This window comes from Marinobacter shengliensis, assembly GCF_003007715.1.
Lineage (GTDB): Bacteria > Pseudomonadota > Gammaproteobacteria > Pseudomonadales > Oleiphilaceae > Marinobacter > Marinobacter shengliensis.
In genome coordinates this window covers 459,229-516,899 of the sequence record NZ_PXNO01000021.1, presented here as the reverse complement: position 1 = coordinate 516,899, position 57,671 = coordinate 459,229, and the positions used below count along the sequence as shown (strand labels likewise).

General features: G+C 58.1%; 51 protein-coding genes and 1 tRNA gene (1 of these 52 running past the window's edge). 35 read left to right on the top strand and 17 right to left on the bottom strand.

The annotated features are described in order from the left end of the window. Positions 1 to 301: 301 nt before the first annotated feature. Positions 302 to 1,504, bottom strand: a complete 1,203-nt coding sequence (gene tyrS, locus C7H10_RS08490) for a tyrosine--tRNA ligase (protein ID WP_061333560.1) — start codon at positions 1,502 to 1,504, stop codon at positions 302 to 304. Between the two features lie 313 nt (positions 1,505 to 1,817). On the opposite strand from tyrS, the gene C7H10_RS08485 reads away from it, so the two are divergent. Further along, on the top strand, positions 1,818 to 3,209 hold the full coding sequence (locus C7H10_RS08485; RefSeq protein ID WP_106694499.1) for an OapA family protein: 1,392 nt from the start codon (positions 1,818 to 1,820) through the stop codon (positions 3,207 to 3,209). Positions 3,210 to 3,211: 2 nt separating this feature from the next. After that, entirely contained in the window at positions 3,212 to 4,312 is a 1,101-nt protein-coding gene (locus tag C7H10_RS08480; RefSeq protein WP_106694498.1) for an anhydro-N-acetylmuramic acid kinase, read from the top strand. A gap of 4 nt (positions 4,313 to 4,316) precedes the next feature. On the opposite strand, the gene erpA is transcribed toward C7H10_RS08480, so the two are convergent. The 4 genes from erpA to argC form a co-directional block, all read right to left on the bottom strand. Then, positions 4,317 to 4,670, bottom strand: coding sequence for an iron-sulfur cluster insertion protein ErpA (gene erpA, locus C7H10_RS08475; protein WP_061333558.1), 354 nt, complete (start codon positions 4,668 to 4,670; stop codon positions 4,317 to 4,319). A gap of 61 nt (positions 4,671 to 4,731) precedes the next feature. Then, the gene (locus tag C7H10_RS08470) at positions 4,732 to 5,175 is read right to left on the bottom strand and encodes a bactofilin family protein (RefSeq protein WP_061333557.1); all 444 of its coding nucleotides are present in this window, start codon (positions 5,173 to 5,175) and stop codon (positions 4,732 to 4,734) included. A 3-nt stretch (positions 5,176 to 5,178) separates the two neighbouring features. Further along, entirely contained in the window at positions 5,179 to 5,919 is a 741-nt protein-coding gene (locus tag C7H10_RS08465; protein WP_106694497.1) for a DUF6776 family protein, read from the bottom strand. Positions 5,920 to 5,931: 12 nt separating this feature from the next. Then, the gene (argC, locus tag C7H10_RS08460) at positions 5,932 to 6,969 is read right to left on the bottom strand and encodes an N-acetyl-gamma-glutamyl-phosphate reductase (protein WP_106694535.1); all 1,038 of its coding nucleotides are present in this window, start codon (positions 6,967 to 6,969) and stop codon (positions 5,932 to 5,934) included. A 144-nt stretch (positions 6,970 to 7,113) separates the two neighbouring features. Here argC and C7H10_RS08455 point away from each other — a divergent pair, with 144 nt between their 5' ends. From C7H10_RS08455 to hemL, 5 genes are read left to right on the top strand one after another with little or no spacing between them, the layout of a single operon-like run. Continuing rightward, complete coding sequence (locus C7H10_RS08455; protein WP_061333555.1) at positions 7,114 to 8,889, top strand: chloride channel protein; 1,776 nt, start codon at positions 7,114 to 7,116, stop codon at positions 8,887 to 8,889. Between the two features lie 3 nt (positions 8,890 to 8,892). Next, complete coding sequence (gene hemJ, locus C7H10_RS08450; RefSeq protein WP_061333554.1) at positions 8,893 to 9,315, top strand: protoporphyrinogen oxidase HemJ; 423 nt, start codon at positions 8,893 to 8,895, stop codon at positions 9,313 to 9,315. Then, complete coding sequence (thiD, locus tag C7H10_RS08445) at positions 9,312 to 10,118, top strand: bifunctional hydroxymethylpyrimidine kinase/phosphomethylpyrimidine kinase (protein WP_244178223.1); 807 nt, start codon at positions 9,312 to 9,314, stop codon at positions 10,116 to 10,118. The genes hemJ and thiD overlap by 4 nt, the downstream gene beginning before the upstream one ends. 5 nt (positions 10,119 to 10,123) lie before the next feature. Then, complete coding sequence (gene thiE / locus C7H10_RS08440) at positions 10,124 to 10,774, top strand: thiamine phosphate synthase (RefSeq protein ID WP_374815733.1); 651 nt, start codon at positions 10,124 to 10,126, stop codon at positions 10,772 to 10,774. A 12-nt stretch (positions 10,775 to 10,786) separates the two neighbouring features. Further along, the gene (gene hemL, locus C7H10_RS08435; protein ID WP_106694494.1) at positions 10,787 to 12,067 is read left to right on the top strand and encodes a glutamate-1-semialdehyde 2,1-aminomutase; all 1,281 of its coding nucleotides are present in this window, start codon (positions 10,787 to 10,789) and stop codon (positions 12,065 to 12,067) included. Positions 12,068 to 12,116: 49 nt separating this feature from the next. Here the strand turns inward: hemL and C7H10_RS08430 are convergent, their stop codons facing one another. The 4 genes from C7H10_RS08430 to C7H10_RS08415 form a co-directional block, all read right to left on the bottom strand. Beyond that, positions 12,117 to 13,439, bottom strand: a complete 1,323-nt coding sequence (locus tag C7H10_RS08430; protein WP_106694493.1) for a tetratricopeptide repeat protein — start codon at positions 13,437 to 13,439, stop codon at positions 12,117 to 12,119. A gap of 84 nt (positions 13,440 to 13,523) precedes the next feature. Continuing rightward, a complete protein-coding gene (locus C7H10_RS08425) occupies positions 13,524 to 13,922 on the bottom strand; it encodes a hypothetical protein (RefSeq protein ID WP_106694492.1) in 399 nt (132 codons plus the stop codon). Further along, on the bottom strand, positions 13,919 to 14,623 hold the full coding sequence (locus C7H10_RS08420) for an anti-sigma factor family protein (RefSeq protein ID WP_244178222.1): 705 nt from the start codon (positions 14,621 to 14,623) through the stop codon (positions 13,919 to 13,921). The genes C7H10_RS08425 and C7H10_RS08420 overlap by 4 nt, the downstream gene beginning before the upstream one ends. Positions 14,624 to 14,633: 10 nt before the next feature. Continuing rightward, the gene (locus tag C7H10_RS08415; RefSeq protein ID WP_106694490.1) at positions 14,634 to 15,221 is read right to left on the bottom strand and encodes an RNA polymerase sigma factor; all 588 of its coding nucleotides are present in this window, start codon (positions 15,219 to 15,221) and stop codon (positions 14,634 to 14,636) included. Between the two features lie 194 nt (positions 15,222 to 15,415). Between C7H10_RS08415 and C7H10_RS08410 the strand changes: the two genes are divergently transcribed. Next, complete coding sequence (locus C7H10_RS08410; protein WP_106694489.1) at positions 15,416 to 16,357, top strand: DUF4382 domain-containing protein; 942 nt, start codon at positions 15,416 to 15,418, stop codon at positions 16,355 to 16,357. Between the two features lie 57 nt (positions 16,358 to 16,414). Here the strand turns inward: C7H10_RS08410 and C7H10_RS08405 are convergent, their stop codons facing one another. Together C7H10_RS08405 and mrcB are read right to left on the bottom strand one after the other, a co-directional pair. Next, positions 16,415 to 16,996 carry a tetratricopeptide repeat protein gene (locus C7H10_RS08405; RefSeq protein WP_106694488.1) on the bottom strand — a complete coding sequence of 194 codons (582 nt, stop codon included), beginning with the start codon at positions 16,994 to 16,996 and terminating at the stop codon, positions 16,415 to 16,417. Beyond that, complete coding sequence (gene mrcB, locus C7H10_RS08400; RefSeq protein WP_106694487.1) at positions 16,993 to 19,311, bottom strand: penicillin-binding protein 1B; 2,319 nt, start codon at positions 19,309 to 19,311, stop codon at positions 16,993 to 16,995. Before mrcB ends, C7H10_RS08405 begins: the two co-directional genes overlap by 4 nt. A gap of 133 nt (positions 19,312 to 19,444) precedes the next feature. On the opposite strand from mrcB, the gene C7H10_RS08395 reads away from it, so the two are divergent. From C7H10_RS08395 to C7H10_RS08385, 3 genes are read left to right on the top strand one after another with little or no spacing between them, the layout of a single operon-like run. Next, positions 19,445 to 21,031: a bifunctional aminoglycoside phosphotransferase/ATP-binding protein gene (locus C7H10_RS08395; protein WP_208622810.1), complete on the top strand. Its 1,587-nt coding sequence runs from the start codon at positions 19,445 to 19,447 to the stop codon at positions 21,029 to 21,031. A gap of 43 nt (positions 21,032 to 21,074) precedes the next feature. Beyond that, positions 21,075 to 21,443: a pentapeptide repeat-containing protein gene (locus C7H10_RS08390; protein ID WP_106694485.1), complete on the top strand. Its 369-nt coding sequence runs from the start codon at positions 21,075 to 21,077 to the stop codon at positions 21,441 to 21,443. Next, positions 21,440 to 21,811 (top strand): Rieske (2Fe-2S) protein, encoded by a 372-nt coding sequence (locus tag C7H10_RS08385; protein WP_106694484.1) that lies wholly within the window; start codon positions 21,440 to 21,442, stop codon positions 21,809 to 21,811. Before C7H10_RS08390 ends, C7H10_RS08385 begins: the two co-directional genes overlap by 4 nt. Here the strand turns inward: C7H10_RS08385 and sfsA are convergent. Next, complete coding sequence (sfsA, locus tag C7H10_RS08380) at positions 21,795 to 22,526, bottom strand: DNA/RNA nuclease SfsA (protein WP_106694483.1); 732 nt, start codon at positions 22,524 to 22,526, stop codon at positions 21,795 to 21,797. The two genes, C7H10_RS08385 and sfsA, sit on opposite strands and share 17 nt — an antisense overlap. A 178-nt stretch (positions 22,527 to 22,704) precedes the next feature. On the opposite strand from sfsA, the gene dksA reads away from it, so the two are divergent. The 10 genes from dksA to pgi all read left to right on the top strand — a co-directional run bounded on the left by dksA (position 22,705) and on the right by pgi (position 34,704). After that, entirely contained in the window at positions 22,705 to 23,145 is a 441-nt protein-coding gene (gene dksA / locus C7H10_RS08375) for an RNA polymerase-binding protein DksA (protein ID WP_058090703.1), read from the top strand. Positions 23,146 to 23,192: 47 nt separating this feature from the next. Next, positions 23,193 to 24,110 (top strand): tRNA glutamyl-Q(34) synthetase GluQRS, encoded by a 918-nt coding sequence (gluQRS, locus tag C7H10_RS08370; protein WP_106694482.1) that lies wholly within the window; start codon positions 23,193 to 23,195, stop codon positions 24,108 to 24,110. A 4-nt stretch (positions 24,111 to 24,114) separates the two neighbouring features. Then, on the top strand, positions 24,115 to 24,291 hold the full coding sequence (locus C7H10_RS19190; protein ID WP_058090701.1) for a hypothetical protein: 177 nt from the start codon (positions 24,115 to 24,117) through the stop codon (positions 24,289 to 24,291). Then, positions 24,281 to 27,244 carry an ATP-binding protein gene (locus tag C7H10_RS08365; protein ID WP_058090700.1) on the top strand — a complete coding sequence of 988 codons (2,964 nt, stop codon included), beginning with the start codon at positions 24,281 to 24,283 and terminating at the stop codon, positions 27,242 to 27,244. The genes C7H10_RS19190 and C7H10_RS08365 overlap by 11 nt, the downstream gene beginning before the upstream one ends. 7 nt (positions 27,245 to 27,251) lie before the next feature. Continuing rightward, positions 27,252 to 28,649 (top strand): sigma-54-dependent transcriptional regulator, encoded by a 1,398-nt coding sequence (locus C7H10_RS08360; RefSeq protein WP_061333541.1) that lies wholly within the window; start codon positions 27,252 to 27,254, stop codon positions 28,647 to 28,649. 712 nt (positions 28,650 to 29,361) lie between these two features. Beyond that, a complete protein-coding gene (gene pcnB, locus C7H10_RS08350; RefSeq protein WP_106694481.1) occupies positions 29,362 to 30,732 on the top strand; it encodes a polynucleotide adenylyltransferase PcnB in 1,371 nt (456 codons plus the stop codon). Next, a complete protein-coding gene (folK, locus tag C7H10_RS08345) occupies positions 30,729 to 31,229 on the top strand; it encodes a 2-amino-4-hydroxy-6-hydroxymethyldihydropteridine diphosphokinase (RefSeq protein WP_106694480.1) in 501 nt (166 codons plus the stop codon). The genes pcnB and folK (C7H10_RS08345) overlap by 4 nt, the downstream gene beginning before the upstream one ends. Before the next feature lie 119 nt (positions 31,230 to 31,348). Next, the gene (gene panB / locus C7H10_RS08340) at positions 31,349 to 32,143 is read left to right on the top strand and encodes a 3-methyl-2-oxobutanoate hydroxymethyltransferase (RefSeq protein WP_061333538.1); all 795 of its coding nucleotides are present in this window, start codon (positions 31,349 to 31,351) and stop codon (positions 32,141 to 32,143) included. Further along, positions 32,140 to 32,988 carry a pantoate--beta-alanine ligase gene (gene panC / locus C7H10_RS08335; protein ID WP_061333537.1) on the top strand — a complete coding sequence of 283 codons (849 nt, stop codon included), beginning with the start codon at positions 32,140 to 32,142 and terminating at the stop codon, positions 32,986 to 32,988. Before panB ends, panC begins: the two co-directional genes overlap by 4 nt. Before the next feature lie 54 nt (positions 32,989 to 33,042). Continuing rightward, entirely contained in the window at positions 33,043 to 34,704 is a 1,662-nt protein-coding gene (pgi, locus tag C7H10_RS08330) for a glucose-6-phosphate isomerase (protein WP_106694479.1), read from the top strand. Here pgi and folK (C7H10_RS08325) read toward each other — a convergent pair. Further along, positions 34,687 to 35,202: a 2-amino-4-hydroxy-6-hydroxymethyldihydropteridine diphosphokinase gene (gene folK, locus C7H10_RS08325; RefSeq protein ID WP_106694478.1), complete on the bottom strand. Its 516-nt coding sequence runs from the start codon at positions 35,200 to 35,202 to the stop codon at positions 34,687 to 34,689. The genes pgi and folK (C7H10_RS08325) overlap by 18 nt on opposite strands. After that, positions 35,199 to 35,570, bottom strand: coding sequence for a dihydroneopterin aldolase (folB, locus tag C7H10_RS08320; RefSeq protein ID WP_106694477.1), 372 nt, complete (start codon positions 35,568 to 35,570; stop codon positions 35,199 to 35,201). Before folB ends, folK (C7H10_RS08325) begins: the two co-directional genes overlap by 4 nt. 145 nt (positions 35,571 to 35,715) lie before the next feature. Between folB and plsY the strand changes: the two genes are divergently transcribed. Beyond that, positions 35,716 to 36,309, top strand: a complete 594-nt coding sequence (gene plsY, locus C7H10_RS08315) for a glycerol-3-phosphate 1-O-acyltransferase PlsY (protein ID WP_058090724.1) — start codon at positions 35,716 to 35,718, stop codon at positions 36,307 to 36,309. 12 nt (positions 36,310 to 36,321) lie between these two features. Here the strand turns inward: plsY and tsaD are convergent, their stop codons facing one another. Next, positions 36,322 to 37,377, bottom strand: a complete 1,056-nt coding sequence (gene tsaD, locus C7H10_RS08310) for a tRNA (adenosine(37)-N6)-threonylcarbamoyltransferase complex transferase subunit TsaD (protein WP_106694534.1) — start codon at positions 37,375 to 37,377, stop codon at positions 36,322 to 36,324. 234 nt (positions 37,378 to 37,611) lie between these two features. On the opposite strand from tsaD, the gene rpsU reads away from it, so the two are divergent. The 7 genes from rpsU to C7H10_RS08275 all read left to right on the top strand — a co-directional run bounded on the left by rpsU (position 37,612) and on the right by C7H10_RS08275 (position 44,852). Further along, positions 37,612 to 37,827: a 30S ribosomal protein S21 gene (gene rpsU / locus C7H10_RS08305; RefSeq protein WP_007153483.1), complete on the top strand. Its 216-nt coding sequence runs from the start codon at positions 37,612 to 37,614 to the stop codon at positions 37,825 to 37,827. 153 nt (positions 37,828 to 37,980) lie between these two features. After that, positions 37,981 to 39,717: a DNA primase gene (dnaG, locus tag C7H10_RS08300; protein WP_106694476.1), complete on the top strand. Its 1,737-nt coding sequence runs from the start codon at positions 37,981 to 37,983 to the stop codon at positions 39,715 to 39,717. A 150-nt stretch (positions 39,718 to 39,867) separates the two neighbouring features. Further along, positions 39,868 to 41,715, top strand: coding sequence for an RNA polymerase sigma factor RpoD (rpoD, locus tag C7H10_RS08295; RefSeq protein ID WP_058090688.1), 1,848 nt, complete (start codon positions 39,868 to 39,870; stop codon positions 41,713 to 41,715). A gap of 60 nt (positions 41,716 to 41,775) precedes the next feature. Next, positions 41,776 to 41,852: transfer RNA gene (locus tag C7H10_RS08290), tRNA-Ile, on the top strand. 289 nt (positions 41,853 to 42,141) lie between these two features. After that, a complete protein-coding gene (locus C7H10_RS08285) occupies positions 42,142 to 42,699 on the top strand; it encodes a DUF6036 family nucleotidyltransferase (protein ID WP_146136804.1) in 558 nt (185 codons plus the stop codon). A 58-nt stretch (positions 42,700 to 42,757) separates the two neighbouring features. After that, positions 42,758 to 43,093 (top strand): hypothetical protein, encoded by a 336-nt coding sequence (locus C7H10_RS08280; RefSeq protein WP_106694474.1) that lies wholly within the window; start codon positions 42,758 to 42,760, stop codon positions 43,091 to 43,093. Positions 43,094 to 43,397: 304 nt separating this feature from the next. Beyond that, positions 43,398 to 44,852: a hypothetical protein gene (locus C7H10_RS08275; RefSeq protein WP_106694473.1), complete on the top strand. Its 1,455-nt coding sequence runs from the start codon at positions 43,398 to 43,400 to the stop codon at positions 44,850 to 44,852. 20 nt (positions 44,853 to 44,872) lie between these two features. Here the strand turns inward: C7H10_RS08275 and C7H10_RS08270 are convergent, their stop codons facing one another. Both C7H10_RS08270 and C7H10_RS08265 read right to left on the bottom strand, forming a co-directional pair. Continuing rightward, positions 44,873 to 46,534 (bottom strand): hypothetical protein, encoded by a 1,662-nt coding sequence (locus C7H10_RS08270; protein WP_106694472.1) that lies wholly within the window; start codon positions 46,532 to 46,534, stop codon positions 44,873 to 44,875. After that, complete coding sequence (locus tag C7H10_RS08265; protein WP_106694471.1) at positions 46,535 to 47,302, bottom strand: class I SAM-dependent methyltransferase; 768 nt, start codon at positions 47,300 to 47,302, stop codon at positions 46,535 to 46,537. It lies immediately after the preceding gene. A 133-nt stretch (positions 47,303 to 47,435) separates the two neighbouring features. Between C7H10_RS08265 and C7H10_RS08260 the strand changes: the two genes are divergently transcribed. From C7H10_RS08260 to C7H10_RS08235, 6 genes are all read left to right on the top strand, one after another. Continuing rightward, positions 47,436 to 49,109: a bifunctional helix-turn-helix transcriptional regulator/alpha/beta hydrolase gene (locus tag C7H10_RS08260; protein ID WP_106694470.1), complete on the top strand. Its 1,674-nt coding sequence runs from the start codon at positions 47,436 to 47,438 to the stop codon at positions 49,107 to 49,109. A 239-nt stretch (positions 49,110 to 49,348) separates the two neighbouring features. Next, complete coding sequence (locus tag C7H10_RS19325) at positions 49,349 to 49,870, top strand: PEP-CTERM sorting domain-containing protein (protein ID WP_244178221.1); 522 nt, start codon at positions 49,349 to 49,351, stop codon at positions 49,868 to 49,870. 387 nt (positions 49,871 to 50,257) lie between these two features. Next, complete coding sequence (aupA, locus tag C7H10_RS08250) at positions 50,258 to 51,601, top strand: alkane uptake protein AupA (RefSeq protein ID WP_106694469.1); 1,344 nt, start codon at positions 50,258 to 50,260, stop codon at positions 51,599 to 51,601. Between the two features lie 11 nt (positions 51,602 to 51,612). Then, positions 51,613 to 54,732: an Ig-like domain-containing domain gene (locus C7H10_RS08245; RefSeq protein WP_106694468.1), complete on the top strand. Its 3,120-nt coding sequence runs from the start codon at positions 51,613 to 51,615 to the stop codon at positions 54,730 to 54,732. 332 nt (positions 54,733 to 55,064) lie between these two features. Next, a complete protein-coding gene (gene aupA, locus C7H10_RS08240) occupies positions 55,065 to 56,402 on the top strand; it encodes an alkane uptake protein AupA (protein ID WP_106694467.1) in 1,338 nt (445 codons plus the stop codon). 13 nt (positions 56,403 to 56,415) lie between these two features. Then, positions 56,416 to 57,671, top strand: partial view of an Ig-like domain-containing domain gene (locus tag C7H10_RS08235; RefSeq protein ID WP_106694466.1) — the beginning only. 2,002 nt of this gene lie beyond the right edge of the window; the window shows 1,256 of its 3,258 coding nt (coding positions 1-1,256); it begins with the start codon at positions 56,416 to 56,418; its stop codon lies off the right edge, out of view.

Here is a 57,671-nt window from a genome sequence, read left to right as displayed (position 1 = left end):
TCGTTCCGCTGCCCTGTCAACCGTTTATTTTTCGCCGTTTCCGCTTCCGAAAACCGCCGAAAAAACTGTCCGGCTTACTGCCTGTTTCGAGGTGCGCATTCTACACTGAACCGCCTTCCTGTCAACCGCTTTCTGAAGAATCTTTCGAACTTTTTCTTCAGCGCTTTCAAGCAGTTATCGCTTAGGTTTTGCCTCTTTTCAGTGGCCAGCCCCTCAAGCGAGATGCGCATTCTACAGACCTCTGCTGAGGAGTCAACGACCAATCTGAAATTTTTTCAAATTGGTCGCAACCAGCCTCACTTCACTCGACAATGACCACCCGGGCAATCTTCTTTTTACCCGCCTGGACAACGCAATCATCACCTTTGACAAACCTGCGATCACCTTCAAACTGTTTGCCATCTATATAGACAGCACCACGACCAAGAACATCTCTAGCAGCAGCGCCATTCTTTACCAGCCCAGCCAGGCGAAGGACGGCTGCCATCGGCATTTCATCCTGCCCCTCGAGAGAGACTTCTACCAGTGGCACGTTTTCCGGAATCTCCCCAAGCGCAACCCGGTTGCCGGCAGACTTGTGAGCGGTTTTCGCGGCCTCTTCGTCATGGAAGCGAGTAATCAGCTCTTCAGCCAGGAGTTTTTTATAGTCCTGCGGGTTGGCACCAGCTCCTACCTCAGCACGGAACTGCTCCACTTCCGCCATTGGCCGGAAGCTCAGCAATTCGAAGTAACGCCACAGCAACTCATCCGGCATCGACAACAGCTTGGTGTACATCTCTCCGGGTGAATCACTAACCCCAACATAGTTGCCCAACGACTTGGACATCTTCTGCACACCGTCCAACCCCTCAAGAATCGGAACGGTAATAATGGCCTGGGGCGCCTGACCATAATGCTTCTGGAGAATCCGCCCCATCAGCAAATTAAACTTCTGGTCAGTACCACCGAGCTCCACATCAGCTTCAAGCGCTACGGAGTCGTAGCCCTGAATCAGCGGATACAGGAACTCATGAATGGCAATTGGCTGCTCAGCTCTGTAACGCTTGGTGAAATCATCACGCTCGAGCATCCGTGCAACCGTATACTGGCCCGCGAGCTGAATCATGCTCGCGGCATTCATCTGGCTCATCCATTCGGAATTGAATACAACCCGGGTTTTCTCCGGGTCCAGAATCTTGAACACCTGCTCTTTATAGGTAATGGCGTTCTTGCGCACCTGCTCTTCTGTTAAAGGAGGACGGGTTGCGCTTTTTCCGGTTGGATCGCCGATCATTCCCGTGAAGTCACCAATAAGGAAGATGATTTCATGGCCAAGATCCTGGAACTGGCGAAGCTTGTTGATTAGCACGGTGTGGCCGAGGTGCAAATCAGGTGCGGTCGGATCGAAACCCGCCTTGATCCTCAGCGGCCGATCTTCTTTAAGCTTTGCAATCAAATCCTCTTCGGGAATCAGCTCGTCAATACCGCGCTTGATAACGGCCAACGCTTCCTCAATTGTTGCCATGAACCTTTCGTCCCCAGTTTGACTTGGTGTCAGGGTTTGCCGGCGGCAGTTACAGACCTCAACAAAACAAATCTGTGTTTAACCGACACCCTTGCTAAAGTGTGACTGCTCAGTTTTCAACCAAACCGAGCAATAAAAGGACCGGCATTATACCAGCGGCAGGCAGTTTTGTACGACCAGACACCCGCTCAACCGTAATGTTCGACACTGTCCTGATAATGTCAGATGCGGTAATCTGTTTGACTTTACTTGATCTAGCGCTTTAATTAGCTAGTACAACTTGCTGGAATACCGATGAAAACGGGTGAGCCACGTGCTTAAAACATTCCCCAAAACACATATTACTCTGGCAGCAGCAGCGACGATTGTTGTCTCTGCCGCTGTGCTGATGAGCCCCAGCGCTGACGTCGAAGCCAAGCGCATGTCCTACACCATTGACCTCGAAGAGGGCCTGGCGTCTGGCGCGGCATCGAAAGACACCAGGCCCGCCCAGACACAGGAAGCCACCGACACTCAGCCCTCAGAGGACAAAGCGCAAAGTGCCGGCGAACCAATCGCTCAGGCCGGGCGCACATCGAAACCCGATGTCCCGAAGGTCGACTGGCAGGAATTTCGTGTAAAGTCCGGCGACACACTGTCTTCGCTGTTTCGCAAAGCAGGTTTCAACGATGGCATCATGCTGTCGGTCATTCATGGTGAAGGCGAAGCAGGCAAGCTTCAGCGCCTTTACGCCGGGGAAGACATTCGCTTCGGTGTTGACAGTGAGGGGCAGCTAGTGGCCGTGGAGCTGCAACGCAGCCGCCTGGAAACTCTCAAGATCTCAAAGACCGACAACGGCTTCCTTGGCAACACAGAAGTTCGCAAACCGGAGCCGCGCCCGGCATTTGCCGCAGGCGTCATTGACGGTTCCCTCTATCTTGCTGCCAGGGACGCAGGACTGAATGACCGGCTCACCATGGAACTGGCCGGGATCTTCGGTTGGGACATCGACTTTGTCTACGATGTCCGCAAGGGTGACAGCTTTGAGGTAGTGTACGAAGAGCTGTACATCGACGGTAAAAAATTTGATACCGGCCGGATTCTTTCCGCACGTTTCATCAACCGCGGTACTGAGAATGTGGCTCTGCTGTATACAGACAAAAACGGCGAGAGTGACTATTACACGCCGGAAGGCAAAAGTATGCGTAAGGCGTTCCTGAGAGTTCCAATCAACGCCCGCGTGTCATCGCCCTTCAACCTGCAACGCCGACACCCGGTGCTGGACGTGGTCAGACCCCACGAGGGAACCGACTATGCCGCGCCCCCGGGCACACCGATCAAGGCAGCCGGCAGTGGGCGAGTGCAGTTTGCCGGCTGGAAAGGCGGCTATGGCCGCACCGTGGTTTTGCAGCATGGCGACAATATCACCACCCTGTATGCTCATATGAGCCGACTGGGTAAAGGCATCAAGAATGGCACACGGGTAAAACAGGGAGACACCATTGGCTATGTTGGCTCGTCCGGAATGGTGACCGGCCCTCATCTGCATTACGAGTTCCGGGTGAATGGCGTTGCCAAGAACTCCCGTACCGTGAAACTGCCCGACGCCAAGCCCGTACCAAGCGCTGAAATGGCAAGATTTCGCCAATTCACCGAGCAGCGGCTGGCGCAGTTCAATGGTTTCCGCGAAAGTGGTCGCCAACTGGCTCTGGCATCGGACAACTGATTATGACCTACTGGCTCGGCCTGATGTCAGGCACCAGCATGGACGCGGTTGACGCGGTGCTGGTGTCTTTCACTGGCCGGCATCTGGATATTCATTCCACGCTTTCGCTACCCTACCCTGAACCACTCAGACAAAGGCTCCTGCTGGCCACCCGAAACCAGTCAGACACTGACGAACTCGGTGAATTGGACACACTGGTGGGCCACCACTTTGGTCATACCGCAAAGGAACTGATCCGGCGCTCCGGCCTGAAACTCCGGGATATTCAGGGCATTGGCAGTCACGGGCAAACAGTACGCCACCAACCTGCCGGCCCTGCCCCCTTCTCACTTCAGATTGGCAATGCCGCCTGTATTGCGGAAAGCACCGGACTGACCACGGTCTCGGATTTTCGCAGCAGAGACCTGGCCGCAGGTGGTCAGGGCGCCCCACTGGTTCCGGCCTTCCATCAATGGCTGTTTACCTCGGACGAGCAGGACCGCTGTATTCTGAACCTCGGAGGCATCGCCAATATCACCTGGCTTCCCGCAGCCGGACGAAAACCCGTGGTCGGTTTTGATACCGGCCCGGCAAATGCCTTGCTTGATGCCTGGTGCCTGGACCAGACCGGGCGTCACTATGATGAATCCGGACACCTGGCAAGCGAGGGCACTGTGCATTCGGAGCTGTTGAGCAGCATGCTTTCCGACGCCTATTTCAGCAAGCCAGCTCCGAAAAGCACCGGCAAGGAGCGCTTCAACCTTGACTGGATCCGTACCCACCTGCAGCGGTTCCCCGATCTGGCTGCAGAAGACGTTCAACGGACCCTCTTACAACTGACGGTGATTACCGTTCTGAAGCAGTTGCCACAAGAGTCCGCCAACATGACGGTTTACGCCTGCGGCGGCGGAACGTTCAACCGGTTAATGATGAATGAACTCAGAGTTGGACTGGGGTCGGTAGCGCTGACCACAACGGCTGATCTGGGGTTGGACCCGCAATGGGTAGAGCCAGTGGCATTTGCCTGGCTGGCCAGACAAACCCTTGAAGGCCAGCCGGGAAACCTGCCTGAGGTAACCGGCGCCAGAGGCCCGCGGGTGTTGGGCGCGATTTACCCGGCTTGAGGCTTCAGATGGAAAACGAACTGCCGCAACCGCAGGTGGAGCTGGCGTTTGGATTCTGAACAACAAACTGTGAACCCTGAAGGCCTTCCTGATAATCAATTGTGGCGCCTACGAGGTATTGGTAGCTCATGGAATCAACCAACAGCTTTACTCCATCCCGCTCTATGACGGTATCGTCGTCTTCCTGATTCTCGTCGAACGAAAATCCGTACTGGAACCCCGAACAACCGCCACCTGTTACGAACACCCGCAGTTTGAGATCAGGATTCTCCTCTTCCTCGATCAACTCGCGAACCTTGGCAACAGCGCTGTCGCTGAAGAACAACGGTGTGGCTATTTGCTGTTGAACTACACTCAAGGTATGCCTCCGGGAGATAAAGCGGTCAGAGGATTATGGTATTCCCGACTAAAACAGTCAACTATTCGGATTTACCCTCACCCTCTGACTCCGCACTTAGCACAGACTCTTTATCGTGAGTCAGCAGGCCGCTGGTTTCATCCTGACGAACCAGATTACCGTTCACGGATGCCCCCATGGCCATCTCGATAAGACGATAGTATACGTTACCGTTAATGGCAGCGTTCTCTGCCAGTTCGAGGTGGCTGGTGGCGCGCACGTCACCGTTCACCTTGCCATTGATAATAATGTGTGGCGCAGTGATATCGCCGGTGATTTCACCCACTTCCGACAGCCGGACCACAGCGTCACTGCCCTCTTCCGCCAGCACCCGACCTTTGATTTTGCCATCCACGTGCAAGCCGCCCGAAAAGCGTACATCACCCTCAATGGTTGTTCTGGATGAAATCAAGGTATCGAAATGGCCAACGGAACGGCGCGGTTTCTGTTTTTTCTTGCCCAGCATGTATCAGCTCCCAGTTAACTGTGCCCAATCAAATGTTCGTTCTGCCTGTGAGGCATTCCGCCCCTGCGCCTGCGCCACCACCTGGATTTCGTGGGGCTCAAAGCCTTGGGGAAGGTTCAAGGTACCCTCTACATCCTGGAAGTACCGAAACCGGAACCTGACCCCCAGATCCTCGATGTCGTCGGACAGATCGCGCAAGGCAATCACTTCTTTCTCACCGTCCAACCGGCCTATGATATTCACGGCCACCTGCCCGGCAATAAAACTGTTGTTATTGCCAACCTGAGTTAGCACCATCTTGAACCGATAGGTGTTATCGCCACGGGCGGACGCCAGCGTAAAGCTGTCAACCTGCAGCCCTTTGCTCGTCTCTGAGGGCGCCATGATATTCCGATAGAACGTCAGGTCTGCCTCCAACTCCGATATTCGGGTTTCGAGCCCAACGATGGTGTTCCTGGCTTCCCGCAGCGCCTGTTCGTCAATCGCCCGCCCGCGCTCAAGATTCACCAGATTCTGCCGAGCGGTGCGGAACTGATCCCGCAGACTGCGCAATTCCTGCGCCAGCTGTTCGTTTGAAGCTTCAGCAGATGAAAACCGGAACCCGCCCTGCGCCATTCCAGCAGCGTAACCTGCAATGGCGGCAACCACGGTAAAAGCCAGCAGGATCATCGTCCGGCGCAGGCGGTAGCCCGGCCGGTGACGGATCACCACATACTCATCGTTCGGTTTGCGGGTATCACTCACCTTGTCTTGCCCTCAAGGAAGAAGTGCCGGAGCCTTCAGGCCCTGGGTTTCGTCAAGACCAAACATGATATTCATGTTCTGCACTGCCTGCCCGGCAGCGCCTTTGACCAGGTTGTCGATGACCGAGGAGACAATCACCACATTGCTCTGCTCCTGGCGATGCAATGCCATCCGGCACTGGTTGCCGCCGCGAACACTGCGGGTTTCCGGGTGACTGCCAAAAGGCATGACATCCACAAATGGCTCGGTCTTGTAGCGCTCTTCGTAGAGGGCCTGGAGCCGATCAAAATCCGCAGGCTCCGACAGCTCCGCGTACAAGGTGGCCTCGATACCCCGAATCATCGGTACCAGGTGCGGCACGAAGGTTACGCCCACCGGACCGGTAGCTGCCAGACTCAGGCCCTGGCGAATTTCCGGCAGGTGCCGATGCCCGGAGGCACCGTAGGCCTTGAAGCTTTCACCGATCTCACCATGTAGCATGCCGATGTTGCCCTGGCGACCGGCACCGCTGGCACCGGATTTGGCATCGGCAATCAGCCGGCTGGGGTCTACCAACCCCTGTTCGAGCAAGGGGAGGAAGCCAAGCTGCACCGCCGTGGGATAACAACCAGGGTTGGCGACCAACTGGGCCTGGCGAATCGCGTCACGTGCTACCTCAGGCAGGCCATAAACCGCTTTTTGTGCCCACTCCGGTGTTTCATGGGGCATACCGTACCACTGGGCCCAGACATCCAGGTCTTTCAGGCGGAAATCCGCAGACAGGTCTACCACACGAACGCCGGCGGCCATCAGTTCCGGAACCATGCGCATGGCAACCCCGTGAGGCGTGGCAAAGAACACCAGGTCGCACTGTGCCAGCACCGCCGAATCAGGCTCCGAGAAGGCCAGGTCAAAATGCCCTCGCAGATTGGGGTACATGTCGGCCACCGGCATACCAGCCTCGGAGCGCGAAGTGATGCATTTCACTTCTGCGTCCGGATGAACGGCAAGAATCCGCAACAGCTCAACACCGGTGTACCCGGTTCCCCCAACGATGCCTATTTTAATCACACTCATCTCCAACGTGGTCTGGTCAGAATTCCCGGGTAGTCTACCATGATAATCCAAGGACTTATTGCAGCCTGCAGACCCATGGTTACAATGTTGTCAGAATCCTTCTGAAGGACCCGCCCATCGACCCGGAACCCGGTGCTCATGCGTAACATCAGGCAACAGATCACTGAGAACCTGATCCCCGTTTTCCGGAGGAAACTGTCGGGTGTCGATGCACTGCCACAACTGGCTGTGCTTGGGCTGTTGTCCGGAATTGTCACCGGGGCGGTGATTCTGTTGTTCCGGCTCGCCATTGAATGGCCGCTGGAACATTTCCTGCCCGGTGCGGGCTCAGAGAACTTCGAGCAACTGGATATTCTGACCAGGGGGCTGCTGCCGCTGGCCGGCGCCGTTGGTCTGGGCATTCTGTTGCACAAACTGTCCATTCACGATCGCAAGGTGGGCATCGTCCACATTATGGAGCGCCTGAACTACCATCAGGGCTACATATCGTTCAAAAGCGCCATGGTTCAGTTTGTTGCCGGGGTTACCACCGTAGTATCCGGCCAGTCGGCTGGCCGGGAGGGCCCTGCGGTGCACCTGGGCGCGGCGTTTTCAAGCCTGTTCGGGCAATGGCTGAGGCTGCCCAACAACAGCATACGAACCCTGGTGGCCTGCGGCTGTGCAGCCGCTATCTCGGCGTCTTTCAACACGCCGATTGCCGGCGTGATCTTCGCCATGGAAGTGGTGATGATGGAGTACACCATTGCCGGCTTTACGCCAATTATTCTGGCGGCGGTCAGTGCCGCCATCATTACCCAGATTGTCTACGGCTCGGAGCCAGCCTTCAGCGTGCCCGCACTGACTATGAACTCTCTGCTGGAAATTCCATGGATCCTCGCGATTGCCGTGATCATCGGAATTGCCGCCGCGGCCTTTATCCATCTGGTGGACAACATGGGGCGCCATCACCACCGGCCGGTACTGCTCCGTATCACGGTGGCTGGCCTGCTGATGGTGCCGTTTGCGATCCTGGTTCCGGAAACCATGGGTATTGGTTACGACACGGTCAGCGAAACCATTCACGGCGAGCTGGGGTTCTGGCTGCTGCTTGGCGTGGGCGTGGCAAAACTGGTGATTACCGGGTTGTCTATCGGGCTTGGTATGCCAAGTGGCGTGATCGGCCCGACCATTTTCATGGGGGCGACCCTTGGCGGAGCGATGGGGCTGATCGGCGCCCAGATCTTCCCCGAGCTGGCATCGTCGGTGGGCTTTTACGCCATGCTGGGCATGGGGGCGATGATGGGGGCGGTGCTACAGGCACCGTTGGCCGCTCTGATGGCCTTGATGGAACTGACTCGAAACCCGAACATCATTCTGCCTGGCATGCTGATCATCACCACCGCCAGCCTGGTGACCAGCGAAGCTTTCGGAAAAAAATCCCTGTTCCTGACCATTCTGAAAAACCAGGGCCTGAGTTACCAGAATTCACCAGTGATCCAGGCGTTAAGACGAGTGTCTGTGGGCGCGATCATGGACCGGAGCATTTTGCGTACGGATCGGGAGCTGACCCCGGATGAAGCCCGCAAGGCACTGAAGTCGGAACCCAAATGGTTGCTGGTCGAGGGCAGCAACGGGCCAACCGCTCTGTTACCGGCAGTGGATCTTGCCCGCTACCTTGAAGACACCGAAAAACAGGTTGCCGAAGAAGGCATCGCACCCCCAGACACCGTCGACCTGATGGAAATCCCGGCCAACCGGCGGGATGTGGCGCCAGTGCAATATCAAGCCACCCTGGAAGAGGCCCTGAACGAATTCGACTCGACCCAGGCTGAGGCACTGTACGTACAACGCCATGTAGCCCCGATGATTCAGCGGGTTTATGGTGTCGTGCTTCAATCAGATATCGAAAGCTATTACCAATACCGACGGAGTTGATGGATGTTGTGGGTCAAGGCGTTTCATATCATTTCCCTGGTGTGCTGGTTTGCCGGCATTTTCTATCTGCCCAGACTGTTCGTGTACCATGCAGCCTGTGAGGACCAGCCGGGCCGCGAACGTTTCAAGATCATGGAGCGCAAGCTGTACCGGGGCATAACAACACCTTCAATGATCGCCACGGTGGTCTTTGGAATCTGGTTACTCAGTTACAATGTGTCCGGTTATTTCAGCATGGGCTGGATGCACGCCAAACTGGCTCTGGTCGCGCTGCTGGTCGTCTACCATTTCTATTGCGGCCACTTGGTGAAAGTCTTCCGGGATGACAAGAATACCCGCAGCCACGTGTTCTATCGCTGGTTTAACGAGGTTCCGGTATTCATTCTGTTAGCGGTGGTCATTCTGGCTGTTGTAAAACCCTTTTGAGGAGAGCAACCATTAATAGCTACACCCGCCCCCATGTTCTGGTGCTGTCAGGGCTGGACCCCTCCGGTGGTGCTGGCATTCAGGCCGATATCCAGGCGATTACTTCCCTTGGCGGGCACCCCCTGCCAGTGCTGACCTGCCTGACCGTGCAGGACACCAACAACGTGTATGGCGCCGAGCCTGTCAACGCTGAGCTGATCCGGCAACAACTGCAGTGCCTGGCAGCAGATGTGCCCATCCATGCCATCAAGACCGGCGCCCTGGGCAATGCCGATGTGGTCGATGTGTTGGTGGAGTTTCTCGACAGCCAGCCGGAGTTACCGCTGATTGTCGACCCGGTCATCAAGGCAGCTGGCGGCGGCGATCTTGCCGATGAAGCATTGGTTCAAGCCATGAAAACCCGGCTGTTTCCCAGAGCGGAAATGATCACACCCAACGGTGTTGAACTGGCCCAGTTGGGTGGCAGCGAAGACCCGGACCAGGCCGCGCGAAACCTCATTGACGCCGGCTGTCAATCGGTTCTGGCTACAGGTGGTCACGGCACAGGCATCCACATCATCAACACCCTGTACAACCATGCTCCGGAACCCATGCACTGGGAAGTGGAGCGGGTGGGCGCCAATGAGTTCCACGGCACCGGTTGTACCCTGGCGGCCGCCATCGCGGCCGGGCGCGCCAGCGGGCTATCGGCCAGGGCATCGATCTCCCAGGCGCAGAACTACGTTCATCGCGCCCTTCTGCACGCGCTGAACGTAGGCAAGGGTCAACGGGTTCCCGACCGGGGCATTCTGTGGGAACGCTGAACCGGATGCTAAAACCTGGCCTGTATGCCATTACCGATAACGCACTGACCCCGGCAGATCAGCTGATTGCCGCCGTGGAAGCGGCATTGCAGGGCGGAGCGACATTGGTACAGTACCGCGACAAGGTAGGCACCAGTGCCGAGCGATTGCGCGAGGCAACGGAGCTGAACGTTCTGTGCCGCCAGGCCGGCGTGCCCCTGCTGATTAACGATGACCCGGAACTGGCCCTGCGGGTGGGCGCGGCGGGTGTGCACCTGGGCCAGGAAGATTGCACCCTGGCCGACGCCCGGCATGTTCTGGGGCCAGAGGCCGTCATCGGCATTACCTGCCACCATCGGCTGGACCTTGCCCGCAACGCCAAGGCGGCAGGGGCCGACTACCTGGCGTTTGGCCGGTTCTACAACTCGGCCACCAAACCCGGTGCACCACCTGCAGAAACGACTGTATTGACGGAAGCCAGAGCGCTGGCGCTTCCGATTACCGCGATTGGCGGCATCACCACCGACAACGCCGAAGCCCTGATCCGTGCCGGCGCAGACCTGATTGCGGTAGTGGGAGGTCTGTTTGGTGGCACTCCGGAGGACATCCGGCACAGAGCGGAAACCTTTACCCGGCTGGTGGCCAGGCATCACCCTCTTTTCTCATCTTCAAACTGACAGGAGCTATCCGTGACTCACTCTGAAACGCTATTCGAACAGGCCCAGAAATACATTCCGGGCGGCGTAAATTCACCGGTGCGGGCCTTCCGCGGTGTTGGCGGTACTCCGGTTTTCTTCAAGCATGCCGAAGGCGCTTATCTGTACGACGAAGATGACCGCCGTTACATCGACTTTATCGGCTCCTGGGGCCCGATGATTCTTGGCCACTCAGACCCGCGCATTAAAGCGGCCCTGCACGCCCAGGTGGATCTGGGTGTGGGCTATGGCGCTCCTACGGCCATCGAAACCGAGATGGCGAAAAAGGTGTGTGAACTGGTGCCCTCCATTGAACTGGTGCGCATGGTCAACTCCGGCACCGAAGCCACCATGAGCGCCATTCGCCTGGCCCGTGGCTACACCGGCCGGGACAAGATTGTAAAGTTTGAGGGTTGCTACCACGGCCACGTGGATTCGCTGCTGGTGAAGGCCGGCTCCGGCGCTCTCACCCTGGGCGTACCCAACTCCCCGGGCATTCCCGCCAGCCTGGCCGAACACACCATTACCCTGAACTACAACGACATCGATCAGGTACGTGAGACCTTCAAGGACATCGGCGATCAGGTGGCAGCTATTATTGTCGAACCTGTTGCCGGCAACATGAACTGCATTCCGCCGGTACCTGGGTTCCTGGAAGGGCTGCGGGAAGTCTGCGATGAACACGGCACGGTGCTGATTTTTGACGAAGTAATGACCGGCTTCCGGGTGTCACTCGGCGGTGCCCAAGGCTTCTACGGCGTTAAGCCGGACCTGACCGCCCTGGGCAAAGTGATCGGTGGCGGCTTGCCGGTGGGTGCTTTTGGCGGCAAGCGGGAAATCATGGAGCACATTTCTCCACTGGGTCCGGTCTACCAGGCCGGCACCCTGAGCGGCAACCCCCTGGCCATGACCGCGGGCCTGACCACCCTGAACGCCATTTCTGAGCCCGGCTTCCACGACAAGCTGACGGACAAAACCAACAAGGTGCGTGATGGCCTGAAAGCCGCCGCCGACGAAGCCGGCATCCCGCTGACCGTCCAGTCCGCTGGCGCCATGTTCGGCTTTTTCTTCACCGATGAGCCCTCGGTGACCACCTTCGAACAGGTGATGGCGTGCGATGTGGAACGTTTCAAGAAGTTCTTCCAGGGAATGCTGAAGGAAGGCATCTACCTTGCGCCCTCGGCATTCGAAGCGGGCTTTACCACAGCGGCCCTCAGCGATGAGGACATTGAGTTCACCCTGGCCGCAGCCCGGAAAGTCATGGCGACCCTGTAACAGGGTCGTCTTGTCAGCTCTGGCCACCTCGGGCCAGGGCTGATGGTTTTCAGAATACCCCTTCCAGCGATACTGTATAGGTGTGACGACGGTAATCGTACCGGTCAATCCGGCTATTCTGATCCCGGAACAGCCACTGGTTACGCACCAGCCATTGCCGACTGATAGCGTACTCCGCCATCAGCCCGAACTCCCGCCGCACATCCCGGCGCCGCTGAGTGGCCAGTGTGCCTTGTTCGAGCCATTGGTGTGGATCTTCGTAACGACTGTGCCGCACGGCAACCTCCGCCCCTACCGAAAGAGCCGGCCCAACCGGATAAATCGCCTCAACGCCCAGTTCATGATGGACCGGGGATACGCTGGCGAAAAACTCGTCCTGTTGAAAGTCTTTCCGATGATTGCGCTGCCAACGATAGAATGCTTCAACAAGCAGCCAATCAACGTTTTGTTCGGCACGGACTTCAAACTGGTACCACTGGCCATCATAGGCGGCGTAATCCGGGCCACCATTCACCTGATCCGCTGACACCGACCATGAACAGCCGGACAGCCAGTCGGATAACGGGCAAACGCCGGAACGGCCGAACAGGCTCAGGCCTACACGGGTTTCCAGCTCATCATTGCCCAGCCAGGCCCGTGAGGCACCGGCACGCAGGCCAAGTTCCCACTGGTCAAAGCGGCGCACCCCGGCCGCCCGGGCCTGAACCACAGACGTATCGTCCGCCCGGCCGCGGGTATAATCCTGACCATAAATCACGCCATCCCAGACCACCCGCCAGTGCTCGCTGACCGGCTGGCTCAGAGTGCCCGCCGCCACCAGCTCGGCGAAAAAGCTGCCTCTGTCGCTCGGCGAGTCGTCGGGAACGCCGGCCACATTGCTGTCGTAGCCAAGCCCGGTAGCCAAGTAGCCTTGGGCAATCGATTTCATCGAGGACGAGTCAGAGGGGGCGTCTTCGGCCAGTTTGGCCAGCTGCCGCTGTGCCAGCTCACGGATGGTTTCTGGCGCTTCCTGACGGGCAGATTCCTGAAACCAGCCCTCAGCCTCGGCCGTTCGGCCATCCGCTAGGGCAACCAGACCGAGATTGTAGTGGGCAAGAGCCTGATTTGGCCCCTGCAAAAGCTGGAGAAACAGAGCTTCGGCGGCCGGATAATCACCGGTTTTGTAGTAGGTGACCGCCAGGTTGTAGGTCAGGGCCGGGCTGTCGTGACCCAGCTCCCTGGCCGCTTCAAACTGCTGTCGTGCGGCGGGATAATCGCCCTGCTGAAACTGTTCAATGCCAGTGGCCATGGCCTGCTGCGCGGATTGATCCGGCTCGGCAACAACGACAGCGGAGATGGCCAACAGGCCCACAAAACGAAGGGTCTTGAACAACCGAAAACCTCAGGCTCGACATCAACGGAACCGGCCGGGGCAGCCCCGTTCCGGGCGAGCCCTGAGGTTAACACAGATAAAAGATCAGGGACGTGACGATGGTGACGGTAGCTCAGGCCTCAGTTCGTCAAGTTCCCGTACAGTTTCCGGCAGACTGTCACGCCCGATATCCGGATTTCCACCCCGGACTTCCCGGGCACGCTCGGAGACCGACTGGCCAAAATTCCGCCCCCGCTCTCTGGCATCCTCTGCCGTTGCCCTGCCGGGCGCCAAGGTATTACCCCGTTCATGGCGGCGCAATCCGGGCAACTCCGGCAGGCGTATTTCCCGAGTCACGGCACCGGTGAGATCTTCGCTGTCGTCCACCATTCTCATGGTCACATCAAGGTCGTCAGCCAGCGCCAAAGGGGCGCTTACTACCAGCACGGCCGCCAGCATCAAGCGGGAAGAGCTGGCCCGCCACCAGGATTCACAAACGCTCATGTTGCAGGCTCCTCGTGATTTGTCCGACTGCCGGAGGCTGCCGGGCCATCATCGTTCGGGTACTGGGGCACCATCGCCCTGAAAACTTTCTGACGACCATTTGCATCGAGTTCGGCAACCAACTCGCCGGCGCCGGGAAACAGAATCGTCAAGGGTAACTCCAGCACATTGTCGCCCTGTACAAGACTCACCTGCCAGCTGACCCGATGCTGACCGGGCAAGCCTGACAACTCTACATGGGGCGGCAGATCCAGTGTCAAGGTAACATCATCCAGGGCTTCACCGGCATTAAAGGCCAGCCGTACCGTTCGTTCCACCGGCGCCATCTCTGACGGAGCCGCCGCTTCTTCGGTCAGATCCGTGGCTGCCACTTCCGGCTCCAGCCCGCGCTTATCGCTACCTTGGCCGAGCATCAGCCCCAGCACCAGCGCGGCCGCAACGGCACCGCCCCAGGCCACATGAACCTTGCGATTGGAGGCCGGTGCGGGAAGCTGGCCGAACACCCGGTTTTCAAAGCCCGGTGACGGTTCCGGCAGCCTGCAGCGTGAAGCCAATTCGGACATCAGCGAGCGCTCGAACGCCTCGTGCTGCTGGCACAGAGCACAACTCTCCAGGTGCACGCGCACCACCTGCGACTCATCGGCGGGCAGCTGGCCCCGAACATAGTCGGGCAATTGTGATTGGATTTGCCGACAGGACATAGTTATCACCTCAATGTTCCAGACGCCCGGAATCATCATCCGGTTCCATTGCCAACTGAAGATGCTTCCTCAAGGCAGCCCGACTGCGATGCAGCCGGGATTTGACGGTTCCGATGGGCACGCCCAACACTTCCGCCACATCTTCCTGGCGCCAGCCATCCACATCGTGAAGCAACAGCAGGGTGCGCTGGTCCGGCGACATCTGTTCCAGCGCCCGGTCGAGCATTGGGCCAAGCCGTTCTTTGTTTAGCTCCAGCTCGGGCGACTGATCGTCCGACATCTGGCTGTCGAGCCAATCAGACTGACTCTCCGCCTCCATCAATTCGCTCACCGGACGATCGGCCTGGCGCCCCTTCTTTCTGACGGAATCGATGAACTGACGGTACAACACCCGGTTTAACCACGGCCTGAGCTGATCCACGGATTCCAGCTCATCCAGGCGCGGGTAGAGCTTCACCACCACATCCTGCACCAGATCCTCGGCGTCCTGAAGGCTACCGGTTAATCGATAGGCAAAGCTGTGCAACGCCGTCAGGTGCGGCTGCACCAGGCGCTGAAATCGCTTTTGGGCGGATGGGCGAAACGGAAGAATGGCCAAAAAAGTACTGCCTGATGACGGTTTACGGAAGCGCGCAGTCTATAACAGCCCTGCCCTTATCGGCGAATTATGACCAACTCATGTGTAAATGTTAATCAAATCGAGGGGAACCCGCAGCGATTCCGGATCGTGAAGTCATTACTGGCGATTGCAACGCCGGATAAACAACGCAACGGATACGAACCGGAGGATTTATGAAGCGTTCAACCCAAGTTTTCGCGGTCTCCGCCCTTGCGGCCGCATTGGCCGCCTGTGGTGGGAGCGGTGACGGCAGCCTCTCTTCTGGGCAAACAGGGACGGTATCCATGGGGCTCACTGATGCTCCCACCATGGATCTAAGCAGCGTGAACGTGGCGTTCAATGCGATCCGGCTCAAACCGGTGGATGGACAGTGGCAGGAGTTCAGCCTGGACGAAGTCGGGATTATTGACCTGCTCACCCTGCAAGGCGGCGTGACCGAGCCTCTGATTACCGACGAGGAAGTACCTGCCGGTGAATATGAGGAAATCCGCCTGATTGTCGATACTGAGCAGTCTTGGGTGACCAAGGAATCCGGAGGTGATGCCCGCTATACCCTGGCGGTGCCCTCCGGCGAGCAAAGCGGCCTGAAACTCAAAGGCAGCTTTGTTGTTGCCGCCGACACCAGCCAGAGCTTCACCATCGATTTTGATGTTCGCAAATCCATTGTGAACCCTCCCGGAAAGGCGCTGGCGGATTACATGCTCAAGCCGGTACTTCGCCTGGTCAACAACCTGGAGGTGGGTGAGCTGACTGGCGAGGTGGATTACGCCACTATCCTGCAAGCTCGCAATGAAGACCCGGAGCAGCTCGACTGCAGCCCGAACTATGAAGGTGCAGTCTATGTCTACGAGGGTGAGATTGACGAGCCGGTAGATCTGAACGTCGAGCGAGACGGCCTCAATCCGCTGATGGTGGTGCCGGTCAACGAGCAGGAAGATGGTAACCTGTATGAGTGGACCGCCGCCTTCCTCACCGAGGGCACCTACACCATCAGCTACAGCTGCCAGCTGGATGATAACGAAACCGACGACGAGATCGAGTTTGAGGGTACCCAGACCCTCGACGTCATCGCCGGCGAAACCACTGTGGCTGACCCCATCCCGCTGCAGCCTTAATAGCGCTGCATTGACGCAAAGGCCAGGGACGGCCTTTGCTCTCCTGACATTCTCCTATCACAAAGCCCCGGCACGGGCCTCAGCCTGATCAGCCCCGGCCACATTACCCCTGGCCCGGCGAATGTCCGCCAGCAACAACCACCCCGAACGCTGCATTCTCGAATCGTTTCCCGCCAGCGACAGACCTTTCAAAGTGAACTGTTCTGCCGCCCCCAGATTATCACCAGACACATAGGCTTCCGCCAGCTTGAAATAAACCTCTGAGGAACGCGGCGCTATGCGTTGTGCCCGCTCCAGGCGGGCGATAGCGCCGGCAGAGTCCCCCTGCGCCAGGCGCTGGTCGGCGTCACGAATCAGGCTGACCGCTGCGGCCGGCAGTTCGTCACCGGACTCCCGATAACTGGGCGAGCGGGTAGCGGGCGCTTCCGGCTCGCTTACCTCGGGTTGATCGCTCTTGCGCCATACCCGGGGTTCAGACTCCTCTTGTGGTTCCGCCGACCTTGGCGGTTCCGGTGCACTGGAGCGATCGTCGCCACCCATAGGCACATAGATAGAGCCACCGCCGGGGCCGCTGGCGCAGCCTCCAAGACCCAGCGCCATGGCCAGGCAACCGGCGCGGGTAATCGTTGTTTTATTCATCGGAACAATCCTTCAAACCAACTGCGTATTTGCCGGCCGAACTGCCCTTCGCAATCCAGGCGCTGCTGGGGCTCACTGCCGGCGATAAATGGCACCAGACGGGCATCCTCACATCGCTCTCCGGTCAATGCCTGCTCCCGGGCATTGACCCAATGATACTGGACACCGTCCGGCATGACGGGGGAAAAGCCATGCTGTGGCAACTGCGCCATCATTGCAGACCACACCGGCAGGGCGCCAGAAGCACCGGTCAATACCGTGGGGCCGTTATCGTCGCGCCCCACCCAGGCCACGGCCAGATAGTCACCACTGAAGCCCGCAAACCAGGAGTCCCGGCCCTGATCGGTTGTACCGGTCTTTCCCGCCAATGTCAGTCGATCAGGCAGAGTGAGGTATGCAGAGCGGCCGGTGCCCTCCTGCATGGTTTCCTGCATGGCGTACTGCACCAGGTGCACGGCAGCGGGATCGGCAACCCGGTCCACCTTCAGACTGTAGCGAGACAAAGGCTCGTTACGAGCATCAGTCACTTCCCGAATGGTCCGTAAGGGTGTGTTGAAACCGGAGGTAGCCAGACCCTGATAGAGCTGGGCTACTTCCGCCGGCGTCAACGACATGGAGCCAAGCAGCAGCGAGGGATAGTCCGAAATCGGTGTGGTCACCCCAAATGCCCTCAACACTTTCTGCACGCGCGGGATGCCGACATCCAGCCCGACACGCACTGCCGGGAGGTTGTAGGATCGGGACAGGGCCAGGTGCAGGGGCACTTCGCCACGCTCCTCACCATCAAAGTTCTTGGGCTGCCACAACCGGCCGTCGTCAAACTCCAGGGTAAACGCGCGATCCTGTACCGGCGTAATCAAGGTATACCGGTCGGCCTGCTCCAGAGCTGCCAGGTAGGTAAACGGTTTGATCAGCGAGCCAATCGGCCGGCGGGCGTCCACCGCACGGTTGAAACCGGCAAACTCCGGGTCTTTTCCGCCCACCAGCGCCAACACCTCGCCGGTGTCCTTGGCGGTGACCACCAGGGCCGCCTCAAGAGCCTCGCGGGTCTCACCGCGGGCCAGCCGGGGCAGAGTATCGCGAATCGCCTTTTCTGACGCATCCTGAACCGCCGGGTCCAGGGTGGTGAAGATGCGCAAACCCTCGCTTTGCAGGTCTTCTTCACGGTAATCGCGCCCCAGGTGCCGGCGCACCAAGTCAATGTACGCCGGGTAACGGTTGTCGGTATAGGACGGCCGGGCGCTCACACCCAGGGGCTGGCCGATAGCCCGAGTAGCGGCGTCAGCGCTGATTAGCCCGGCCTCGGCCATTTCCGACAGCACCAGGTCTCGCCGAGCCTTGGCGCGCTCCGGGTGTCGGCGCGGATTGTAGTAACTGGGGCCTTTGACCATGCCGATCAACAGGGCAATCTGATGAACGTCCAGATCTTTCAGGGGCTCCCCAAAGAAAAACTGGCTGGCCAGGCCAAAGCCGTTGATGCTGCGGTTGCCTGCCTGGCCAAGGTAGACCTCGTTCAGATAGGTTTCCAGAATGTCGTCTTTCTCGTAGTGCCATTCCAGCAAGACCGACATCAGGGCTTCGTTACCCTTGCGCACCAGTGTCTGGTCGCGGGTCAGGAAAAAGTTCTTCACTAACTGCTGGGTCAGGGTACTGCCACCCTGCACAATCTGCCCCGCCTTTATGTTTGCCAGCATGGCCCGGGCAATAGACAAGGGCGCAACGCCGTAATGCTCGTAGAACTGTCGGTCCTCAATCGCCATCAGCCCAAGGGGCAACAACTCCGGCACCTCATCAAGACGAACCAGCACCCGGTCCTCCCGGTGGGAGGGATAGATACCGCCGATCTGGGCCGGTTCCAGCCGGACAATCGGGGAATCCGGGCCCGCCACTACCGAAAACGACTGAACACGGTCTCCCGACACCACCAATGACAATCGGCGCCTGGGCTCTTCACCATCGGGGAACCTGAAACCACGGGCGCTGATCATAAACCGCCCGCCATTTCGCTGATAAGTCCCGGCCCGAACGCCATCTCCGGCCCGGTAGCCGGCCAATTCCAGCTCCCGGGCAAGGCCTGCCGCGCTCACGCTCGCGCCATCATAAAGCTCCAACGGCCGGGCGTAGACACGGGACGGCACTTCAAAACGACGCCCCTCAAAACGGGAGGTTACAACCGCATCGAGGTACACCATCCAGCCGGCCAGAAGCACCAGGCCCAGGGCTCCGGCACGAAACAGAAAACGCCAGAAACCGCCGCGTTTGGCCGCCGGCCTGGATTTGGACGATTTTTTACGGGGGGAACGAGATTTGGTCATGGCGGGATTATAACGAAGCGGGCGCCCCCTTCGGCAGGTCTGTTGTGTGTTATTTCTGTAATCCGCCCGCTATAGTAGGCCAATCAGAACAGAGCGATAAAAATCAATGAGTTCAGGGAACCAGGAGCATACCGTGAGCGCGACCCCATCGGAGACACTGATCAAGGCACTGCAAAACCCGGCGCTGTATGACCACCCGGTACAGGGCTTTCAGGTGATTGAAACCCACATTTCACAAGTGTTGCTGACCGGCAACTATGCCTACAAGATCAAGAAACCGATGGATTTCGGCTTTCTGGATTTCTCCACCCTGGCGCGCCGCAAGCACTTCTGCGAGGAAGAGCTCCGACTCAACAGCCGCCTGGCGTCGGAACTTTACCAGGGCGTTTTGCCCATCACCGGCACACCGGAGCAACCGGTCATCGGCGGCGAGGGCGAAGCCTTTGAATATGCCATCCGCATGCGCCAGTTCGACCAGGACCAGCTGTTCGACAAGCGCCAGGAGCGCGGTGACCTGCCACCGGAGATGCTCACCAACCTGTCCCGCCAGGTAGCGCAGTTCCACGATAGCTTGCCTGCCGTTGCCGAAGATAAACCCCTGGGCACCCCGGAAGCGGTGTACGCCGCGATGCAGGAAAACTTCGACCAGATTCGCCCGATGCTGGACGACAACACCCTGCTGCTGCAGCTGGACAATCTGGAAGAATGGACCCGGACCACCTTCGAGCGGCACCGGGAGCTGATTGCCAGCCGCAGGGCCAAGGGCATGGTGCGGGAATGCCATGGCGACTTGCACCTGGCCAATATTACGGTGTTCAACGATCAGGTCACGGTGTTCGACTGCATCGAATTCAATGAGCCGTTCCGCTGGATTGATGTCATCAACGATCTGGCGTTTCTGCTGATGGACCTGGAATCCCGTCGTGAACCGCTGCTCGCCAACCTGGTGCTGAACAGCTATCTGGAATACCGGGGCGATTTCGAAGCCTTGGCGCTGCTCCCGCTCTACAAGGCTTACCGGGCGATGGTGCGGGCCAAGATTGCCCTGTTCACCATGGCTAACCCCAGCCTGGGCGAGGGCGAAAAAGCCGGCCTGATGCAACGCTACCGGGATTACGCCCAGTTGGCGGAAGATTACGGCGAGATCCCCAACCATTACCTGCTGGCCACCACCGGGCTTTCAGCCAGCGGCAAGACCTGCGTCAGTGCCGCCATAGCCGGCGAGCTGAATCTGATCCGGCTGCGTTCGGATGTTGAGCGCAAGCGTCTGCACGGCCTGGGACCGCTGGACGATAGTAAATCCGGCCTCGGTACCGACCTTTACAGCCCGGAAGTCACCGAACAGACTTACCAGCACCTCGCCAATCTGGCCCAGGACCTGCTGGCCTCCGGGCTTTCTGTCATCGTGGATGCCGCCTGTCTGAAAGAACGTGAACGCACCCTTTTTGCCAAGGTCGCCGAGACCCAGGGCGTGCCGTTTGCCCTGCTACACTGCGAGGCCCCGGAACAGCTGAGACGTGAGTGGGTGCGCAAACGCAAAGGCGATGCCTCGGAAGCCACCGAAGAACTGCTGGATGCACAGCAAAGCTGGTTCGAGCCACTGACGGTGGAGGAGAAAACCCACACCGTGCACCTGCATACCGACCAGGAGCATGTGGCGGAAGCGGTCGCAGACCGCATTCGGCAGCACTTTGGCTTGCCTCCGGGACAAAACGTCTAAACTTAGACGCATACGCTTGGCATCATTCCATTCGAGGTGTGAGATGGACGACGTTACGGAACACGAACTGCATCAGATTGATCACCCGCTGTACGACATACTGCGCAGCGAAGACATCAAGGCGTTCAATGTCGAGAAAGCAAAACTGAGCGAACTGCCCAGTTTTGCCCATGGCGACTTCCGGGGCCTGGATTTACGCGGCCTCGACGCCAAGGGGCTGGATTTGCGCCACGCTTACTTCCGGGGCGCCGACCTGCGCGGCATCGACTTTTCCAAATCCCGGATGGAGGGAGCCAGCATCGCCAGCGCCAAGATCTCCGGCTGCTATTTCCCCCATCGCCTGGAGGCCGATGAAATCGTGATGTCGTTGAACCACGGCACCCGGATGCGATACGCCCTGCTGCCAAAATGACAGAACAGAACCATCCCTGGCAGACCGTTTGCCCGGCAACAGATCTGGTTCCAGGCCGGTTTATCGAATTCCGGCTGAAACAGAAAGCCCGTGAACCGGAAGGCATGCCCCTGACCGGTTTTGTGTTTCTGGATGGTAGTGAGCCGAAAGCCTACCTGAACATCTGCCCGCACCTGGGCATCGAACTGAACTGGATGCCGGGCAAATTCATGGACGCCGACAACCTCTTTATCCAATGTTCTACCCACGGCGCGTTGTTCAAGCCCGGCACCGGTGAGTGCATTGCGGGCCCCTGCCAGGGCGATGCCTTGACCGCCCTGGAGGTACGCCAGAACGATGGCCAGATCGAAATCAGGCTTGGAGACTGACCGGCACCGCTTCAATCAAATCCAGCCTGCCACCCGGGTTGCCATTCGGCCCTGCAAGCGCGGCACGATAAGCCAATACCTCAACCCCGGCCGCCTGCGCCTGACGCAATAACTCACCGTAGCGGGCGTCAATGTGGTCCGCCGGGCGCACCGCTTCGATTCCGGTGTGGTTAACCACAAAGAACAGTACCGCCCGATCGCCCTTCTCCACCTGAGCCATCAGTTCCCGCAGGTGCTTCTGGCCCCGTTCGGTCACCGCATCGGGGAAATAGCCGCTTGAACCTTCCGCCAGCGTGACATTCTTTACCTCAACCCAGGCGTCTGGCCGTGTCGGATGGCCCGAAAACAACAAATCGATCCGGCTTTTCTCATCACCATAACGCACTTCTGCCCGGCATTCTGTGTAACCGGCCAGCTCCGGTACCCGCCCGGCTTCGATGGCCTCCCGTGCCTGAGCGTTGGGACGGGCGGTATTCACGCAGGCAAATACCGCCGGGCCGGTTTCCACCAGCTCCCAGGTGTACTTCAACTTGCGCTTGGGATTATCGCTACGGCTCAGCCAGACCCTGGCGTTATCGGGCTGGCAACCCAGCATGGAGCCGGTGTTCGGGCAGTGCGCCGTCACTTCCTCGCCATCGGGCAATCTTACATCGGCAAGGAAGCGTTTGTAGCGGCGAATCAGGCGCCCTTCCACCAAAGGTTCAGCAAACTTCATGTGATCTCCGCAAAAAGTCGTTGTCACAAGGCTGGCCACCCTGAGACTAATCTGCTATTTTCCGCAAATTCCCGTTTCAGGACGAATGCTTTTATCCAGGGTTAAACTGCGCAGCAACCGTGCTGGCGCGGCGGAAGCAAAGCGTTCTTGTAGTAGTACAAACAAGAGGCCGGGTTCAATGGCAAACACTGCAGAACAACCACGCGAACGTTTTACCAATTTCACCCCTTATGAAATGAAAAAGGGTGAAGACTACATGAGTGCTGACATGCTGCAGCACTTCAAAAATCTGCTCCTTCAATGGAAACAGGAGCTGATGGAAGAAGTGGACCGCACCATGCATCACATGCAGGAAGACGCCGCAAATTACGCGGATCCCAGTGACCGTGCAACCCAGGAAGAAGAATTCAGCCTGGAACTGCGCACCCGGGATCGTGAGCGCAAGCTGATCAAAAAGATTGACCAGACCATCGACCGCATCGACAAAGACGACTACGGTTTCTGTGATCAGTGCGGCGTGGAGATCGGCATTCGTCGCCTGGAGGCTCGCCCGACGGCTACACTGTGCATTGACTGCAAGACCCTGGCGGAAATCCGCGAGCGCCAGACTGGCATCTGAGCCCCACCGAGAGCCGGCCGCATAAGCAGCCGGCTTACTGAGTTTCTATGGAGCAACCACGGTACCGTGGGCGTTTTGCCCCCTCCCCGACAGGACCGCTGCATTTCGGCTCCCTAGTAACCGCCCTGGCCAGTTGGCTGGAAGCCCGCACCGCCGGTGGCGACTGGCTGGTTCGCATCGAAGACCTGGACCCGCTACGGGAGCCCCCCGAGGCCACAGGCCAGATTCTCCATTCCCTGGACTGCCACGGACTGTTTCCCGACGAACCGGTACGATTTCAATCCCGGCGCCACGACGCCTACCAGGCCGCCATTGACCAGCTCCTGGCGCAGCATAAAGCCTATCGATGCCGGTGCTCCCGAAAACTGCTCCAAAAGCACGGCGGTTATCATCCGGACCACTGCCGAGATGGCCAGCCGGCACCCGGTGACACTCCCTACGCCATTCGGTTTGCCCTGACCGACGAGCTCAGCCACTGGCAGGATCTGCTGCTGGGCGAGCAACAACAGCGAGTAGCTGCAGAGCTGGACGACCCGGTGCTACTGCGCAAGGAAGGCTTCTACGCCTACCAACTGGCCGTGGTGGTGGACGATATAGACCAGAACATCAGCCACGTGGTGCGGGGCTCCGACTTACTGGACATGACCGCCCAGCAGCAACAGATTTTCCGGGCTCTTGGTGCCCAGTCACCACAGTGGCTGCATATACCGGTCGTCGTGAACGACCAGGGCCAGAAGCTGAGCAAACAGACCCACGCTCCGGCACTGGATGATCAGCAGCCCGCAGCCAACCTGGTCAACGCACTGGCAGCCCTTGGCCAACAGCCTCCGCCCGCGCTTGTGCAGGCAACGGTGGACGATGTGCTCGCCTGGGGCCGGGAAAACTGGCGCCGGCACGCCATCCCCCTGACATCCCGGCAGGCCCGTGGTATAACCCCAAACACACACTTGCGTCCGGACCACTGAGCCGATGTATATCTACCGCCTGGTCTTTTTGCTGGTACTGGCCATTTATATTTTTTCTCCCAACATCCTGGACTGGTGGACCTCACCAGACAACGCCTGGTATAGCCCCTATGTGATCTGGGGTGGCCTGATTGCCATCGGTTTCTGGCTTGAATGGCGGCGAGACCCCAATGAGTTTTAGCGCCAGCGGCCTGCTACTGGCCAGCCTCCTGTACCTGATTCTGTTGTTCGGCATTGCCTGGAGTACCGAGCGGGGCACCCTGCTGCGCCAGTGGGTACGGCATCCTCTGGTTTATACCCTGAGCCTTGGCGTCTACGCCGGCATCTGGGCAGTCTACGGCGCCATCGGCATGGCGGCGGAATCCGGTTACGGCTTTCTGGCTTACTATCTGGGTATCTCCGGGGCCTTTCTGCTGGCGCCGGTGTTGCTGAACCCGATCTTGCGCATCGGCCGCGCTTATCAACTGACGTCCCTGGCTGACCTCTTTGCCTATCGTTATCGCAGCCAGTGGGCCGGCACCCTGGTGACACTCTGCTCAGCCGCCGCCATTCTGGCGCTGCTGAGCATGCAGATTCAGGCTGTTGCGGTATCGGCGTCCCTGCTCGCGCCTGACACCTCGCCCAAAGCCATCAGCGTGATGTTCAGCCTGATCGTCGTGCTGTTCACCATGCTCTTTGGCGCACGCCGGCACCAGAGCTCTGGCAACCATCAGGGGCTGGTGCTGGCCATCGCCTTTGACTCCCTGGTCAAGGTGGTTGCCCTGCTGGTGCTGGGCGGTGTGGTGTTATTCGGTGTGTTCGGCGGCACCGACGGGCTTGAAGAATGGTTGGCCCGGGCCTCACACCCCGAGGCAACCATGACCATGGCGATCAATGATGGCAGCTGGCGGGCCCTGCTGCTGATGTCGTTTGCCGCCGCGCTGGTCCTCCCGCACATGTACCATATGACCTTCAGCGAGAACCCCTCGCCAAGGGCCCTGGCGAAAGCCAGCTGGGGCCTGCCCCTGTATCTGCTACTGCTTGGCCTGCCAGTGCCCCTGATTGTCTGGGCCGGCCAGGCCCTGGGTGTTGTTGTGCCCCAGGCGTTTTTCAGTATCGGGGTGGCCCAGGCACTGGAGAGCCCGGCGCTAACACTGTTGATGTATATCGCAGGGCTTTCCGCCGCCAGCGGGCTGATGATCGTCAGCACCCTGGCGCTGTCGGGCATGGTTCTCAACCATGTTGTGCTGCCCCTGAAAACTCCCAAAGACCAGGGCGACATCTATCAATGGCTGCAGTGGGTAAAACGCCTGCTCATTGCCGTTATCCTGTTTCTGGCGCTGCTGTTCCACGAAACCATTGGCCAGAACCTGGACCTGTCCATCCTCGGAGCCATCTCGCTCTCCGGCACCTTGCAGCTGCTGCCAGGCGCCCTCGGCGTTATCTACTGGCCGGAGGGCAACCGGCGCGGTCTGATCGCCGGACTGCTGACCGGCCTGGCCATCTGGATGACCACCCTGGTGCTGCCGTTTTCCTACGCCGCCGACCTGCTGTCCTGGCTGGATCTTCCGGTCACCCCGGGTTATGACAATTGGCACCTGTTCACTTTCATCAGCCTGACGGCCAACATTTCGGTGTTTGCACTGGTCTCAATCCTGAGCCCCGCGTCTCCGGAAGAAACCAGCGCGGCACAGGCCTGCTCCCTGGGTGCGCTGTCTCGCCCACAGCGCAGGGAACTGCTGGCAACATCCTCCAACGACTTCGTTCAACATCTGACCGACCCGCTGGGCCCGACCGTGGCCCGACGGGAAGTAGAGCGTGCACTGGGGCAATTAAAGCTGCCCAACGTGGAGTTTCGCCCCTACCAGCTCAGGCGCCTGAGGGATCAGGTTGAAATCAACCTGTCGGGCTTGCTGGGCCCCGCCGTAGCCAGGGATATTGTCAAACGCCATCTGGGCTTCAAACCCCTGACCCACGGCGGCACCGGCCAGGACATCCGCTATGTGGAGCGGGCGCTGGGCGACTACCAGAACCAGCTTACCGGCCTGGCCGGGGAGCTCGACAACTTGCGGCGCCACTACCGGCAGACCCTGCAGAACCTGCCGATACCCGCCTGCTCTGTCGGTGAGGATGGCGAAATCCTGATGTGGAACCACGCCATCGAATCGCTCACTGGCATTTCTGCCGACGAGGTGGTCGGCGCCAAACTGATGGCCCTGCCGGAGCACTGGCATACCCTGCTGGACGACTTCAACCGGGGCGACGACCTGCACCGTTACAAGCACCGGCTCGACCTGCGCGGCAAGCCCCACTGGCTGAACCTTCATAAGGCTGCCCTGAGCGGGCCGGACCATCCGGAAGGTGGCTCGATCATTCTGGTGGAAGACCAGACCGAAACCCGATTACTGGAAGACGAGCTGATGCACAGTGAACGGCTGGCCTCCGTGGGCCGACTGGCCGCCGGTGTTGCGCACGAGATTGGCAACCCGGTCACCGGTATTTCGTCGCTGGCCCAGAACCTGAAACTGGAAACCGACGACCCGTCCATTCTGGAAACCGCAGACCAGATACAGCAGCAAACCCGACGCATCTCCGCCATTTTGCAGTCACTGATGAACTTTGCCCGAACCGGCAACCACGCCCATGCCAACCGCTATGAGCCGGTCAGCATCCACCGCTGCGTGGAAGAATCCATCAACCTGTTGTCGCTGAGTGACAAGGGCATGGGCATCCAGTACCGGAACGAGTGCCCGGAAAACCTGCAGATACTGGGGGATGAGCAACGCCTGGTGCAGGTCTTCGTCAACCTGCTGGCCAACGCCCGGGATGCCTCGCCAGACGGCGGTACCATCCGGGTCAGTGGAAAGGGCGATGGCTACTCCGCTATCATCGAAGTGATTGACGAAGGCACCGGCATTCCCGCTGACCAGCTGGACCATATCTTTGAACCGTTTTACACCACCAAAGCACCGAACAAAGGTACGGGCCTTGGGCTCTCACTGGTGTACAGCATTGTTGAAGAACACTATGGCAACGTACAGGTGGAAAGCCCGGCAGATACCGAACGCCAGCGGGGAACCTGTGTAAGGTTACGCCTGCCCGCCTACGAGCCAGACACCGATACCGGCAACAGCACCCCGAACGAAAGGTCGTGAACGCGATATGCCCCGTATTCTGATAGTTGAAGATGAAGACATCATCCGCTCTGCGGTCCGCAAGCTTCTGCAGCACGCCGGTTACGAAGTGGCGGATGCCGTCTCCGTAGAGGAAGCGGACAACCTGGAACCGGACGGCTTTGACCTGATCATCACCGATCTGCGCCTGCCCGGCGCGGCGGGTACCGAGATGATCAACCGGGCGCCCAATACCCCGGTGCTGATCATGACCAGCTATGCCAGTCTGCGCTCAGCCGTGGACTCCATGAAACTTGGCGCCGTGGACTACATCGCCAAGCCCTTTGATCACGATGAAATGCTCGCAGCCGTGGAGAACATCCTGGCTCGCCAGAGTGCGCAGCCTGATGAGCCCGGCAGTGGCGAGAGCGCCGGGCAGCACCAGGCGACCGAATCCGACCCGGCAGCCATCATGTATGGCCAGTGCGAGCCCATGCAGAAGGTGTTCACGCTGATTCGCAAGGTGGCCCCGACCGAAACCACCGTCCTGATACAGGGCGAGTCCGGCACCGGTAAGGAACTGGCGGCCAGGGCCCTGCATCTGCTCAGCCCCAGGGCCACCAAGCCGCTGATTTCCGTAAACTGCGCAGCCATCCCCGAAAGCCTGATTGAATCGGAGTTGTTCGGCCATGAGAAAGGCGCATTCACCGGCGCCGTTTCCGCCCGTACCGGCCTGATTGAAGCCGCCGATGGCGGCAGCCTGTTCCTTGATGAGATCGGCGAACTGCCAGCGGAAGCCCAGGCCCGGCTGTTGCGCGTGCTGCAGGAAAGCGAGATCCGCAAGGTCGGCTCCACCCAGAGCCGGAAAGTGGATGTGCGCATGATTGCCGCAACCCACCGGAACCTGAAAGCAATGACCCGCACCGGAGAATTCCGGGAAGACCTGTATTACCGCCTTAACGTAATGCAAATCCGAATTCCGCCCCTGCGAGAACGCCGGTCAGACATTCTGGGCCTGGCCCGCCGTTTCCTTAAGCGGCAGGCAGAGAAGCTCGGACGGCCGGAGCTCAGTCTCAGCCCGGAGGCCATGCAGGCGCTGGAGCGGTGCCGCTGGCCAGGAAACGTGCGGGAGCTGGAGAATGCCATCGAACGGGCGTCCATTCTCACCGACGGCGACATCATTACCCCCGCAGTGCTGGACCTCGATAACGAGGGTAGTGACGAGTACATTCCGGAAACCCTGGTAGAAGGCAACAACGAGCAGACCCGCACCCGTGAGCCGGACTCCGCCAACGACCTGTCTCTGGAAGACTACTTTCAGCATTTTGTGCTGGAGAACCAGGACCGGATGAGCGAAACCGAGCTGGCCCAGAAACTGGGCATCAGCCGGAAATCTCTGTGGGAACGTCGCCAGCGTTTGGGTATTCCCCGCAAGAAAAGTTCCTGAATAAAGAAATGAACCCCAAATCATTTGTTACCCAGCGTTCCCCAAGGTAACACTTCCGACTCAGGTTACGTGAGACAGGTAACACTTTAGACGTATACGGGGTAACACTTATTTCTCACAAAAACATAACCCTATGTTAATTAAAGGTTTTCAAAAACTGGCACAGCCTTCGCACTCTTATTAGCGCACAACAACAAAAACAAAAGTGACAACGCAGCGGCAAAACAAAAACAAAAAGCTGCACGAGCATCCGGCAACAAAAACAAGAACAGGATGCAAGCGAACTGAGTGTTTTGGGTACTTTGCTTTTTAGTGGTCCCCAGGCATGTGCGAGTTGTAGATGTAGAGAAGAATCGCTCCTGAAGCGGCACTGCAACTACCCCGATAACCCGCACCTTGCTCCTGACCGCTCTATGTATTCAAAGCTTTCCGTTTGCGTTACTTGATGTCCTTACTGTTGGGACAACACGGTGGGGTAGAAAAATCAAAAAGAATCCCGGCAACAACAAAAACAATGCAGATCGTCAACGCTTTCAGGGCGGGTTCGTGAAAACGAATCCGCCTTTTGATTATCTGGCCTACAGACTCACCCTGACCGCCCCACTCCCTGAACAAAAATCACCTTTTCGATTTCCGATTCCGCCTAAACATGTGCAATTCCTGCGCAAACCGTTAAAATCCCCGTCTTTGCGCATCGCAATCACGGAATTTCATGCCTAAACGACTTGTAGAAAAACTACGCTCCTTCATTCCCGGCAACGGGAAAAAGAAAGCCCGACGCTACCAGCGGCAGGAGATCCCTCGGGATCAGCACACCGTGTCCCGCTCCATGATCAGCGAGCCCGCACGAAAAGTCCTGCATCGACTCAACAAAGCCGGCTATGAAGCTTATCTGGTGGGTGGCGGCGTGCGCGACATTCTTCTGGGCGGGCAGCCAAAGGACTTCGACATTGCCACCGACGCAACCCCTGAGGAAGTTCACGACCTGTTCCGGAATTCCCGACTGATCGGGCGCCGGTTCCGGATTGTGCATGTGGTATTCGGCCGGGAAATCATCGAGGTGACCACTTTCAGGGGCAATGCCCGGGACACCGAAGACGAAGCGGCAGCCGATGAGCACAGGACCAGCGAGCATGGCCTGCTGTTACGGGACAATGTTTACGGCAACCAGGAAGAAGACGCCCTGCGCCGTGACTTCACTATCAACGCGCTCTATTACTGCATCCGGAACTTCACCATCATCGACTACGCCAATGGCGTTGAAGATCTGAAAAATCGCCAGATCCGCCTGATCGGTGACCCGGAAACCCGCTACCGGGAAGATCCGGTTCGCATGCTTCGCGCCATCCGCTTTGCCGCTAAACTGGGTTTCGAAATTGAACCGGACACCGAAGCTCCCATCCGGGAACTGGCGCCATTGCTGACTCACATCCCCTCGGCCCGGCTGTTTGATGAAGTGCTCAAGCTGTTCTCGGCGGGCCATGGCGAAGCTACCTACGACTTGCTCAGCGAGTACGGCCTACTGGCGCCCTTGTTCCCGGAAACCGCCAAGGCCATCGACGCCGGGGAATCCGACGAACTCATTCGCCAGGCACTGCGCAATACCGACGCCCGGATTGCCCAGGGCAAATCCGTCACGCCTTACTTCCTGTTTGCCGCCATGCTCTGGCCGGCCCTGCAAGTGGAATGGCGCCGCCGCCAGGATAATGGCGACCCGGTGCAGCCCGCCCTTCATGGCGCCATCGGCAAAGTCATTGGCCGGCAGGTGCAGGCCACAGCCATTCCGAAACGCTTCTCAGGCCCGATGAAAGAGATCTGGGAAATGCAGATGCGCCTGCCCAGGCGCCAGGGCAAGCGAGCTTTTGGCACGCTGGCCCACCCGCGCTTCCGGGCTGCGTACGATTTCCTGCTGGTACGTGAATCCGCCGGCGAAATCGAACCGGGCCTCGGCGACTGGTGGACGGAATTCCAGCGCCTGGATGAACGCGGGCAGGAAAAAATGCTGTCTGAGCTAGGCTCCGCCAGCACCCCGCGTAAACGGCGCCGCAAACGCAGCCCAGTCAAAAGGCCACCCCAAGCATGACGGTAGTGGCCTATGTTGGGCTGGGCAGCAATCTGGAAGACCCAACCGCCCAGCTGGCACGCGCGGTTGCCGAACTGGCCAGCCTGCCCAATACCACCCTGCTGGCACAGTCTGCCTTCTATGCCAGCCGGCCGGTTGGCCCCCAGGATCAACCGGACTTCGTGAATGGCGCCGTGCAATTGTCCACGGAGCTGACGCCGCACCAGTTACTGGATCATCTTCAAGCCATCGAACAGGCTCACGGCCGGGAGCGACTGCGCCACTGGGGGCCCCGAACCCTGGACCTTGACCTGCTGCTTTACGGCAACGACAGCATCCACGACGAGCGACTGACCGTACCCCATGTTGAGCTGGCCAACCGGGACTTCGTGCTGCAGCCCCTGCTCGACCTGAATCCCGGGCTGACGCTGCCTGATGGCCAAAGCATTGAAACACTGCGACAAGCATGCCCGGACAACCAGCTTCGATTATTGCCCCCAAAGGCCGGAAGTCACTGACCCCAAGCCAGACTCCCATGCTACTCTTGTGTCAGATATACCCCGGCATTAATCTATCGCTCTGAACTCGGACGACCCCGAGCCAGAACCGGCCCATCCACCCAAAAGGCAAGGATCTTATGGCAGTTACCATCAATACCCTGCGGGAATACAAGCAAAAGGGCGAAGCCTTCTCTGCCCTGACCTCCTACGATGCCACCTTCGCACATGTGGTCAGCGAGGCCGGCGTTGACGTTATCCTGATTGGTGATTCGCTGGGCATGGTTCTGCAGGGGCATGACAGCACCCTGCCAGTCACAATGGAACAGATGGTTTACCACACCAGCTGCGTTGCCAAAGGCAACCAGGGTTCACTGATCATGGCCGATATGCCCTTTATGTCGTACGGCACCGTGACCGACGCCCTGGACAACGCCGCAGAACTGATGCGAGCCGGTGCCCACATGGTCAAGCTTGAGGGTACTGACTGGATGAAAGACACCATCGAAGCCCTGAGTGAGCGCGGTGTACCGGTTTGCGCCCACCTGGGGCTGACGCCACAATTCGTTAACAAGTTTGGCGGCTACAAGGTTCAGGGCCGTGACGAAAAGGCTGCCGAAGCCATGATCGAGCATGCCTGCGAGCTGGAAGCGGCAGGCGCCGATGTCATCCTTCTGGAATGCGTACCCGCCCCTCTCGCTGCCCGCATCACCCAGGCCGTCCGGGCCCCGGTGATCGGCATTGGCGCAGGCGCAGACACCGACGGCCAGGTGTTGGTGCTGCACGATATGCTGGGCATCACCACCGGTCGCAAACCCCGCTTCGTGAAAAACTTCCTGGCGGAAACCAACTCTATTCCAGAGGCCATCGCCGCCTACGCCCAGGCCGTCAAGGCGCGTTCATTTCCGGCCGAGGAGCATACGTTCAAGGCATGAGAACCGTACATTCACTTAAAGAACTCCGAACCATTCTGCGCAGCTACCGGCAGCAGGGTAAAACCATTGGCCTGGTGCCCACCATGGGCAACCTGCACGAGGGCCACGTTTCGCTGGTACGGAAGGCGGCAGAGGCTGCAGATATCGTTGTCACCAGCATTTTTGTCAATCCGATGCAGTTCGGCGCCAACGAAGACCTGGACACTTACCCCCGGACACTCGCCGACGACCAGGACAAGTTGGCCGCCGCTGGCAACACCCTGGTGTTCGCGCCTTCGGCGGACGAGATTTACCCCGAGGGCCTGGCCCGACAAACCAAAGTGGTTGTGCCGGAAGTCAGCGAGGGGCACTGCGGTGCCAGCCGGCCAGGGCACTTCGAAGGTGTGGCAACGGTCGTTACCATGCTGTTCAACATGGTTCAGCCCGACCTGGCCGTGTTCGGCGAGAAAGATTTCCAGCAATTGGCGGTCATCCGCAAACTGACCCGGGACCTGATGATTCCGGTTGAAATTATTGGCGCCCCCACTGTTCGCGAAGAGGACGGGCTGGCGAAAAGCTCCAGAAACGGCTATCTCAATGAAGAGGAGAGAGCCATTGCGCCGGTGGTGTATCAGACGTTGACCAGCGTGGCTGCGCAGCTGGAACAGGGCCGCTCCGATTTTGACGATCTGGCACGGGAAGCGAACGACACGCTGGCCAAAGCCGGGCTACGCCCGGACTATTTCAACATTGTGAACAGCCAGACGCTGAAACCCGCCAGCGAAGCAGATCGGGAGCTGACGCTTCTGGTCGCGGCGTTTTTAGGGACGACCCGGCTAATCGACAACCTTAGCGTCACCCGATAACACCAGGAACCACCGCCTGAAGACTGCCCGGCGGCGAACAGAAAGGAACCTCTGATGCCCGACAAACCGGCACCACTGACTCATCTCCCGGAATGGCGGGTTCTGGCCCAACTCAAGGATCTGCTGGCCGGAACGCCGATACGGGATCTGTTCAGGGACGACCCGCAGCGAGCCCAGCGGTACCTGGTGAGCGGCGCAGGCCTGACCCTGGACTTCTCGCGCAATCGGCTTACCGATGCGACCTTCAACGCGCTGATGGACCTGGCCCAGGCCTGTGGCCTGGAGCAGCAGCGAAACGCGCTGTTTGATGGCGGCATCGTCAATCGAACGGAAAACCGCCCCGCCCTGCACACGGCATTGCGCCAACCCCGCGGCCACGACGTTCGAGTGCACGGTGAAAACATTATTCCGGAAGTGCACGCCACATTGGACAGGATGGCGGAGCTGGTGTCTGCCATCACCGAGGGCCATCATACCGGCTATACCAACAAGCCCTTTACCGACGTGGTGAGCATTGGTATCGGCGGCTCGTTCCTCGGCCCGAAACTGGTGGTGGAAGCCCTGAGACCCTTCTGGCACGGCCAGCTGCACTGCCACTTTGTCGCCAATATCGACGGCACCGACATCGCCGAAACCTTGAGGTCACTGAACCCGGAAACCACCTTGTTTCTGGTTCAGTCAAAGTCGTTCCGCACCCAGGAAACGCTGGATAACAGTCTGCTGGCCCGCCAATGGTTTCTCGATAAGAGCGGCAGTGAGCCCGCGGTGGCCCAGCATTTCCTGGCGGTTACCGCCAACGTGGACGAAGCCATCCGGTTCGGCATCGACCGCAACAACGTCTTCCCCATGTGGGACTGGGTCGGGGGGCGCTACTCCCTCTGGTCGGCCATCGGCCTGCCCATAGCCCTGACCATCGGTATGGAGCACTTCCGGGCACTGCTTGAGGGCGCTCACGCCATGGACTGTCACTTCCGTGAACAACCAGCGGCCAGCAACCTGCCGGTGATCATGGCCATGCTGAGCGTCTGGTACAACAACTTCTGGGACGCACAGAGCCACGCGGTTCTACCGTATGACGAATACCTCAAGCATCTGCCGGAGCACTTGCAACAGCTGGATATGGAAAGTAACGGTAAGCGGGTAACGCAGATCGGCACCGCCGTGGATTACGAAACCGGGCCAATCCTGTGGGGCGGCGTTGGCGCCAATGGCCAGCACGCTTACCACCAGCTGATTCACCAGGGCACACGGCTGATCCCGGCTGACTTCATCATCCCCTTGCAGTCCCACAATCCGGTGGAACATCACCACGCTACCCTGTTTGCCAACTGCCTGAGCCAGGCCAGCGCGATGATGGCCGGGAAAACCCGGGCCGAGGCGGAACAGGAACTGTTGCAGGCGGGCTTGGCCTCGGCTGACGCAAAAGCCCTGGCACCCCACAAGGAAATCCCAGGCAATAAACCCAGCAATATTCTGGTGATGGACAAGATTACCCCGACAACCCTTGGGGCCGTGATCGCGCTGTATGAGCACCGCACCTTCGTGCAAAGCGTGATCTGGGATATCGATTGCTTTGATCAGTGGGGCGTGGAACTGGGCAAGCAAATTGGCAACCAGATCCTGCCCCGGCTGCTCGGGGATAAATTCGAAGGCACCGCCGGCGACAGTGCCACCGACCAGATGATCCGGCTATTCAGGTCAGCCAACCGCCCGTGAAATCTGGCACCCCTGCCAGCTGAAGTCGACCGGCCAGAGCTTCTGGTCACGCTGGTAGTCCTGCCAGAGCTGCTGGTAAGTTTGCCGGCAGGCCGGATGCATTTCCGCCCCGGCAATGTCTGCCAGCGGCCGCAACACGAAAGCATTCTTGAGGATCTCCGCCCTCGGCAGCTCGACACCGTCGACCACCCCGACAGAATCATCATAGGTCAATATATCCAGGTCCAGGGTTCGCGGGCTGAATTTGGGCGCAGATCGGGTTCGGCCGTTGTCGGCTTCCAACTGCTTGAACCGGCGGGACAGCTCACCCACCGAAAGCCCGGTGTCGATTCCCACTACCAGATTGAGGAAATCGGAACCTTCAAAACCGACGGATTCACTCTCGTAAACCGGCGAGATGGTCAAATCTCCAAACCACCCGGCCAGCGCGTCCAGCGCAACAGTGACATGGCGGTAGCGCTCGATGTTCGTGCCAATACTGATGTAAACCCGGCTCATGCCCGCGTTCCCCGCTCAATCCGGACGCCCACGGAGCGCGCAGCCGGCACGGCCCCGGGCTTGTTCAGGGTCAGCCGTAGCCAGCGCACACCAAATTCCGACTGCAACAGCGCAGCAATCTCTTCCGCTGCCCGTTCCAGCAGCTGGGGTTTCAGGGTTTGCAGGCATTCACTCACCCGCTCACTAACGGCCGCGTAATCCAGTGCATCGGCGACATTGTCGCTGGCCCCGGGCACACGGTTGTCCCAGGCCATTTCCAGATCCACCAGTATCCGCTGGGTGATTTCCCTCTCCCAATCGTAAACGCCGATCACGGTGTCCACTGCCAGGCCCTCGATGAGCACTGTGTCTACCAAACCTTCTGCCAAACCGGACTCCCAGTGTGTTCCACTCAAGGCTGATTGAATAATGTGCAGGCAAACGATAGTGTGGGAGTTTGCCTGTGTACTGAGCTTCAGGGCGGGCATTTTCTCACAGAACACCCGGCGCCGTCTGCGCGCCCGTGATATGGCCATGAACCTGACCAGTAACCCAGTTCTGATTGTCGCACTCTGCTTCGGCGCCTACCTGGCCGGCTCCGTGCTGTTTGCCATCCCGGTATGCAGGCTCTGGCGCCTGCCTGACCCAAGAGCCCTGGGCTCCGGCAACCCCGGCGCCACCAACGTATACCGGGCCGGTGGCTGGCAACCGGCGGTGGCTACACTGGTACTGGATGCCTTCAAAGGCTGGCTGCCAGTGTGGCTATCACACGTTGCGGGTATGTCGATACTGGTTCAGGCCATGGTGGCACTGTGCGCGGTCACCGGCCACATGATTCCCCTGTTCTATCGTTTCAAAGGCGGCAAGGGCGTGGCCACAGCGCTCGGGGCCGGTTTGGCGTTGGCGCCGGTGACCACCGGTATCATGGCGCTGCTTTGGCTGCTGATCATGTGGCGCTGGCGCATTTCAGCGCTGGCCTCCCTGGTAGCGGTTACCAGTGGGCCGGTTATCAGCGCGCTGATTGAGCCGGAAACCCTGCCACTGTTCGGGCTGCTGACCCTGCTGATCGTGGTGCGCCACCGCAACAACCTGATCCGCCTCGCCCAGGGCCGGGAAACCGGGCTTTAAAGCCCGGCCGGGTTAATCGACCAGGCCATTCGCCCGCGGCTCGTTAACCGGCGGCAAGGTATTCATCGGCCAGCGCGGCACCGAAACAATGCGCTCACCGTCCCTTTGACCGCTCTGGAGCCGCTGGGCACCGGCATACGCAATCATCGCGCCGTTGTCAGTACAGAACTCTGGGCGGGCGTAAAACACCGAGCCATTGAGTTTCGCGGTCATCTTTTCCAGCCCTGCCCGCAACCGCTTGTTGGCGCTTACTCCACCGGCAATAACCAGGCGCTTGCAACCGGTTTGCTCCAGCGCCCTCCGGCACTTGATGGTCAGGGTATCCACTACAGCCGCCTCAAAGGCCAGGGCGATGTCTGCTTTTACCTGCTCATCGAAGGCATCGTTATCTTTCGCATCGTTCACCGTGTTCAGGGTAAACGTTTTCAAACCGCTGAAGCTGAAATCCAGCCCGGGACGATCCGTCATTGGCCGGGGAAAACGGTAGATTCCCTCCCGGCCCTTCTCCGCCAGCGCCGCCACCCGGGGGCCTCCGGGGTAATCCAGCCCGAGCATCTTGGCGGTTTTATCAAAGGCTTCGCCGGCGGCGTCATCCACCGATTCACCCAGCATCTGGTACTGCCCGATACCATCCACCCGAACCAGCTGGGTGTGACCACCGGACACCAACAGAGCAACAAAAGGAAACGCTGGCGGATTGTCTTCTAACATTGGCGCCAGCAAATGCCCTTCCATGTGGTGAACACCCAGCACCGGAATGCCCAGCGCGAAACCCAGAGCATGGGCCACGGAACCACCCACCATCAGCGCCCCAACCAGCCCGGGGCCGGCGGTGTAGGCTATCCCTTCAAGATCGTTACGATCCCTGCCAGCCTTGGCCAATACCTGGTCACACAGCGGCAACAGCTTGCGAACATGGTCACGGGACGCCAGCTCAGGCACTACCCCGCCATAATCCGCATGCATAGCAATCTGGCTGAACAGCGCGTGGGCCAGCAAGCCCTGCTCGGTGTCATACAGGGCAACGCCGGTTTCGTCACAGGAGGTTTCAATACCAAGAATCAGCATAGTCTGGGCCGCGTCCGAAATGGGAATGAGGAACTGGCGGCATTTTAGCAGAAACCCGAAAGGCTCCGGCAGTTTCATTGAACAGTCATTGACCTGAACATATCCAACGGCTATCATTGCCGCCCTAAATTATGCACTGGTCGAGTTTTAGCCAATCTGACCAGGTATCGAGCCCGCGTGGCCAAGGCCGGCGGAACCAATTGAAACCGAATCTATCAGGTAGGTGATTTTCGAATGCCAGCTGTTAAAGTGAAAGAGAATGAGCCGTTTGATGTAGCACTGCGTCGCTTCAAGCGTTCCTGCGAGAAGGCCGGTGTACTGTCTGAAGTACGTCGTCGTGAGCACTACGAGAAGCCGACCGCTGTTCGTAAGCGTAAAGCAGCTGCCGCCGTTAAGCGTCATCTCAAGAAGCTTCAGCGTGAGCAGCGTAAGTTCGAGCGTCTGTACTGAGTTCAGCGCGCATCGACAGCAAGACTGATTGCCGGAACGGCGTTTCGCCTTCTCCGGCAAACTGAAAATGCCGCCGAGGCCTGGCTTCGGCGGCATTTTTGGCTATGGCGAATACCGGTTTGTATCAGGCACCCCGACTGAAGTGGAGCCACCATGAGCGGACTGATCCCTCAACGATTTGTTGAAGACCTGCTTGATCGGATTGATCTGGCAGAGCTGATCGGTAGCCGCATCACCCTCAAAAAGGCTGGCGCCAACTACAAGGCCTGTTGTCCGTTTCACGACGAAAAAACACCGTCGTTCAACGTTCGGCCAGATAAAGGCTTTTACCACTGTTTCGGGTGCGGCGCTCATGGTGATGCCATCAGCTTTATCCGCGAATTCGAGGGGCTTGGCTTTACCGAGGCTGTCGAAGAGCTGGCCAAACGGGCAGGTCTTGAGGTGCCCTATGATAAAGCCGCGCGCCAGGAAATGCAGCAGGCCAGATCCCTGACCGACGCCCTGGATTTCGCCAGCCGCTTCTACCACTCGGCTCTGGGCAGCCAGCAAGGCGCCTACGCTCGGGACTACCTGAAACAGCGCGGCCTGGACGATGCCATCATCGAGCAGTACCAGATCGGCTTTGCGCCCGGCACCGGAACGGCGCTTTTTGACGCGGCGCCGAAAGACCTGAAAGAGCCATTACTGGAAACCAAAACGGTTTCAGACAAGTACGGCCGGCCAAGAGATCTGTTCCGCAATCGGGTGATGTTTCCGATCCGGAACACCCGGGGCAAAACGGTGGCCTTTGGCGGCCGAACCCTTGGAGACGACAAGGCCAAATACATCAACTCCCCGGAGTCGGATGTGTTTCATAAAAGCCGAGAGATCTACGGCCTTTATGAGGCCCGGCAAGCCATCCGCCAGCTAGACAAACTGCTGGTGGTTGAAGGCTACATGGACGTGATCGCGTTGGCCCAGCACGGCATACACGATGCCGTTGCAACCCTGGGCACCGCAACCAACCAGGACAGCCTGACCGCCCTGCTAAGGCAAGTCCGGCACATTGTGTTCTGCTTTGATGGCGATCAGGCCGGTTTCCGTGCTGCAGACCGCGCCATGGAGAACGCCCTGGAACTGATGGCCGACGGCCTGCATCTGCAGTTTCTGATGCTGCCACAGGGTGAAGACCCGGACACACTGATCCGGAAGGAAGGCGCAGACGCCTTCAGGGAGCGGATTGAGGCGGCAACGCCCCTGTCGCGTTACCTGTTCGACCGGCAGAGCGAGGGTTTGAACCTGGAGCTGCCGGAACACCGGGGTGAACTGAGAGCCCGTGCAGAACCGCTTCTGAACAAGATGCCCCGCAGCACACTGCGGGACGCCATGTGGCACGAAATGATGCGTCTATGTGGCGGCCGGAAGCCCTGGCAGGAACTGCCCAAAGGCAATGACTTCAAAGCCCGCGGATGGCGCGGCGAACGGCAGAACCGGCCGACAGAAGAACGGATAGATGTGAAGCTGAGCAAAGACAGCACGCTTTGCCTGGCACTACTGGAAGCACCGGAAATGGCGGCGGAAGTCAAAACATTGGCTGACAGCAACCGCCAGCTGGAGCAGGCCGGGCGGTTCGCCCGCTGGCTGATGGAACAGAATATCAGTACCCGCAAGGCATTAGTCTCGGGGCTGGCAACGGACAAACAGGCCAGAGACAGGTTCTACAACCTGTTTGATGGACTGGAGCACATACCGGCCCGGGAAAGCATACTGGCAGCCGCCAGAGAACTGCTGAGCCCGAACGAAGAGGCCGCGCGCCAGCAAAGACTGGCAACCCTGCTCCGGAATCTGGCCACGCTCACCCCGGAACAGCGGGAAGAGCTGAGAACGCTCAGCAAGGGCAACGTAGATTGAAATCTGCGTTATATCCCGTTGCTGGGGCATGACCACTTGAAACTGACGCCACTGATCACCATCTAACCATTCGGTGGCACAGCAGATACGCGGCAGCTATAATGGCTGTTTAACTTTTTTCCTCTTTAAAAGCGAGTTCACAGGGTGTCTATGTCAGGCAATTCGCAGAAATCACGTTTGAAAGACCTCATCGCACGAGGCAAGGAACAAGGTTACCTGACTTACGCCGAGGTAAACGACCACCTACCGGAAGATATCGCAGATCCGGATCAGGTTGAAGACATTATCCGGATGATCAACGACATGGGTATCCAGGTGTGCGAAGAAACACCCGACGCCGATACCCTGTTGATGACCGAAGGCGACTCCACCGCCGACGAAGCCGCCGCCGCTGAAGCCGCCGCCGCTCTCGCCGCCGTGGAAACCGATGCAGGCCGCACCACCGACCCGGTGCGCATGTACATGCGTGAAATGGGCACCGTTGAACTGCTGACCCGTGAAGGCGAAATCGTGATCGCCAAGCGCATTGAGGAAGGCATTCGCGACGTCATGGCGGCCGTAGCCCACTTCCCCGGCACCGCCGGCACCGTGATTCAGGCTTACGATCGCATCATCGAGAACGAAGGCCGCATCAGCGACATCGTTACCGGCTTCCTGGACCCGGACGACGCCGAGCCGTTCATGGGCGAAGACACCAGTGAAGACACCTCTGCTGACGACAGCGACAGCAGCGATGATGATGACGACACTTCAACCGAGGAAGAAACCGACAACGGTCCGGACCCGGAAGAAACCCGCCTGCGTTTTGAGTTGCTGAAAGAAAAACTGGATGCCGCCGACAAAGCCCTGGCCAAGCACGGCCGCAGCCACAAGAAAACCCAGGAAGCCCTGAACGAATTGGGCCAGGTGTTTGCACCATTCAAGCTGGGCAACAAGGCGTTTGACGAACTGGTGAACGTGGTTCGCTCCACCAACGATCTGGTGCGGGAGAACGAACGGGCCATCATGCAGATCTGCGTACGCGACTGCAAAATGCCGCGCAAAGATTTCATCAAATGGTTCCCGGGCAACGAGACCGACCTGGAGTGGGCGAAAGAAATCGCGGCCACCAAGAAGCCATACGCCGCCGCCATTGGTGAACGCATCGACGAGATCGTGCGCCTGCAGAAGCGCATCCAGAACGTCCAGACCGAAGTGGATCTGGACGTAGTCGACATCAAGGAAATCAACCGTCGGGTGTCCATCGGCGAAGCCAAGGCCCGCCGCGCCAAGAAAGAAATGGTCGAGGCTAACCTGCGACTGGTGATTTCCATCGCCAAGAAATACACCAACCGTGGCCTGCAGTTCCTGGACCTGATTCAGGAAGGCAACATCGGCCTGATGAAGGCCGTGGACAAATTTGAATACCGTCGTGGCTACAAGTTCTCCACCTACGCCACCTGGTGGATTCGCCAGGCCATTACCCGCTCCATCGCGGACCAGGCCCGTACCATCCGGATTCCGGTGCATATGATTGAGACCATCAACAAGCTCAACCGTATCTCCCGCCAGATGCTGCAGGAAATGGGCCGCGAACCCACGCCGGAAGAGCTGGGCGAGCGCATGGACATGCCGGAAGACAAGATCCGCAAGGTACTGAAGATCGCCAAAGAGCCGATCTCCATGGAAACCCCGATCGGCGATGATGAAGACAGCCATCTGGGCGATTTCATCGAGGACATCCAGGCCCTTTCGCCGGTGGATTCCGCCACCGCCGAAGGTCTGCGCGAAGCCACCCGCTCCGTGCTGGCTGGCCTGACCGCTCGCGAATCGAAAGTACTGCGCATGCGCTTCGGTATCGAAATGAATACCGACCACACCCTGGAAGAAGTCGGCAAGCAATTCGACGTAACCCGGGAGCGTATCCGTCAGATCGAAGCCAAGGCCCTGCGCAAGCTGCGCCACCCTTCCCGCTCCGATCACCTGCGCGGCTTTATTGACGACCAGGGCAACGGTTAATCCGCAAGACAGTAGCGGGCGCCACCCCTCGTGGGTATAATGGCGCCCGCTTCCCTTTTAGGGCCTATAGCTCAGTTGGTTAGAGCAGAGGACTCATAATCCTTTGGTCCCTGGTTCGAGTCCAGGTGGGCCCACCACTCCTTTCAGTCGCGCTGAACCTCATCGGACTATTCCAGCCAGAAATCACAGATTTCTGTCGCTTCGCAGGGCGAAAGCTTCGCTTCCGCTTTATCCTGCTTCGCCCAGGTGGGCCCACCATACTTCAAGCAGTTACATCACTTCTGATAACCCTCTCCCCGTTACGTGTCAACCAAACGTCAGCGGCGCTTTTTACGGCTAACCTAGACGATACGACTCTGAGGTTCTGTTATGCTTCCAGGCTGATATACGGGGGTATCCATGACCGAAATATACAGGGACACACCAATGGCGAAGGCCATTTTCGAAATGTTCGATAACCTGGCTGACTTCCTGGAAGACCGAGGGGCCAAGCCTGGTAGCTGTAAGGCGTATATTTTCGGCGGCTGTGCTCTCCATCTCCATACTAACGCTCGTGGTAGCAGTGACCTGGATATAGAGCTCGAAGCGATGGACAGGATTTCTCCAAATGAGCTGGTTCTTGCCCTGGATGAAGTCTTTTTTGATGATCCGGAAACCGGCCCTTCATCTATCGTATTCGATCCGAATTTCACTCCGACCCTCGCACCGCTACATGAGGATTACCAGGAAGACGCCATTTGGCTTAACTGGAACGAGGAAGACTCACCGGTCTGGGTCTACCTGGTTCAAAAAGTGGACCTGGCTGTTTCGAAACTCGGGCGCTATGGAGACCAGGACATCGATGATATACACACGCTGTTTGACCATGGACTCTCCATCGAGGAGTTCAAATACCGCGCCGAGGAGACCCGTAAGTACTTTCCCGGCAACCTCGACAGATTGACAGGGAATATCACCCACGTTATAAAAACGTATACAAAGTGATCAACGCGGATATTTCATGACTTCCTTACTTAACGTCGCACACAAAGGACTCGACCGTGTGACAGACCAAGAGGTTGTAAAAGCAGCCCTTGAAGTCTGGCATCAGGGCTATGTCCCGACGCTTTCAGGGTTGCCCCAGGAAGAGCGACGCCTGGCCGGCTATCTGGTTGACCGTTTATCCAGGTTCAACTGCCTGAGTGCCGAACAGAAGAAGGAACTGCAAACCGTCGCCTCTGATGCGAAGGCGAGCCTTCCTGAACGTTTGTCCCGGGCCCGTGTCGACGGGCTGGCCCAATCCTGGGGGCTCGATCACGATCTCAGGCCGTTTATGAAAGCCCTACTCCCCTTCCAAACCCGGCACTACAAGCGCGGTCTCGATAAAACCGCTGCCTGAAGATACCATTTAGGCCAAAGGGCCCTGGACTAAGGGGGCGTCGGATTCGTTGAATCGGCCGCACTTGAATTTTGGTCGCTGGCTCGGGTCCAGGTGGGCCCACCACTTCCTCAAGTTCACACCAGATCCCCATTCGCTTAACATTCGTCGCCCACCTTGGCTGGCAAACTTCCGCGTTTTGCATACTTTTACAACTTTTTTCCCTGAAGAACTCAACTTTTATACCAGATGGTAGATGCTCCGATTGTGTCGCTCTCCTACTCTGTTCGGGTACTTAATCCCGTGATCAGAATGGATGTCGACCATGAATACGAAGAAGAATCTCCTGGGTTTAGCAGTTTTAACCACCTCACTGGCGCTGGTGGGTTGCGGTGGTTCCAGTTCCTCTGGCAATCAACAGACGGATGAGGACACGACGCCGGATGAGCCAACCTTCCCGGCCGCGTTTGCGTTTAGCCAGGATCCGGCGACGGCGCTGGATGAGATGAAAGGGCTGCCAGAGCAGGCGTTCCCGGTCGAGTTGTATAACCTCTTACGCCAGCAGTTCATTGAGGGTACCTCTACGTCGAGTACAGAAAGGCTTTCGTTTTGGATAAATAAAGATGACTTCACCAACTTTAGATGTGGCGCGAGCAACTTTGGCGACGTAGCAACACCCTCTAACCCAGCCGTGGACATACCCGACAATTCCTTTTACGTGGCGTTCAAAGCTGTTGCGAATAACGAAGCAGAACTTGGGGCATACCCGAACAGCACCAGTACCGCAGCACTCTTCAGAGAAAGTGCCCTTCTACTGTTCAATGATTGTGAGCTCGTCGACCCGGCCGATTCAAGCACCGTCGTCGCAACGATTAATGGTGAAGTCAGCCTCATTAGAGAATGGGTTGGTGAAAGCAGTGGCGACAACGGCAGAAGCCAGATTATCATGGATAATTTCTTCTTCAGTTTCGGCAACGGCGGTCGTGAAGAAAGCACGCCGGTCGACATCACCCTTAACAACAATAACTACAATTTAGCGTTTGGTTTTACCGACACTCACGTCTTTGGAGAGTTTTCCCAAGCACAACAAAATGCGCTGAACAGTTTTGAGTACGCCAATCCAAATCGTAGCCGGTTTTTCAAACAGCGCTTAGCCGATAATAACTTTAAAGGCATGTATGCCTTTGATGCGCCGAGCCTGAGAATCATTACCACACCCAATGGTGGCACGGCATCGCAGGTGAAATTCAACAACTTTGCGTCTGTTTTTGTAGCCCCTACTGAATTGGGTAACAACACGCCAGATGACATCTACAAATTGTATGTCGAATCACCCTACCGCGGTGATGAAAATGCCGAAACTACCTCTATCGTATTCGGTAGTGGTGAGGATGCCAAAACGCTCTTTATCGAAACCCTGTCGAACGGTGGCAATGATAAGTTCATTACTGCAGACTTCGAGTTTGTCGGAAGCGAAGCGAGCTTCCTGCGAGGCAGATCAGACCAAGCGCGACTGGATTGCCCAACCGATGCCACGATTGGCTATTCCTCTACACCCAGCGCCCCCCTGGTAGCCGGTATCAGTTTCCTTCTGGACGGCAATTCGCAGGAAACGACTCGCGTGTACGTGGATGAGACCAATACTCAAACCGACCGCGACCCAGCGTCAGCCATATCCACCGATAGCCACGATGCGGCCTGTCGCAATGGCGATAATGGCCCGACCAAGTTTATTCCATTACCCGGTCTCGGTGGCGCACAGTACTTCAACCCGGTCTGACATTAGCTTTTCTAAAGCCGTCACCGGATCGCAAGATCCGTGGCGGCTTGCCTGAACCATTCCCAGCTTTCTTTATCCAGCCATATACCCCGGCACTCATCATCCAGAAGGCACTGCCGTGCCCAGGCAACCCGTTCTGCCTGCTTCTCCGGCACTGGCTGCCAGCCTAGCCCATTCCACAAACGCGCCTGACAACTCACCCTGTCCTCCAGGCCCCAAGTATCATTCTCCCGGCCCTCAACGTAGCGAATCTCAACCTGCGTCTCCGGCAGCATTCTTTCGAGCAATTCGCCGTACAGGTGGCCAGCGGTGGTCTGGCCAATATCTGGCTGCGCGTTCACTTCGATCACCCAGGCGCAGGTATCACGCCAGGACCGTCGAATGTCTGGCATAATCAGGTCGATGCCTACCAGGTCCAGCCGGCACAGGCGCGCCACTCTGGCGGCCAGCTCGGCATTGTCCGGGTGCACTTCGGAGAATATGGGTACGGGCTGGCCACCGGCAGCGACATTCGGTAAATGCGACAGGGCAACGATATGCCCTTTTTCAGGCACGCTGGTGGGCTTAAGGCTTTGAGCTTTTAGCAGGTCTTTGGCGGCGTCCACACTTGGCAGTGATTTGAGCGGGCTGTGACCGGTGCCTGAGCGCTCTGGCCGGGCGTTTTCATGGTCGATCAGGGCCGCCACGGTATCCTTGCCATTGCCAATCACTCGAGCCGGAACCCGTTCGATCGCCCAGACACACTCCCCCGCATACACCGTTAACCGGTAATCCCGGCCCTGCACCTGGGGCTGAACCAGCACCTGTTTGCTCAGCTCCCGGCACTGCCGGTAAGCCTTCACCAGTGAAGGCAGGTCTTCCAAATGCAGATGAACGCCCTGGCCACCGTCCAGGTCCGCCGGCTTGCAGACCAATGGAAACCCCAGAGCCTCTGCAGCATGCTTCAGCTGGCTCTCGTCAGTGATCAGCGCCTGCTTGGGCACCGGAATACCCGCTTTGGCCAGAAAGTCGCTGGTAGCCCCTTTATTGCGCACCAGATTGGCCGACATAACCGACGTTCCAGAGGTAAACGAACTGTCCAGCCAGACGCCGGATGCCCCGATGCCGATCTGGAACATGTGGTGGCCCAGGCTGACGACGGGCAGCCGTGCCTCGAACGCCGCGAACAGGAAGCGCAGGGTATTGGCGGAGGTTGGAGCACCGGCCGCCAGTGATTTCATCAGTGCCTCAAGGCTGTTCATTGCCTCACGCATCAGGGTGTCGGTTTGCGGCGCCATGGAAACCGTCAACAGCCACTTCAAAAGTGACAAGCTGGCGTTCTCGGTACCCTCATAGGCTGGGCAATACATCCGGTAATACTGGGGCTTATCCGGCGATGACAGTGCTTTTGGCGTGTCGAATACCGGTAAACCGGCGCATCGAATCACCCGATGGTACCAATACCCGAGCCATTCCAGCCAGGGCTCGGGGCCAACCGGGTGAGCCGGCGGTTTCGGTAAGATACCAAAGGCCGGTTCCGGAAATGCGCGTTCAAGCAAGGTAGCGAAGGTCGGCGACAGCGGTTCAGCCTCCCTAGAAGGTGGCCGGATATTCACGCAGAAGCCCGGCTGGCGGGTAGTATCGGCGCCACCAGGGTAGCGAGTAACCGGCGGCTGCATGTTCCAATCGGGTCTGGACGGCATTCAGTGCTCCCTCTGGCTCGGAAACCGTTTGCGAGCTACCACACGGTAGAGGCGCCATGGCATCTGCACCGGTTCGTGCGAATCCATGCTTGCCCTGAAGTCCAGGTATCGGACAACGGCATCCAGTATCATCGTATTGGAGACGTTCTGCAGACGAAATAAGCCGCGACAGAAATCACAAAGCTCGGTTTTGCTGACGAATTGCCAGTGACAATCCACCATCCCCGCCGAGAGGATCTCCCAGTGTTGTGTATCACACTGCAACACGAACTCAGGCCCGAGATAGTCGCCCTCATGCCCCATACCATTGTATTCACCCACAAACTCATCCAGGAAGTGGGCTTCGGGCGAACCGGCTCGCACATCAAGAACAGACAACAAGCCCCGGGGCACCAGCGCACGGTGACAGGCATTCAGAAACGGGCGCTTATCCGTGCAATGATGCAGCCCTGCAAGGCTTACAAGTGCATCGATGGATTGATCAGCAAAGGGTAAATCGGCCAGCCCGCAGCTTTCGTGCAGGTCGCTATTAAAGCCCGAGCTGGGGTCAAAGCCCTGATAGATGATGGAGTTGGGAAGGAAATACTGAAGATACTTACCACCGGCGGGCACATCCGCTACCCGCAGCATGGGATTAGCTGCGAGATCCGCAGCCAGCGGCTCAACGGCCCGCTGAAACTCACGCTCCCGGGCATGGGGCACATTTAACATGGCTCGGTGGTAGCTGCCGCCCCGGTGCTGGAAAATTTCTGCATAGTCTGCAATCACCTGCCCGTGACTCCCCTGATTTTTTGGTTAACATTAATACGCCTAGCTCAGGGCAGCATCTACCATCTGGTATAAAGTGATCCGGTAAGGCCCCGGTTTCGTTTAACCGATAACACAAATCCGGCGGAGACAGATGCCAGACAATCACAATCTCAAAGAACTGGTTTCTGCCGTGGCGGCCAGGAAAGCAGAGTTTGCGGACCTGATCGTGGCCCTGGCACCGGATCTCAGCTCGCAAGCCATTCTGCCCACGGAACTGGCGCTGGAGCTGTCGACCGCTCTGCATGACCTCGAGGAGCGTGCAACCGGGCACGACCCGCTGTACAAATTGGTCAATGACCACACAGCGCCTGCCCTGGCGCTCAACGAGTCTGGCCAGGTTGTGGCCCTCAATGCCGGTGCCGCTCAGCTGTTTGATATGCGATCCGGTGACGGTTTGGTCGCTCTTGGCATCAGCCCGGAGGCTTTCCACCAGTTCAAGGAACGCCTTGCCACCGCTCAAGGGCCCACGTTGCTTAAGGCCTATCGAAAAGGGAGCGACGAGCATGCCCTGCCTTTGATTCTCGTGGGCATGTACCACCAGAAGCTGAAAACCTTCGTGCTGAATGCTTTACAACAACACTGGCCAGAATCCATAGATCTGGCCTTTGCCGGCGTCTTTGGCCTGTCCGCCAGCGAACGCCATATTCTCGCGCTTCTGTCTCGCGGCTGCTCGTCAGAAGAGATCGCCGAAGAGCGGGGCAGCTCAGTGACAACCGTTCGGCAACAGATCAAAAGCCTGTTGCAAAAGCTCGGCGCCAAAAGCCAGGTGCAGGCTGCTACCATGGCCGCCTCTGCAGCGACTGCGATGGACACCGTGACGACAAAGGGGGATCTGCTGTCCGTTCACTACGACGATTACCCCATGAGCATCCACGAGCTGTTTCGCGAGCAACGACGGATTGGCTGGCGAAGATTTGGTAAACCCGGCGGCCGGCCAGTGCTTTTCCTGCACGGTCCGTCTTTCGGTGCCGGGGATTTTCCGGATGAGCGGCGACTGGCCGCGCAGTTTGGTCTGGATATCATAGCCGTTGAACGTGCCGGCTATGGCCGGACCGAACCATCGGACAAAACCGAAGACCCACTGGAAAGCCAGTGCCACGATATCCTCGCCGTACTTGGCTCCCTGTCGATCTCCAAGGTAACCATTCTGTCCCACGAAGTCGCCCTGATACCGGCACTTGCGCTCATGCAACACTCCGGCATCCAGATAAACGGCGTTGTTTCTGTCTCTGCCGCGCCACCGTTCAAGGAGCTGGAACAGATCAACGCCATGCCAGCTCATCAGGCCATCTTCATACAAGCTGCCCGCCACGCGCCCTGGCTGGCCAGGTTATTGATTCGCCTGCTGATCCTGAGGATGAGAAAGCTCGGCCCTGAGCAGTGGCCGAAAGTGATTTTCGAGGGTGTGGAACCGGATGAACATTTGATTCGCAAGAATTCCCTAAAACAGGGAGTCGTTGCAGCCTATGGGTTTTATGTCAATCAACTCGGAGCGGGGTACCTGGAGGACCTCAGGATCATGATTCAGGATTGGGGGCACTTGCTGGAAACTCCAAACCTGCCCCTGACACTCATTCATGGAAGCCACAACGCCAGCACGCCGCTTTCTCACCTGAATATTTTCCGAGGCATTAACCCCGACATCCCCATCGAGCTGGTTGAGGGCGAGGGGCTGACACTGGCGGTCTCGCAAACCGAGCGGATATACAAAACTCTGGCAACCATAGCAGATTCCCGCAACTGCCGGCTCGCAAATGAGCATTAACAGATCCCTTAACAGGTTTTACGAGCCAAACGTCAGGTAACTTTACACACCTTGCGCAAATCGAGACAAAAATCCCATATCGATCAATGCCCTGAAACCTTGGCCCGCCGATTGCTTTACCCTCTATGACATCCGTATGGAAACCCGACACTACACGCCCTTAAGGAATGGGTAGTGAAAAGATCGATACAGGGTGCCGTTGGTCACCGACAGGTGCTGATCTCAAGGAGTGTGTCATCATGAAAATCAAAACTATGTTATTCAGTGTGTTACTGGCTTTCAGTGTCAGTGGCAGCGCTTTTGCCTACACCATCGCGGGTGGTACAGACGTGGGTGGTTTGGATACGTTCATGGCAGAAACAACCGGAATGAGTTCTGGCGAAGCCACGGAAACAGCTTGGGCATCCGGCATAGCAGGTACCCAGTTGACCTTCGCAGGCAAGACAGACCCCGCCAGCTTCCAGGTTACAGTGGAAGATGCCGGCGTTATCGCCTTCCAGCTGTTCACTGCACCAACTTACTTTCTGGTAAAAGACGCTCGGAAACACGTACTGTTCAAGAACGAGCAGAGCATGGACTGGGGCGTGTTTAACCTGCTTGCCTACTTTGGGGCAAACAAGTTGGAAGAGCTTGAGCTCAGCCATCTGACCGAGTTCAACGGTGGAACTGTTACCGTACCCGAACCCGGCACGCTGGGCCTTCTCGGCCTCGGCATCCTGGGACTGCTGACGGTTCGCCGGAAGCTGCAACGCACTGCATAAACAGCTAAAGTCGTTGCCGTCTCTTCAGAGCCCTCCTATCGGGGGGCTTTGTTTTTAGCGACCACGCTGATCCTGGCCCACCATAGAAGTAGCTGTCAGGTTTCTTTACGCATCAAGCGGAATTACCGCGCTCATCAACACACGGCTGAACCCCCCAAATATGTGAAACTCATCACAAAACGGACAACTTGATCCCTCCCGCACTTCTCGGGCTGGCTCGCAAACCCAATGCCAGACAGTGACTTATATCAATCTTGACCCTCAAACGCCTCTTTACCTGTCACCAAAGCCACACCACGCAGTGCGCCGTCCAGCTTATGATCACAAAATAATGATAAATCGGTCACAAGACCGACAAGCGACTAAAAAAAACAACGGAGTATTACAATGCACGGCTTTGATTTCGCAGGTAAGCGGATTCTCTGCGCCTCTGTTTCGGCGATCAGTCTATCCCTGTCGTTACCCGTGTGTGCCAGCATGGGAAACCTTGGTACCACCTATGGCGTGATGCCCACTGATGTTGCCTCAGCGCAGGCATTGTCGATGTTTAATACACAAGTGTCTGCCACCTATTACAACCCCGCCTATCTGACCAAGGACCCCCGGGGTGAGCTCACTGCCGGCCTGCTGCATGCCGAGCAGGAACTGCGCGCCAGCGGCCCAAACCGGGATGGTGACGTGGTTTCCAGCTCCCCAAGCCAGCATGTATTGGTCGGCATGAAAACCAATCTGGGCTCGCTGACCCGTTTCGGCCATCCGCTGTATCTGGGCTTTGTGGCGGGCGTTGAGAAATACGGAAAGGAAATGCTGGCCTTTGAATCGGAAACCTCGGAAGACGGCCAGTTCCTGCAATACGGCCGCGAGCCTCTGTTTCTGAACATCGGCGGCGCAACCAAGATTTGGCGGGGCATCGATGCGGGTGTGGCGGCGCGGATTACCCTGCAGGCTGAAGCCAGCCTCGACGCGCGTTCTACGCTCGGTGGCGAGACCAGCCAGGAAAGGCTGGGCGTCAGCGCAAAACCGTCTATCAAAGGCATTGCCAGCGTCAACGTCGATCTTGGTGAAACGATCTGTCCGGAGCAGGTGTGCATCGTCAGCGGCTTCGAGACGGCCCTCGCCTATCGCGCCCGCTCCAATACCAAAACCACGGTGGACGCCAATGTGGTGGTCCCCCAGGTTATTCCCGAGCCGGGATTGCCCCTGGCTGTCTCCACCATCGACTCCTTCCAGCCCGAGATCATCGCTTTCGGCCTGCATTACCGGGGTGATGGCTGGCGTGTTGGAGCCAGTCTCGAACATCAGAAGTGGTCGGAACTTGAAGATGTCTTCGCCAATGACACCATCAAGAATCAAAGCGGTGTCAGTGAAGGGTTGAGAATGTCTTTCGACGACATTCTCGTCCCCAGAATTGGCGGCGAATACCAGCTGACCAGAGCCTTTGCTGTCACTGCGGGCGTCGCTTATGAAGAATCCCCCTTGCGCAGCACCCAGAACCCGGAGGTCAACTACTTCGACAACGACAAGATCGTAATTGGTCTGGGCGTCAGCGCTGAATACGAGCGCACTCGCCTGTTTGCCTATCCGGTCCGGTTTGATCTCGGCTACCAGTACCAGCAACTGCAGAAGCGGGATTTTCAGGTAACCCCGTTTGGTAGCGAAACCGCCAATGAAACCGTCGAAACCGATGGCGACGTGCACGTTGTCGCGGGCTCTGTGACCTTCAAGTTCTGACGAGGTGTAGTATGAAGCGTTCCATTCTGGCAATAGCCCTGGTCACGTCTGTTCTTGCGGGCTGCGGCGGCGACGAGCAAACCGTGAACCGGTCAGAGCTAACGAAGGCTGACCTGTATTTCAGCTACCCCATGGCCGGGCAAGCCGCCGTGGCCATCAGCACGCCCATCTTCCTGCGCTTTACCCAGGGCATAGCCACCCCCGAGGGCGAACTTGCCTCAAGTCTCCAACTCGAGAGCGAGCACGGCGACACTGTAACTCTGACGGACGCGAAAATGACCGCAGAGAACCGGGGGGTGGCCCTTCGGCCGGCAGAAGCGCTGTTACCCGGCACCCGTTATACCCTGATCACCAATGGTCTAAAGGCGGGTAGTGATCTGGTAACGCTCCCGAATGGCGGCATTGAATTTACCACGGCGCCGGCTACCAGTGGCCCACTATTGGACCGCGCAGAAGGCACCGGCTTTGATCTGGCCCGGGTTATTCCTGCAGGGAACGATCGCTATCCTGTAACAGACATCTCGGCCCTGAGGATTCAGTTTACCGAACCAGTGGATGAACAAACCCTCCGTTACGGAGACACCATTGCACTACGGGATAGTCAGAATGAACCGGTTGCAGCGCAACTTTATGTCAGTGGCCACCGGGTCACCATTGACCCTGAGTCAGACCTGGACCCGAACCAAACCTATTCCCTACACCTCAGCGACAACATTCGGAGCATGCTGGCCCAGGCGCCATTGAACCTGTCGGATGACTCCCTGCTGACCATCCAACCTCTCGATTCCCGTTCACCCAAGGGTGAGAGGGAGCGGATGCCGCAAACCGCCACAACCACCCTGGGCGATCTTTCACTTTCCGGTGAAGGCTTCAATTCAGTGGGCCTGCGTTCAATTCTTTTGGGACAGGACAACAGTACCCGTGCGCAGGGAACCGTCTTCGCAGAGCTAGGCTACATACCGCGTTTTGACGCCAACAAACAGAGCGTGCCGCTGCGGATTGATCGGGGCACCCTGATGTCCGGCTCCAATGTGGATGTCAACGTGGCGGGCGCCCTGCCCGCAGGTTTTTCATCAGAGGCAATAGAAGTGCGCTTCCTGTCAGATGCCAATGGCTTTCTGATGGCAAACCCTTACACCGATGATGAGAATGCGCCACGGATGGTTGAGCTCTTTATCGACATGGCGCTCAATACCGGCAATACCATTGCCAATGCTGCGCTGGCTCAGGAACTGCTGCACGTGCACTTGGTTGGCACCGCCATCGTGGAGCAAGGCACCCTGACCATCGAAGCCGTTGGCGTAATCGAGCCCGACGTGATGGGCGTGGATGTGGCATCCGGGCTGATTTCTTTCCGGCTTGAGGGCTATCGGAACCCAAATGATGCGCCTGCGGCAGAAAACTTTGCCGACACCCAGGCACCGTTCATCAAAAGCTGGGTGCCTGGCGACGATTCCGAAGATACGTTACGCCCCGGTGACCCGCTAATCGTCTACTTCTCGGAACCTGTGCTGCCGGGCACGATCAATCAGGACACCGTTAAACTGTTTGGAGGCGGTAACGAGCTTAACGCAGAACGCGCTCTGAACGGGTCTGTCCTGATTATCAAGCCAGAGCAAACACTGGTGCATGGCACGGAGTACAGCTTGATTCTGGAGAACATCAAGGACACAGCTGGGCTTAGCCTCGGCTCTACCACACTTAACTTCAACCTTGCACCCACACTGCCGGGCACACCTGAGGATCAATCACCGCTGGTGCTGGCGACCATGCCCGGTTTTCCGTGCACAAAAACCGGAATCAACCTTAGCCAAGGCCATCAGGGCCGATGTGCCGGAGGCAAGACAACGGATGACCTGCTGCCGATTCCCGAGCACGCAAGACATAAGCCTCTGGTAGTGCGCTTTTCACAGAACATCGATCCAGACACGCTGATCCCTGGCACAAGCTTCTCTCTAGAGGCATTCCAGGATGGTCTCTGGGTGCCGGTACCTGTCGGCGAATACGATGTTACCCGCACGCCACGCAGCCTGGTGATTACGCCAGTTATAGGCTGGGAACCCGGAGGTCAGTATCGGTATACCTTGAACAGCACTGACGCCATCCGCTCTGTTTCAGGCCTTCCGCTGCAAACCGAACTGCTCACTCAGGGCACACGGAATCGAAACAATCGGACCTTTGGCGGACAGGCCCTGGTAAATCATTTCATTGCGGTAGCCGAGAAGTCGCAAACCGTTAGCCTGCCTCTGCGTAACCTGCCAACTGCAGATGCCAACTCCGACCTGACTTATCAAAAGGGAATCGAGCAAGGTGCGACGGGTGACGAAACACTCCGCAATTCAGTGGGTCTGAATGCAACCGGCGTTTCACCGCTGAACACCACAACGGTCGTAACCAATGCAAATATTGGCTGCCAGGTTGGTATAGACTGTGCCAGCGACCAATCCATTTATCTGACCGCGATGCTTGATACATTGGTCTACGGTAGCCCCCAGGCTAATGACGGCGATAACGGACCGAGAATCCCAGTCGATATCTATCCGTCGATATTAGCGACAACCTCCAGCAGCGTCTGGGTCCGGATTGACACCAGCTTTATTGATGCCTTTCCGGATTTCATTCTTAGCGTCGACCTGAGCCCGAATGAAGAGATTCCCACGGGCCCGATGTTGATGCGTATCCGATACGATAACGACAGCGAAGCCGGTCGAATTCCCCCCAAGGGCTTCATTTCCACCGACGAAAGTGGACAACTGACGTTCGAGACCACTCTCAACGTTTACCTGGATGCGCCCTACCTGAACCCAAGCATCGGACCAGCCAACCTGACTCATAACCTGCGCAGTTATGAAATCAACAACCTGCAACTAAGAGGCCCTATTACTTTCCTTGACGATGGCCGAATGCAGATTTCATTGAGTAACACGGACGCTGTGCCCATCAACGTGGACGCCCGAGGAACCATCGAAATCACCGGGCAGAATACGGGCGGTCTCTGCGGTATCTGGCCGTTTACCTATATCTGCGGAGGTATCGCCAATGTCGCGGTTGATGCTAACAGCCGGATTCATCTGGAGATCCCGCCGGGCAAACTGAACCTGAATTACCTCTCCCCCTACACACAGAAATAAGGTCAGGCCAGCCCGGGCAACCGGGCTTCGCTACTCCACCGAACCTTCCTTATGGCCAGCCATCCGCTGGCCTTTTTTATACAAAGTGTCGCATTTACTCACAAATCCCCAACAAACCTGACCCGAATTGATCTACACAGCTCCCTGCTTTTGTCTAACCATGTAGGTGGGAAATTCTGTGTTCAATTCGACGCAAATTTGCGTCATCCGGGCCAACGTCCCAAAAAGACAAGCGGGCTAACATCCAGCATAGAGGTGTAGATACGAAAAACGGCCTGCATGATCGCCGGCGCATGAACACCTGAATGACAAAAATAACAGGAGCTTTACACATGATAGGTTCTCACCGCTTTGCCCTGCGGGCACTGTCCGTGGCCATTGTCACAACAACCGCCGGCCTTTCTTTCAATGCTCACGCCAGTATGGGAAACCTGGGTACCAGCTACGGCGTAATGCCCGTTGACGTAGGCACGGCTCAATCGCTCTCCATGTTTAACGATCAGGTGTCCGCGACCTACTACAATCCCGCGTCATTGACCAGTGACCAGCGCGGCGAGCTGACAGGCGGCATACTCCATGCAGAACAAGAGTTGCGTTCGAAGAACCCCAATGCCGATGGCGACGTGCTGTCAAACTCACCCAGTCAGCACGTGTTGATCGGCATGAAAACCAATCTGGGCTCGCTGACCCGTTTCAAGCACCCGATCTACCTGGGCTTCGTGGCCGGCGTGGAGAAATACGGTAAAGAGATGCTGGCCTTCGGGTCCGAGACCAGCGAAACCGGTCAGTACCTTCAGTATGGCCGCGAACCACTGTTCCTGAATATCGGCGGCGCCACTCCGATTTGGCGCGGCATTTCCGTCGGCGCCTCGGTCAGAATCACTCTGGAAGCCACCGCCAACCTGGATGCGGTTTCCACCCTTGGCGGTGAGACCAGCCGTGAGCGCCTGGCGGTCAGCGCTGAGCCTTCCATGAAAACCATTCTGGGTACCCGAGTCGATCTGGGCAGCACCTTCTGCCCGGACAGCAACTGCTTCCTGGATGGCTGGGAGACCGCGTTCACCTATCGTACCAAGTCATCAGCCTCCACCACCGTGGACTCCAACATCATCGTCACCCAGACCATTCCAGACCCGGGCCTGAGCCTGGCGGTGACCACCATCGACTCCTTCCAGCCGGAAACCTTCGCGATTGGCACACAGTATGTCGGCGACGGCTGGCGCGTGGGCGGCAGTATCGAGCAGCAGAACTGGTCGGAGCTTGAAGATATTTTCGCCAGCGACACGATCAAGGACCAGGGCTCTGTTGCTCCGGGCAACCGTATCCGGTTTGACGACATCCTCATTCCCCGCCTCGGCGGCGAATATCAGTTGAACAAGAACTTCGCGGTACGAGGTGGTGTTGCCTATGAAGAGTCACCGCTGAAAACAACGCGTAATCCCGAACTCAACTACCTGGACACCGACAAAATCATTGTTGGCCTTGGCATCAGTGCCACCTATAACCGGACCCGCCTGTTGGCTTACCCGGTGCGCCTGGACCTGGGCTATCAATACCAGCAACTGCAGAAGCGCGATTTCACGCTGGTCGACTTTGACGGCAATGAAACCGATGTGACCGCAGACGGTGACGTCCACGTCGTCAGCGGCTCCATCACCCTGAAGTTCTGAGGAGAGCAAGGCCATGAACTACAACAAGACACTGGCACTCGTTCCCGCAATTTTGCTCGCCGCCTGCGGTGGCAGTGATGAACAGGCCATGAGTGAGCGTTCCGCGCCCGGCTCCGTGGTGTATTCTTTCCCGATGGACGGCCAAGCCGACGTGAGCCCGAAAACCGGGCTGGTGCTACGATTCTCACACGCCATTACCGACGATGAGGCCACACTCCGTGAGAAAATCAGCATCAGTTCTGGCGATAGCTCTCAGGACTTTTCCGTCGAAAAAATCGACGGTGGCAAAAGCCTGAAGCTCCAGCCCACTGGCAGGTTCGATATCCTGACCCGCTATTCCGTCACCTTCGAACAGCCGCTGGTAGCGGAGGGCGGTCGCACCGTCGCCACGCCTAACGCGGTCGGCGAACCGGGTATCCAGTTCGACACCCGGGGTGACTTTACCGCTATCGCCGGCCTGACCAATACTGACGAAACCTTCCGGGTGGCCTGGCAGGTACCGGATCAGGGAAGCGCCTTCCAGGCCATGAACTTCTCCACCTTCCGCCTGGCCATGACCCACCCTGTCCATCCGGACTGGAAAAAACTTGGCGGCACTATCGAACTGCTGGATTCAGACAACCAGGCGGTACCGGCCACCGTGCTGGTCAAAGGCAATCGCATTACGGTTGATCCCTGCGTCACAGCAGAACCGGAAGACTGCGGCAGCAAGGCAGACGTTCTCGAAGCCGGCCAGACTTACACTCTCAAGCTCAACAACCTGGCCAGCCTGACCAATGGCCCGGATGGCGACCGCTTCAGCCAGGAATTCAGCTTCCAGCCCCGCGACACCGGCCCCACCGTGGTGCTTCAACAGGCGGCGGTGGATTCCGGCCTTGGTGAGGGAGTATCAGAAGATGCCGCCCAGCGCTCTATCCTGAACGGCCAGATTATCAACGGGGTAACCCTGAACTCCGTCCTTCAGGGCGTGGCTGGTCCTTCTCAGCAAACCGGAGATCTGTACGCCGAGCTGGCCTTTGCCCCCGCTTTCCGGGCGGATGAGGCGCTGCCTTTGCGGGTACCAAAAGGCAGTGTTCTGAACAGCACCAGCCTGAATGTCCGCATCGGCGGTGAGGTTCCCATCCTGAATGCCACTACCGGCCAACTGCAGACAACTGGCAACATTAAAGTCACCATGTTGTCAGATGCTTCAGGCTACCTTAGCCCGAACCCCTACACTGATGACCTGAACGCTCCGCGCCATATCACCCTGTTTATGGACGTATCCAT

What these genes read in the sequence shown, in the direction of transcription:
- tyrS (WP_061333560.1), bottom strand. Translation starts at nt 1,504, where the DNA reads ATGGCAACAATTGAGGAAGCGTTGGCCGTTATCAAGCGCGGTATTGAC.
- C7H10_RS08480 (WP_106694498.1), top strand. Translation starts at nt 3,212, where the DNA reads ATGACCTACTGGCTCGGCCTGATGTCAGGCACCAGCATGGACGCGGTT.
- C7H10_RS08470 (WP_061333557.1), bottom strand. Translation starts at nt 5,175, where the DNA reads ATGCTGGGCAAGAAAAAACAGAAACCGCGCCGTTCCGTTGGCCATTTC.
- C7H10_RS08455 (WP_061333555.1), top strand. Translation starts at nt 7,114, where the DNA reads ATGCGTAACATCAGGCAACAGATCACTGAGAACCTGATCCCCGTTTTC.
- hemJ (WP_061333554.1), top strand. Translation starts at nt 8,893, where the DNA reads ATGTTGTGGGTCAAGGCGTTTCATATCATTTCCCTGGTGTGCTGGTTT.
- thiE (WP_374815733.1), top strand. Translation starts at nt 10,124, where the DNA reads ATGCTAAAACCTGGCCTGTATGCCATTACCGATAACGCACTGACCCCG.
- C7H10_RS08425 (WP_106694492.1), bottom strand. Translation starts at nt 13,922, where the DNA reads ATGAGCGTTTGTGAATCCTGGTGGCGGGCCAGCTCTTCCCGCTTGATG.
- C7H10_RS08420 (WP_244178222.1), bottom strand. Translation starts at nt 14,623, where the DNA reads ATGTCCTGTCGGCAAATCCAATCACAATTGCCCGACTATGTTCGGGGC.
- C7H10_RS08410 (WP_106694489.1), top strand. Translation starts at nt 15,416, where the DNA reads ATGAAGCGTTCAACCCAAGTTTTCGCGGTCTCCGCCCTTGCGGCCGCA.
- C7H10_RS08405 (WP_106694488.1), bottom strand. Translation starts at nt 16,996, where the DNA reads ATGAATAAAACAACGATTACCCGCGCCGGTTGCCTGGCCATGGCGCTG.
- mrcB (WP_106694487.1), bottom strand. Translation starts at nt 19,311, where the DNA reads ATGACCAAATCTCGTTCCCCCCGTAAAAAATCGTCCAAATCCAGGCCG.
- C7H10_RS08390 (WP_106694485.1), top strand. Translation starts at nt 21,075, where the DNA reads ATGGACGACGTTACGGAACACGAACTGCATCAGATTGATCACCCGCTG.
- C7H10_RS08385 (WP_106694484.1), top strand. Translation starts at nt 21,440, where the DNA reads ATGACAGAACAGAACCATCCCTGGCAGACCGTTTGCCCGGCAACAGAT.
- sfsA (WP_106694483.1), bottom strand. Translation starts at nt 22,526, where the DNA reads ATGAAGTTTGCTGAACCTTTGGTGGAAGGGCGCCTGATTCGCCGCTAC.
- dksA (WP_058090703.1), top strand. Translation starts at nt 22,705, where the DNA reads ATGGCAAACACTGCAGAACAACCACGCGAACGTTTTACCAATTTCACC.
- gluQRS (WP_106694482.1), top strand. Translation starts at nt 23,193, where the DNA reads ATGGAGCAACCACGGTACCGTGGGCGTTTTGCCCCCTCCCCGACAGGA.
- C7H10_RS19190 (WP_058090701.1), top strand. Translation starts at nt 24,115, where the DNA reads ATGTATATCTACCGCCTGGTCTTTTTGCTGGTACTGGCCATTTATATT.
- C7H10_RS08365 (WP_058090700.1), top strand. Translation starts at nt 24,281, where the DNA reads ATGAGTTTTAGCGCCAGCGGCCTGCTACTGGCCAGCCTCCTGTACCTG.
- C7H10_RS08360 (WP_061333541.1), top strand. Translation starts at nt 27,252, where the DNA reads ATGCCCCGTATTCTGATAGTTGAAGATGAAGACATCATCCGCTCTGCG.
- pcnB (WP_106694481.1), top strand. Translation starts at nt 29,362, where the DNA reads ATGCCTAAACGACTTGTAGAAAAACTACGCTCCTTCATTCCCGGCAAC.
- folK (WP_106694480.1), top strand. Translation starts at nt 30,729, where the DNA reads ATGACGGTAGTGGCCTATGTTGGGCTGGGCAGCAATCTGGAAGACCCA.
- panB (WP_061333538.1), top strand. Translation starts at nt 31,349, where the DNA reads ATGGCAGTTACCATCAATACCCTGCGGGAATACAAGCAAAAGGGCGAA.
- panC (WP_061333537.1), top strand. Translation starts at nt 32,140, where the DNA reads ATGAGAACCGTACATTCACTTAAAGAACTCCGAACCATTCTGCGCAGC.
- pgi (WP_106694479.1), top strand. Translation starts at nt 33,043, where the DNA reads ATGCCCGACAAACCGGCACCACTGACTCATCTCCCGGAATGGCGGGTT.
- folK (WP_106694478.1), bottom strand. Translation starts at nt 35,202, where the DNA reads ATGAGCCGGGTTTACATCAGTATTGGCACGAACATCGAGCGCTACCGC.
- plsY (WP_058090724.1), top strand. Translation starts at nt 35,716, where the DNA reads ATGAACCTGACCAGTAACCCAGTTCTGATTGTCGCACTCTGCTTCGGC.
- tsaD (WP_106694534.1), bottom strand. Translation starts at nt 37,377, where the DNA reads ATGCTGATTCTTGGTATTGAAACCTCCTGTGACGAAACCGGCGTTGCC.
- rpsU (WP_007153483.1), top strand. Translation starts at nt 37,612, where the DNA reads ATGCCAGCTGTTAAAGTGAAAGAGAATGAGCCGTTTGATGTAGCACTG.
- dnaG (WP_106694476.1), top strand. Translation starts at nt 37,981, where the DNA reads ATGAGCGGACTGATCCCTCAACGATTTGTTGAAGACCTGCTTGATCGG.
- rpoD (WP_058090688.1), top strand. Translation starts at nt 39,868, where the DNA reads ATGTCAGGCAATTCGCAGAAATCACGTTTGAAAGACCTCATCGCACGA.
- C7H10_RS08285 (WP_146136804.1), top strand. Translation starts at nt 42,142, where the DNA reads ATGGCGAAGGCCATTTTCGAAATGTTCGATAACCTGGCTGACTTCCTG.
- C7H10_RS08275 (WP_106694473.1), top strand. Translation starts at nt 43,398, where the DNA reads ATGAATACGAAGAAGAATCTCCTGGGTTTAGCAGTTTTAACCACCTCA.
- C7H10_RS08270 (WP_106694472.1), bottom strand. Translation starts at nt 46,534, where the DNA reads ATGCCGTCCAGACCCGATTGGAACATGCAGCCGCCGGTTACTCGCTAC.
- C7H10_RS08260 (WP_106694470.1), top strand. Translation starts at nt 47,436, where the DNA reads ATGCCAGACAATCACAATCTCAAAGAACTGGTTTCTGCCGTGGCGGCC.
- C7H10_RS19325 (WP_244178221.1), top strand. Translation starts at nt 49,349, where the DNA reads ATGAAAATCAAAACTATGTTATTCAGTGTGTTACTGGCTTTCAGTGTC.
- aupA (WP_106694469.1), top strand. Translation starts at nt 50,258, where the DNA reads ATGCACGGCTTTGATTTCGCAGGTAAGCGGATTCTCTGCGCCTCTGTT.
- C7H10_RS08245 (WP_106694468.1), top strand. Translation starts at nt 51,613, where the DNA reads ATGAAGCGTTCCATTCTGGCAATAGCCCTGGTCACGTCTGTTCTTGCG.
- aupA (WP_106694467.1), top strand. Translation starts at nt 55,065, where the DNA reads ATGATAGGTTCTCACCGCTTTGCCCTGCGGGCACTGTCCGTGGCCATT.